This is a genomic window from Arthrobacter ruber (assembly GCF_002954225.1).
GTDB lineage: Bacteria > Actinomycetota > Actinomycetes > Actinomycetales > Micrococcaceae > Arthrobacter_D > Arthrobacter_D ruber.
Map to the genome: position 1 here is coordinate 1 of NZ_PPTH01000008.1, position 57,671 is coordinate 57,671.

At 61.4% G+C, this 57,671-nt stretch carries 44 protein-coding genes and 1 pseudogene (1 of these 45 running past the window's edge); 31 read left to right on the forward strand and 14 right to left on the reverse strand.

Going from position 1 to position 57,671, the window contains the following annotated elements; all coding sequences use genetic code 11:
* Positions 1-111 precede the first annotated feature (111 nt).
* The 4 genes from CI785_RS00775 to CI785_RS00790 all read right to left on the reverse strand — a co-directional run bounded on the left by CI785_RS00775 (position 112) and on the right by CI785_RS00790 (position 4,879).
* A complete protein-coding gene (locus CI785_RS00775; protein ID WP_105030205.1) occupies positions 112-1,536 on the reverse strand; it encodes an MFS transporter in 1,425 nt (474 codons plus the stop codon).
* Positions 1,533-2,348: an ABC transporter ATP-binding protein gene (locus CI785_RS00780; protein ID WP_338064864.1), complete on the reverse strand. Its 816-nt coding sequence runs from the start codon at positions 2,346-2,348 to the stop codon at positions 1,533-1,535. The genes CI785_RS00775 and CI785_RS00780 overlap by 4 nt, the downstream gene beginning before the upstream one ends.
* On the reverse strand, positions 2,345-3,130 hold the full coding sequence (locus CI785_RS17720; protein WP_105030206.1) for an ATP-binding cassette domain-containing protein: 786 nt from the start codon (positions 3,128-3,130) through the stop codon (positions 2,345-2,347). The genes CI785_RS00780 and CI785_RS17720 overlap by 4 nt, the downstream gene beginning before the upstream one ends.
* Positions 3,131-3,925: 795 nt before the next feature.
* Positions 3,926-4,879: a sugar-binding transcriptional regulator gene (locus CI785_RS00790; protein ID WP_157940098.1), complete on the reverse strand. Its 954-nt coding sequence runs from the start codon at positions 4,877-4,879 to the stop codon at positions 3,926-3,928.
* 186 nt (positions 4,880-5,065) lie between these two features.
* On the opposite strand from CI785_RS00790, the gene xylB reads away from it, so the two are divergent.
* From xylB to CI785_RS00830, 8 genes are all read left to right on the forward strand, one after another.
* Positions 5,066-6,523: a xylulokinase gene (gene xylB / locus CI785_RS00795; protein ID WP_157940099.1), complete on the forward strand. Its 1,458-nt coding sequence runs from the start codon at positions 5,066-5,068 to the stop codon at positions 6,521-6,523.
* Entirely contained in the window at positions 6,520-7,173 is a 654-nt protein-coding gene (locus CI785_RS00800) for a beta/alpha barrel domain-containing protein (RefSeq protein ID WP_105030209.1), read from the forward strand. The genes xylB and CI785_RS00800 overlap by 4 nt, the downstream gene beginning before the upstream one ends.
* Complete coding sequence (locus CI785_RS00805) at positions 7,151-7,687, forward strand: SIS domain-containing protein (protein WP_157940100.1); 537 nt, start codon at positions 7,151-7,153, stop codon at positions 7,685-7,687. The genes CI785_RS00800 and CI785_RS00805 overlap by 23 nt, the downstream gene beginning before the upstream one ends.
* Before the next feature lie 54 nt (positions 7,688-7,741).
* Positions 7,742-8,797 carry an NAD(P)-dependent alcohol dehydrogenase gene (locus CI785_RS00810; protein WP_105030211.1) on the forward strand — a complete coding sequence of 352 codons (1,056 nt, stop codon included), beginning with the start codon at positions 7,742-7,744 and terminating at the stop codon, positions 8,795-8,797.
* Entirely contained in the window at positions 8,794-10,293 is a 1,500-nt protein-coding gene (locus CI785_RS00815) for a sugar ABC transporter ATP-binding protein (RefSeq protein WP_105030212.1), read from the forward strand. Before CI785_RS00810 ends, CI785_RS00815 begins: the two co-directional genes overlap by 4 nt.
* Positions 10,290-11,330, forward strand: a complete 1,041-nt coding sequence (locus tag CI785_RS00820; protein WP_240614926.1) for an ABC transporter permease — start codon at positions 10,290-10,292, stop codon at positions 11,328-11,330. Before CI785_RS00815 ends, CI785_RS00820 begins: the two co-directional genes overlap by 4 nt.
* Before the next feature lie 49 nt (positions 11,331-11,379).
* Positions 11,380-12,387, forward strand: a complete 1,008-nt coding sequence (locus tag CI785_RS00825; protein ID WP_105030214.1) for a sugar ABC transporter substrate-binding protein — start codon at positions 11,380-11,382, stop codon at positions 12,385-12,387.
* Positions 12,388-12,710: 323 nt separating this feature from the next.
* The gene (locus tag CI785_RS00830) at positions 12,711-13,478 is read left to right on the forward strand and encodes an SDR family NAD(P)-dependent oxidoreductase (RefSeq protein WP_105030215.1); all 768 of its coding nucleotides are present in this window, start codon (positions 12,711-12,713) and stop codon (positions 13,476-13,478) included.
* A gap of 139 nt (positions 13,479-13,617) precedes the next feature.
* Here the strand turns inward: CI785_RS00830 and CI785_RS00835 are convergent, their stop codons facing one another.
* Positions 13,618-14,658, reverse strand: coding sequence for a LacI family DNA-binding transcriptional regulator (locus CI785_RS00835; RefSeq protein WP_105030216.1), 1,041 nt, complete (start codon positions 14,656-14,658; stop codon positions 13,618-13,620).
* Positions 14,659-14,781: 123 nt separating this feature from the next.
* On the opposite strand from CI785_RS00835, the gene CI785_RS00840 reads away from it, so the two are divergent.
* The 6 genes from CI785_RS00840 to CI785_RS00865 all read left to right on the forward strand — a co-directional run bounded on the left by CI785_RS00840 (position 14,782) and on the right by CI785_RS00865 (position 25,621).
* Complete coding sequence (locus CI785_RS00840) at positions 14,782-16,146, forward strand: MFS transporter (RefSeq protein WP_240614927.1); 1,365 nt, start codon at positions 14,782-14,784, stop codon at positions 16,144-16,146.
* 25 nt (positions 16,147-16,171) lie between these two features.
* Positions 16,172-18,706, forward strand: coding sequence for an alpha-L-rhamnosidase (locus CI785_RS00845; RefSeq protein WP_240614928.1), 2,535 nt, complete (start codon positions 16,172-16,174; stop codon positions 18,704-18,706).
* Complete coding sequence (locus tag CI785_RS00850) at positions 18,706-21,021, forward strand: glycoside hydrolase family 3 C-terminal domain-containing protein (protein WP_105030218.1); 2,316 nt, start codon at positions 18,706-18,708, stop codon at positions 21,019-21,021. The genes CI785_RS00845 and CI785_RS00850 overlap by 1 nt, the downstream gene beginning before the upstream one ends.
* Positions 21,018-22,598 (forward strand): NAD-dependent epimerase/dehydratase family protein, encoded by a 1,581-nt coding sequence (locus CI785_RS00855; protein ID WP_105030219.1) that lies wholly within the window; start codon positions 21,018-21,020, stop codon positions 22,596-22,598. The genes CI785_RS00850 and CI785_RS00855 overlap by 4 nt, the downstream gene beginning before the upstream one ends.
* An 8-nt stretch (positions 22,599-22,606) precedes the next feature.
* On the forward strand, positions 22,607-22,885 hold the full coding sequence (locus tag CI785_RS00860; RefSeq protein ID WP_105030260.1) for a MarR family transcriptional regulator: 279 nt from the start codon (positions 22,607-22,609) through the stop codon (positions 22,883-22,885).
* A 276-nt stretch (positions 22,886-23,161) separates the two neighbouring features.
* Positions 23,162-25,621 carry a glycoside hydrolase family 2 TIM barrel-domain containing protein gene (locus CI785_RS00865; RefSeq protein WP_105030220.1) on the forward strand — a complete coding sequence of 820 codons (2,460 nt, stop codon included), beginning with the start codon at positions 23,162-23,164 and terminating at the stop codon, positions 25,619-25,621.
* Between the two features lie 710 nt (positions 25,622-26,331).
* Here CI785_RS00865 and CI785_RS00870 read toward each other — a convergent pair.
* On the reverse strand, positions 26,332-26,646 hold the full coding sequence (locus CI785_RS00870) for a putative quinol monooxygenase (RefSeq protein WP_105030221.1): 315 nt from the start codon (positions 26,644-26,646) through the stop codon (positions 26,332-26,334).
* 105 nt (positions 26,647-26,751) lie between these two features.
* Between CI785_RS00870 and CI785_RS00875 the strand changes: the two genes are divergently transcribed.
* Positions 26,752-27,423: a TetR/AcrR family transcriptional regulator gene (locus CI785_RS00875; protein WP_105030222.1), complete on the forward strand. Its 672-nt coding sequence runs from the start codon at positions 26,752-26,754 to the stop codon at positions 27,421-27,423.
* A gap of 288 nt (positions 27,424-27,711) precedes the next feature.
* On the opposite strand, the gene CI785_RS00880 is transcribed toward CI785_RS00875, so the two are convergent.
* Together CI785_RS00880 and CI785_RS00885 are read right to left on the reverse strand one after the other, a co-directional pair.
* Positions 27,712-28,644 (reverse strand): SDR family NAD(P)-dependent oxidoreductase, encoded by a 933-nt coding sequence (locus CI785_RS00880; protein WP_240614929.1) that lies wholly within the window; start codon positions 28,642-28,644, stop codon positions 27,712-27,714.
* Between the two features lie 92 nt (positions 28,645-28,736).
* On the reverse strand, positions 28,737-29,522 hold the full coding sequence (locus tag CI785_RS00885; RefSeq protein ID WP_105030224.1) for an SDR family NAD(P)-dependent oxidoreductase: 786 nt from the start codon (positions 29,520-29,522) through the stop codon (positions 28,737-28,739).
* A gap of 101 nt (positions 29,523-29,623) precedes the next feature.
* Between CI785_RS00885 and CI785_RS00890 the strand changes: the two genes are divergently transcribed.
* Positions 29,624-30,487 carry a helix-turn-helix transcriptional regulator gene (locus CI785_RS00890; protein ID WP_105030225.1) on the forward strand — a complete coding sequence of 288 codons (864 nt, stop codon included), beginning with the start codon at positions 29,624-29,626 and terminating at the stop codon, positions 30,485-30,487.
* A 208-nt stretch (positions 30,488-30,695) separates the two neighbouring features.
* Here the strand turns inward: CI785_RS00890 and CI785_RS00895 are convergent.
* The 4 genes and pseudogenes from CI785_RS00895 to CI785_RS00910 all read right to left on the reverse strand — a co-directional run.
* Positions 30,696-31,154, reverse strand: a pseudogene (locus tag CI785_RS00895) (AAA family ATPase); the annotation flags it as partial.
* Between the two features lie 149 nt (positions 31,155-31,303).
* Entirely contained in the window at positions 31,304-31,561 is a 258-nt protein-coding gene (locus CI785_RS17410) for a DUF4193 family protein (RefSeq protein ID WP_338064866.1), read from the reverse strand.
* A 159-nt stretch (positions 31,562-31,720) separates the two neighbouring features.
* Positions 31,721-33,037 carry an ATP-binding protein gene (locus CI785_RS00905; protein WP_105030227.1) on the reverse strand — a complete coding sequence of 439 codons (1,317 nt, stop codon included), beginning with the start codon at positions 33,035-33,037 and terminating at the stop codon, positions 31,721-31,723.
* A 353-nt stretch (positions 33,038-33,390) separates the two neighbouring features.
* Positions 33,391-34,941 carry an NAD-dependent succinate-semialdehyde dehydrogenase gene (locus CI785_RS00910; protein WP_105030228.1) on the reverse strand — a complete coding sequence of 517 codons (1,551 nt, stop codon included), beginning with the start codon at positions 34,939-34,941 and terminating at the stop codon, positions 33,391-33,393.
* Between the two features lie 791 nt (positions 34,942-35,732).
* Between CI785_RS00910 and CI785_RS00915 the strand changes: the two genes are divergently transcribed.
* The 5 genes from CI785_RS00915 to CI785_RS00935 all read left to right on the forward strand — a co-directional run bounded on the left by CI785_RS00915 (position 35,733) and on the right by CI785_RS00935 (position 42,160).
* Positions 35,733-36,887, forward strand: coding sequence for an alcohol dehydrogenase catalytic domain-containing protein (locus CI785_RS00915; RefSeq protein WP_105030261.1), 1,155 nt, complete (start codon positions 35,733-35,735; stop codon positions 36,885-36,887).
* Positions 36,888-36,925: 38 nt separating this feature from the next.
* Positions 36,926-38,410 carry a flavin-containing monooxygenase gene (locus tag CI785_RS00920; protein WP_105030229.1) on the forward strand — a complete coding sequence of 495 codons (1,485 nt, stop codon included), beginning with the start codon at positions 36,926-36,928 and terminating at the stop codon, positions 38,408-38,410.
* On the forward strand, positions 38,410-39,363 hold the full coding sequence (locus tag CI785_RS00925) for an alpha/beta hydrolase (protein ID WP_105030230.1): 954 nt from the start codon (positions 38,410-38,412) through the stop codon (positions 39,361-39,363). The genes CI785_RS00920 and CI785_RS00925 overlap by 1 nt, the downstream gene beginning before the upstream one ends.
* A gap of 145 nt (positions 39,364-39,508) precedes the next feature.
* Positions 39,509-40,801 (forward strand): Glu/Leu/Phe/Val family dehydrogenase, encoded by a 1,293-nt coding sequence (locus CI785_RS00930; protein WP_105030231.1) that lies wholly within the window; start codon positions 39,509-39,511, stop codon positions 40,799-40,801.
* A gap of 150 nt (positions 40,802-40,951) precedes the next feature.
* On the forward strand, positions 40,952-42,160 hold the full coding sequence (locus CI785_RS00935; RefSeq protein WP_105030232.1) for a CaiB/BaiF CoA transferase family protein: 1,209 nt from the start codon (positions 40,952-40,954) through the stop codon (positions 42,158-42,160).
* 67 nt (positions 42,161-42,227) lie between these two features.
* Here CI785_RS00935 and CI785_RS00940 read toward each other — a convergent pair whose 3' ends face one another.
* Complete coding sequence (locus CI785_RS00940) at positions 42,228-43,724, reverse strand: PucR family transcriptional regulator (RefSeq protein ID WP_105030233.1); 1,497 nt, start codon at positions 43,722-43,724, stop codon at positions 42,228-42,230.
* Between the two features lie 82 nt (positions 43,725-43,806).
* Between CI785_RS00940 and CI785_RS00945 the strand changes: the two genes are divergently transcribed.
* The 5 genes from CI785_RS00945 to CI785_RS00965 all read left to right on the forward strand — a co-directional run bounded on the left by CI785_RS00945 (position 43,807) and on the right by CI785_RS00965 (position 50,731).
* Complete coding sequence (locus CI785_RS00945) at positions 43,807-45,207, forward strand: aminotransferase class III-fold pyridoxal phosphate-dependent enzyme (RefSeq protein ID WP_105030262.1); 1,401 nt, start codon at positions 43,807-43,809, stop codon at positions 45,205-45,207.
* A gap of 316 nt (positions 45,208-45,523) precedes the next feature.
* Complete coding sequence (locus CI785_RS00950; RefSeq protein ID WP_105030234.1) at positions 45,524-46,729, forward strand: acyl-CoA dehydrogenase family protein; 1,206 nt, start codon at positions 45,524-45,526, stop codon at positions 46,727-46,729.
* 18 nt (positions 46,730-46,747) lie between these two features.
* Positions 46,748-48,238, forward strand: coding sequence for an aldehyde dehydrogenase family protein (locus CI785_RS00955; protein ID WP_105030235.1), 1,491 nt, complete (start codon positions 46,748-46,750; stop codon positions 48,236-48,238).
* Positions 48,235-49,134, forward strand: coding sequence for a 3-hydroxyacyl-CoA dehydrogenase family protein (locus CI785_RS00960; RefSeq protein ID WP_105030236.1), 900 nt, complete (start codon positions 48,235-48,237; stop codon positions 49,132-49,134). Before CI785_RS00955 ends, CI785_RS00960 begins: the two co-directional genes overlap by 4 nt.
* A 409-nt stretch (positions 49,135-49,543) precedes the next feature.
* The gene (locus tag CI785_RS00965) at positions 49,544-50,731 is read left to right on the forward strand and encodes an acetyl-CoA C-acetyltransferase (protein WP_105030237.1); all 1,188 of its coding nucleotides are present in this window, start codon (positions 49,544-49,546) and stop codon (positions 50,729-50,731) included.
* A gap of 429 nt (positions 50,732-51,160) precedes the next feature.
* On the opposite strand, the gene CI785_RS00970 is transcribed toward CI785_RS00965, so the two are convergent.
* On the reverse strand, positions 51,161-52,534 hold the full coding sequence (locus CI785_RS00970; RefSeq protein WP_105030238.1) for an NAD-dependent succinate-semialdehyde dehydrogenase: 1,374 nt from the start codon (positions 52,532-52,534) through the stop codon (positions 51,161-51,163).
* A 356-nt stretch (positions 52,535-52,890) separates the two neighbouring features.
* On the opposite strand from CI785_RS00970, the gene CI785_RS00975 reads away from it, so the two are divergent.
* From CI785_RS00975 to CI785_RS00995, 5 genes are all read left to right on the forward strand, one after another.
* On the forward strand, positions 52,891-54,354 hold the full coding sequence (locus CI785_RS00975; protein ID WP_240614930.1) for an APC family permease: 1,464 nt from the start codon (positions 52,891-52,893) through the stop codon (positions 54,352-54,354).
* A 44-nt stretch (positions 54,355-54,398) separates the two neighbouring features.
* Positions 54,399-55,595, forward strand: coding sequence for a cytochrome P450 (locus CI785_RS00980; protein ID WP_105030240.1), 1,197 nt, complete (start codon positions 54,399-54,401; stop codon positions 55,593-55,595).
* A gap of 81 nt (positions 55,596-55,676) precedes the next feature.
* Positions 55,677-55,868: a ferredoxin gene (locus CI785_RS00985; RefSeq protein WP_105030241.1), complete on the forward strand. Its 192-nt coding sequence runs from the start codon at positions 55,677-55,679 to the stop codon at positions 55,866-55,868.
* 37 nt (positions 55,869-55,905) lie between these two features.
* The gene (locus tag CI785_RS00990) at positions 55,906-57,135 is read left to right on the forward strand and encodes an NAD(P)/FAD-dependent oxidoreductase (RefSeq protein WP_105030242.1); all 1,230 of its coding nucleotides are present in this window, start codon (positions 55,906-55,908) and stop codon (positions 57,133-57,135) included.
* Between the two features lie 32 nt (positions 57,136-57,167).
* A protein-coding gene (locus CI785_RS00995) for a glutamine synthetase family protein (protein WP_205753534.1) crosses the window boundary here: on the forward strand, positions 57,168-57,671 show its beginning. Its footprint extends 930 nt past the window's final position; only the first 504 of its 1,434 coding nucleotides appear in the window; the start codon lies at positions 57,168-57,170; the stop codon falls past the right edge of the window.

The following is a 57,671-nucleotide window of genomic DNA, read 5'->3' on the forward strand; positions in this document are numbered from 1 at the left end:
CGCTGCTGCCCGTAGCCCCGGCGGACTCGGGAGATCCGGATGAGAAGCAGCCCGTCAGCGCGAGGCAGCTGATGGTCGAGACGGCGAAGAGGGCAAGGGAGCGGCGGTGCGTCATGGCTGAACCTTCTGATCGAGAACGGGCGGAAGAACCCGGGATGAGGAACGTGCGGGCGGTGCAGGACGTGCAGGAGCGGTCGGGAGGAAGCGGGGCAGCAGCGCCGCGCTGAAAGTTGCCAGGAGGATCAGGAGGGCCCACCCGGCGGCACCGCCCAGGGTGTCGCGGAGGACACCGGTCAGGCTGTTGCCAACCAGTACGGCGATGCCCCCGCAGCTGGCAAGGAGACCGTAATAGGCGCCCAAAGACCGTTGACCGGCGAAGCGGTGGACCTGCTGCATACCGGCGGGGCCGACGAGCATATGCCCAACGGTGAGGAGTACAACGAAGACAATAGGTCCGGTCATCACCGGGAGCCCCGGTGCCAGGTTCATCCCGGTACTGCCAAGCAGAGCGACCGCTAGGAAACTTGCCGCTACACAAGTGAAGCCTGCGCGTAGGGCAGTCCCCGGGCCGAGGCGGGTTGCCAGTGCCGATATCGGAAGCTGCAACGCAATCGTCAGGACCGAGGCAATAGTGAAGAGGGCAGCCAACGATCCTGCGCCGGCTCCGTGGGCCTGGAGTTCGAGCGGCAATGAGAAGTACAGCTGGTTGTAGGCCAGAAGGTTCACACTGAACAGGGCAGCGAAGAAGACAAACCTGTGATCAAGCAGGCACGCAAAAGGCTGGCGGGCATGTGATCGGGTCAGTTCAGCTTCAGCTTCAGGTTTCGAATCGATCCTTGCGGCAGCAATGTACTCGGGTAGAAGGACCCGGAGCGTAATCCCTACAACAAGGAAGAGAGCGGCTGAAGTGACCGCGACTAGGGCAAAGCCAAACGGCTGTAGGGCGATGCCAAGCAGGGGTCCGGTAACCGCTCCAATTTCCCCGAACAGGACGAGCCAGGCAAAGAGATTTCGCTGCCGGGCAGGTTGGGCGTTGCTACTTTCCGCTTCCGGCACCCCTGTTGTCCCGTGGACGGCTGCAGGGTCGTTGGTGTTCCCTGCGCCGGTTTCTTTAAAAGTTCCTGGGGTGACCGCTGTGGTGCGGGCGCGATCGAGCGTCCCGATGAGTCCTTCGACAGCGGGGGAGAAGAAAGCGCCCCCGATACCTGTGAGTACGGCGCTGAGGAGAAAGGGCCAGAAACTATCGGAGAAGGCGAGGCCGAGGTAGCCGGTGGCGCGGACGATGCACCCCATGAGGATGCTGCGGCGTGGCCCCCAACGGTCGGCGATGACCCCGCCGAGGAGGAACATGCCCTGCTGGCTGAAAGTTCGGGCACCGAGGACGATGCCCACAGCGGTGGCGCTGAGACCTAGATCCTCGCTCATGACGAAGGCGAGAAAAGGTACAACCGCGTAGAAGCCGACGTTGAAGACCAGTTGCGTAGGTAGGAGCAGGGACGCCGAGACATGCTTGCTCGTGGGAGCGGGGAAAGTCATTGAGCGATGACACCCGGGGTCAGGCGTGCGGCATTGAGGGCACGGGTCACCTCGTGTTGTGGGGACTCGAGAATCTGCTGGGTTGGTCCTTCCTCAACGATGCGCCCGTCTGACAGCACTGCAGTTCGCGTGCAAACCGTGGCGACGGCGTCGAGGTCGTGAGAGACGAACAACACACCCAGTCCCTGATCGCTGATCAGCATCTGTAGGACGCCGAGCACCTGATTGCGTAACGGCAGGTCCAGTCCGCTGACTGGTTCATCTGCGAGGAGGATCGCCGGGGATACCACCAGTGCACGGGCGATCGCCACCCGCTGGTTCTGCCCGCCGGAGAGTTGAAATGGCCGCTTGTCGGCCGCGGATGAGGGAAGCTCCACCCGGGCTAGCGCCTCCCGCACTCTCATCGAATGCTGGCCTTCCGCCTCCAGGCAGACGAGAGGTTCCCGAAGGAGCTGCTCGACGGTCATGCGGGGGTCAAGGCTACTGGCAGGATCCTGGGGTACGTACTGAACAGTGCGTCTGAATGCGCGCAGGGACTTCAAGGATCCGGGTCGGATGATGTGGTCCTGAAGAGTGACAGTGCCTGAATCTGGTGTCTCAAGGGCCAGCAGGGTGCGCAAGAGCGTCGACTTGCCCGATCCCGAACTGCCGACGAGTCCTATACTTGTGCCACTGGACACCTGCAGGGAAATGCCGCGAAGGACCTCCCTACGGGTGCTACGGCGGAAAGTCCGACCGACCTGGTACACAGACAGTCGAATGTCTTCGGCTCTGAGGACCGCCACGCGATCTGATGTGTGGGTAATAATCACGCGGCTGCGTTGCTTCCGCGAGTGATCATCGGGCTGACGGGATGCTGTCCGGAGCGCAGAAGAGTTCGTGCCACAGGGTGGGCGGTTTCGCTCGTAAGGTGCTCGAAGGACCCGTGATCCAGGACAGCGCCTTCAGCGATAACTACTGCCCGGCTGCACAGCAACGCTGCCACTGCCACATCATGAGTGATGAGCAGGACCCCGGCTCCGGCTGCAGTCGCTCGCTGCAGGGCCCTGATGACGAGCTGCTGGGCTACGACATCGAGAGCAGTCGTTGGTTCATCAGCAATCAAAACAGCTGCGTGGCACGCAAGTGCCTGAACGATGCACACGCGTTGCCGCTGCCCGCCTGAAAGCTCCATCGGGAAACTTTGGAGAACGCGCCATGGGTCAGTGAAGCCCACTTCCTCCAACAGGGATGTCATCCACGCCATCGCTGCGGGCCGGGTGTGGGCCTTACCGGATCGCAGCAACACGGGAATGAGTTGGCGGTCAATCCGCACGAGGGGGTGAAGCGCAGTCAGTGAATCCTGGCGGATCGCAGACACTCCCGACCGACGCCTCACGGAGAGTGGGACCTCGTGGCCTTCGATCCTCAGATGCCCACTGACCTGCGCAGCGGCAGGCAAGGAACCAGTGAGCGCAGCCGCAGTGAGCGATTTACTTGATCCGGAGGCGCCAATCAGTGCCACAGCCTCCCCGGCGGCAACTGATAGCGAGACGTCGCCGACCAACGTCCGGTTCCCAATGCGCACTGATAAGCGCCTTAGGTCGAGACTCATAGCCTGCACCCCACCTGGTTGATAACGATTCTCATCACTGCTGAGGGTAATGATAATGACTTCAGTTCTCAAAATCGTGACAAGATGGTGTGTTGGTCTGGCTCAAGCAGCCCACACCGAGGGGAGTGTTGATACCCATTGCAAAGGCGGCCGATCGATCCGATGCTCGAACATGCACAGCACCTCCTGTGTACGGGTGAATACCGCGCGAAGCGGATTGTGCAGCAGCTCAGCGGGCGTCCCGGAGGCTCTCCCTATCTCTGGAAAGGTACTGGGGTGGATCGATCTCGCACCGATGTGAGCGAATCAGGAACGCCGTAACGATGAAGGCTGAAGGTGCCCCTCCCCTGCGCGGCTTGGACCTGACTGGTTTAACGGTCGGGTCGAAACCTCCAACGACGTCCATCGCGCCCTGCATCGGTCGGAGCGAGGTTGCTTTTAGCGGACGCGATGACGATTCCGCCGAGCCAAGCCTGCTGGTTGGCACTGCCGAAACTCAATCTTTACTCTCACCAGCACTACCGCTGCCACCTATGTTGAGCACGCTGGGCTCAAGGTGATGACGGGCGAGCCGAACGGTGGCCTCACGGCCAATAACGATCGCCTTAACGGATCTTGAACGCCTCAGTCCTGAGGCGGAGAAAGCAGAGATTTCATCAACCACTAGCGGAGGATTGAAGCGGCAAGAGCCTTCGTCAACCACCTGTTCCAAAGTCGGAGAGCATCTTCCCCAGGCATCAGGGGTTTTGTAACACCACCGAGGCAACCTCAGCGTCATGCGTCATGCGTCATGCGTCATGCGTCATGAAGCATCACATCAGCAAGGTCGACATCGACAATCAGCGAGGAGAAGATTCTGGACGCTGCGGCGGCTCGAACAGCGTCCGCCCTCTCGGATCCAGTAGCGAAGCCAATCACCTGACGAGCGCGCTGCAACTGCTGAAGACTGACACCTATGACTCGCCCGTCAAGTGGCGTGCTCACGGTCTTTCCTGAGGTGCCGATGAACAGGCCGGAGATCTCGGCGACCGCGCCGGCTTCAGCACATTGCACTCGTACGCTAGGGGAGACCTTCTCCCACACAGCGGACTGCTCAGCCCGCCATGCCCCAATAGACACAACGGCTATGTCGAGCGAGTCCGCTCCGGCCAGAACGTCGGCTACGACAGGTTGGCGACGGAGATCTTGTGCCGTTTCGATTCGATCCACGACCAAGGGAGCGAATAGGGGATGGGTGGTGATGCCACTTCGGCGATCGAGTTGGGCCAACAGCCGTCGAAAGGTTCCGCCACCTGTGGTGTCAAAGGCACCCGTCAACTGGACAACTGTGCATGAGGGTAGTGCTGCAAGGAGGTGAGCAGCCCGGTCAAGTGTTCGGGACCAGGAAATACCCACTGTCATGCCGGGTCGGATGTCGGTGGCCAACTGATCCAAGACGGCACCGCCGACGCGTTCGACGTGCAGTTCCCGAGCCGCTGGATCCCCCACGATACGAACGGTTTCGATGCCGAGGATCGACGCCAGCTCCATCTCGCGGGGAGCAGCCGGAGGCCGGGGATCGTGAACCTGGATCGTGACGACGCCTGTAGCCAACGCACTCTCGAGCAACCGCGCGATGTGAAATCGGCTAAGACCAAACTTCGCTGCAATCTCAACTTTTGACTGCCCTTCAAGGTAGTACGCACGTGCCACGCCGGCCATCAGCACTTGCTGCTGCAGGGGTTCTTTCGGTGGTCTTGAGCTGCTCACTTCCACTCCTTCGGTCGCTCGTATGAGCATACTTGCTCAGATGTAAAAACGCTTCTAATCTCCTCTAGAGACCTGAATCACTCTCATGGATCAGCCACCAGCATCGGAATGAGCTTGATCATCAGCCGCAACGGCCATGACTGAGTAAGTGTGAATGTTCATTTGAGCTCAAAGAGGAGTAGCGCGGTGAGTTTTTATGCCGGTGTGGACAGCTCTACCCAATCTACGAAGGTCGTCTTGTATGACCAGAGCGGACTTCCGGTAGGGGCAGGATCGGCTCCCCACACGCCCACCTTCCCCCCCGTCAGTGAGCAGGATCCGGAATCATGGTGGCAGGCGCTGATTGCAGCACTTGGCCGGGCCGCTGAGGATGCAGGTGTCGACTTGGCGGACGTGCAGGCCATTAGCGTTGCAGCGCAGTGCCACGGATTGGTTGCACTGGATGCCCGGGGGAGAGTCCTCCGGGCAGCGAAATTGTGGAACGACACGACTTCAGCGCCGCAGATGCAGCGTCTTCTCGATCGTCTGGGCCCTGCTGAATGGGCGCAGCGGGTGGGGTCGGTACCGACTAGCGCCTTTACTGTCTCCAAGCTGCTGTGGCTTCAGGAGAATGATCCGGGCTCGTTCCGGTCCCTGGGTTCGGTTCTTCTTCCACATGACTGGTTGACCTGGCGGATGACCGGTCAGCGAGTTACGGATCGCTCCGAGGCCAGCGGAACCGGGTATTTTGATGCGAGCCGTGGAACTTATGACTTGGATATTCTCTCTCTGATCGACCCGGCCACGGACTGGGAGCCCCTGCTTCCTGCTGTTCTAGGGCCGACCACGGCTGCGGGTGTTATCACCGAGGAAGCGGCGCGGGACCTTGGGTTACGCCCTGGGACCCTCGTGGGTCCCGGCGCAGGGGACCAGCACGCCAGCGCCCTGGGTTTAGGCGTTGGTACCGAAGACGTCGCCTATTCCTTTGGGACTTCCGGTGTCGTCTTCTCAACCAGCGCGAACCCTGTTCGAGATGCTGCGGGAATCATCGATGGCGTGGCCGACGCTGCTGGCGGATACCTTCCCCTGGTCAGCACCCTGAACGCGGCTCGCGTGGGTGACAGGTTTGCCTCCTGGCTCAACGTCAACCACGCGGAACTGAGCGATCTGGCGCTGAATGCATCTACCAAGAATCTGCCGGTTCTGGTGGCCTACCTCGACGGGGAGAGGAAGCCCAACCTCCCTGCAGCAACGGGAACTTTGGCGGGTTTGACAACAAGTACGACGCGGGAGCAAATCGCTCGGGCGGCCATCGAGGGCGTCATCTTCGGCCTGCTTCGGGGCGAACACGCGCTACGCAACGCCGGCGTGCCCCTTGCGGGACGCACGATCGTCACCGGGGGAGCGTCACGTTCTTTCGCCTATCCCCAGCTGTTGGCGGATCTCGCTCAACGTCCTGTGTACGTGTCGGATGCATTCGAACCCGTCGCTGCAGGAGCCGCCATCCAAGCAGCGGCATGCTTCCAAAATAAGGACATCAGCGAGGTCCGTGATGCATGGGCCGCACCCGCGCACCTGGCTGCCGAACCACGACCCGACAATGAATCCGAAGACCGCTTCCTCCGGTATCTGGCCGCCAGCGAAGCGAACAGGGGTGACGGATGAGCCGCCTCACCACCGTCGCAGCTGAACGGCATGTCCTACTCTCCGGAAGTCTCCTCGCTGTCCTACCGGAGAAGAGACTTGCTGCCGCCGAGTATCTCGCGCAGCACAACCACTGGGTCCATGTTGATGTCATCGAAGGGACTTTCCGGGGACAGGCTGGAATTAGTCTGACTGAGCTCGAACACCTCACGACTGTCAGGCACGTTCTAGACATTCATCTCATGGTGGACGACCCTGCGGATATCATTCCCCGCCTGCCCGTGCGGCCGCGACGACTCACAATCCAGATCCGCGACCTTTCCGACGTCGCTCACTTAATGAAGGTTGGCCGAATCGCGGCGAGCGAAGTGTGGATAGCTGTCGAGGAAGTAACCCCCCGACACGTGGTGCATCTGACGGAACTAGAACCCGACGGGGTGCTGGTCATGTTGACTCCTCCTGGTAGCCCCGGGCACGCAGCAGACATTGATCGTCTGGCCCACGTACGCCTGATCCACTCAGCGCAGCTGCAGGTGGGTGTCGATGGTGGGATCACTGGCGACAATCTCGGCCAGGCCGCCGACTCCGGTATCACCTACGCGGTCTCAGGTCGGGCATTTTTCGATGAACTACATCAGGAGGCACCCCATGGCAGCAGTGTCACCCAGTAATGCCCTGCAGATTGTTGCCAGCGAGCTCGCGACGGCGCTCGTCATCGACACCCAACAACTCGACGCTGTCACCGCCGAGCTCGCCAACACGAATCGGCGATGGTTCACCGCTGGTCAGGGACGCAGCGGGCTCGTTGCCGCGATGACGGCCATGCGCCTGATGCATCTGGGTTACGACACTCACCTCGTCGGCGAGTCGACGGCACCGTCAATACGAAGCGGGAACGGAATCATCGTGTTCTCACGCTCTGGAGGAACACCCATCAGCGTGTCTCAGGCGCGCACCGCTAAGAACGAGGGGGCAGTAGTCCTGGCCATCACCGAGAATGCCGATTCTGACTTGACCCGTTTAGCCACCGCTGTGCTTCAGGTGCCATCGGGTCCCTCCCAGCAGTTCGGTGGCAGCCGCTTCGAGCAATCATCTCTGGTGATCTCCGATGCGATCGTCCTAGCTCTCGCTTCGCGAAACGGTCACCACCAGGAGATGCAGTACCGGCACACCAACCTTCACTAGCCACTTTCGTGAGGCCACCCTGGCCATCAACACCTAAACCGAAAAGGAAAGTACATGACTCAGATCCCGTCAATGATGACCGCGAGCGTGCTTCGAGGCGTGGGAGACCTCATCCTCGAGGAACGACCCGTGCCCACACCTGACGCGGATCAGGTGCTGATCCGCGTCCATAGCGTCGGCGTGTGCGGATCGGATGTGCACTACTTCAAGCACGGACGCATCGGTCCGTACATTGTCGAGTCTCCACTGATCCTCGGTCACGAGCTCAGCGGCGAGATCGTCGCTGTCGGAGCGAATGTAAACGACTCTCGCATCGGCCAGCGCGTAGCCGTCGAACCTCAGCGCCCATGCCGGGTCTGCGATTTCTGCCGCCAAGGTGCGTACAACCTCTGCCCGAAGATGGAGTTCTACGCGACGCCTCCCATCGATGGGGCGTTCTGCGAATACGTCCTCATTCAGGACGACTTCGCCTACGAAGTCCCCGACACGATCAGTGACCACGCGGCTGCGCTCATGGAGCCCATGTCCGTGGGCATCGCCGCGGCGCAGAAGGGCGGCGTCAAGGTTGGGGACACCGTCCTCATCGCCGGTGGTGGACCCATCGGAATCATCACTGGCCAAGTCGCCCGGGCCTTCGGTGCCGCCGACGTCGTAATCGCCGATATCAACCCGGCGCGGCGAGAACTCGCCGCCACCTACGGTTTGAGAGTCGTTGACCCTGCCACTGAATCGACCGAGGACCTCGCGGCCCATGTCTTTGTGGACGCATCCGGCGCCACCCCTGCAATTCTCAACGGCATCCGTTCAGTGCGCGCAGGCGGGACCGTCGTACTGGTGGGCAGTGCAGATCAGTTCCCGCTCTCCGTCCCCGAAGTGGCGATGCGCGAACTGAATGTGACGGGAACGTTCCGATACACGAATACTTGGCCTATAGCTCGGGCCCTCCTGGTATCAGGTCAGGTCGAACTCGACTCGCTCGTCACTCACGTCTACGGTATTGAGCAGGTCGAGGAAGCGCTCGGTGGTGAGGGTGCGGTCGATTCGCTCAAGCGCATCGTTCTTCCCGGAGTGCGGGTTGTCGATAATCCTCAGGTGCGAGGCGAATCGTGAGCGACACTGCGCTGTCAATACGAGGTATCAGCAAATCGTTTCCTGGCGTGAAGGCGCTCGACGACGTGTCGTTCGACGTTCGCCCCGGATCGGTTCACGCGTTCTGCGGCGAGAACGGTGCAGGGAAATCCACCCTGATGAAGATCATCAACGGGATCTACCAACCCGACACCGGAACAATCCGGATCCGGGGTGAGGAAGTCCGCATCAAGAACCCCATTGAGGCGCGCGCACACGGGGTAGCGATGATCTCGCAGGAACTCAATTACGTCCCCGAGATGACCATCGCCGAGAGCTTCTTCCTCGGGCGGCTGCCCGTGAAGCACGGCAGAGTCAACTGGGGCTTCATCCGCAGTGAGGCTAGTCGGGTGTTGAAGGAGGAAGGACTGAACTTCTCCATTAACCGGCGGCTCAGCACGCTTACCGTGTCGGAAATTCAGACGCTGGAGATCGCGCGGGCGGTCTACCACAGCGCCGACGTCCTGATCATGGACGAGCCGACCTCCGCGATCGCGCACAAGGAGGTGGAGTCCCTCTTCGAGAAAATCCGCGCGCTGCGAGCTGAAGGCAAATCGATCATCTATATCTCTCACAAGATGGATGAGGTCTTCGAACTTGCGGATGACATCAGTGTGCTCCGCGATGGCACGGTCGTCAGCTCACAGCCGGCGCGCGACATCACCTCCGCTGGAGTGATTGCCCAAATGGTGGGCCGCGATCTAGACCACCAGTCCTACCCCAAAGAAGCTGTCAGCCTCGGCGACACGGTGTTCAGGGCGTCTGGACTATCCAGCGAACACACCTTTGAGGACATCAGCTTCGACATCAGGGCAGGCGAAATCGTCGGCCTGGCTGGCCTCATCGGCGCCGGCCGTAGCGAAGTCGTCCGCGCCGTGTTCGGTCTCGACCCCCTCGACGCGGGAACCGTGGAAGTCAACGGTGTGGCCGTGAAAACCACCACGCCGAAACAAGCCATCGGGCATGGCATCGCGATGCTGTCCGAGGACCGCCGCCTGGTAGGAATTATCCCGAAACTGAGCATCAAGAAAAACGCGACGCTTGCAAGTCTCAACAAAGTGTTCCGTGGCGGCTTCGCCCGGACGCGCGTCGAAGAGAAACTGGTCGACGCGTACTTCAAGAAAATGAACGTAAAAGCTCCCAGCAACGAAACACGCATCGAGTCGTTGAGCGGCGGCAACCAGCAGAAAGTACTGCTGGCTCGCTGGCTGATCGCCGACCCCAAAGTAATGCTCCTCGACGAGCCCACCCGCGGCATCGACGTGGGAGCCAAGTTCGAGATCTACAAGATCATGACCGAGCTTGCCCGACAGGGTCGCGGGATTCTCATGATCTCCTCCGAGCTACCCGAACTGATCGGCATGTGTGACCGCATCTTTGTCATGTCGGCCGGCCGTCTCACTGCAGAACTGACACCGGACCAGTTCTCGCAGGAAACCATCCTCAAATACGCCATGAATGAAATCGAGGTGGCATGACAATGCCCTCCAAGTTGAAGAACTTCGAACTGAGCCGCTACTCCATCTTCATCATCCTGGTGGTGGTATTCGTAGCCGCAAGCTTCCTGAGCCCCAACTTCCTCAGCGGGGACAACATGTTCAACGTCCTCCGACAGGTCGCGGTGATCACCATCCTCGCCTACGGGGCGATGACGCTGATCATCGGAGGAATGATCGACCTGTCCGCTGGAGCGGTCATGGCGTTCGCAGGCGTCGCATCGGTCATTGTCTACAAATCCAGCAACAACATGCTTCTCGCAGTCCTGGTCGGTATCGCAGTAGGGGTGGCCTGCAACCTCGTCAACGCATTCCTTGTCGCGACCTTGCGGACACCAGCCTTCATCGTCACTCTCGGCATGATGCTGATGGCGCGAGGTGCCGTCCTCGAACTCACTCAGGGTCAAAACGTGCTTCAGCTCGGCGACTTCATCCTGATCGGGCAGGGCAACCTCGGATGGATGCCCATCCCCGTCCTCATTCTGATCGTCATCACCGCAGTCATCTGGTACCTGATGAACCAGACCCGCTACGGCCGATCCGTGTATGCGGTGGGTGGCAACGAAGAAGCAGCCCGCGCAGCCGGCATCGCTGTCGAACGGGTCAAGTATCAAGCCTTCCTGGTCAACGGGGTACTCGTCGGCATCGCAGGAGTCATCTTCATGTCCCGCGTCAACGCCGGCCTCCCGAACGCCGGCATCGGCTACGAGTTGCAGGCAATCACCGCGCCGATCATCGGCGGCACCAGTTTCTCGGGCGGCGTCGGAACCGTGTTCGGCACCCTCGCCGGCGCACTGATCGTCGGAGTCCTCGGAAACATCATGAACCTCGTCGGCGTCGGCTCCTACATCCAGCAAATCGTGATGGGCCTCATCATCGTCGTCGCCGTCGCATACGACGTCTTCAGCAAGCGCGGCAAAGCCAAGACCACCATCCTCAAATCCACCTCAAAAGGCGAACCCAAGCCTCCTGAAGGTAAGGCCCCAGCCACCTCAGGGGCATCCACCCTCGAGCAATGACCATTCCCCATCCCGCTTCACTTCTCACCAACCTTCCAAGGAGAACTCAATGAAGAACTTCACCCGCAGGACTTTCGCCTTCAGCACCGCAGCTGCCGTCGCCTTCAGCCTCGTTGGCTGCTCAGTCACCACCGGCAACCCCGGGTCCAGCGACACTGCACCCCGCGAGCAGAAGGACGAGTACCGGGTCGCGTACATCGCCCGAGCACAGGCAGACTCGTTCGCCGCCTGGCTCGCCGACGAAATGCAGGACGAGGCAGCCAACTACGAAGACCTCAAACTAGAGGTGTTCGACGGCCAGGCTGATGATGAGATCGAGAACCGGATGATCGAAAACGCGATCGCCAACAAGTTTGACGCCATCATCATTCAGGCCAACAACGCCGATGCACAGATCCCGTACATCCAGCAGGCCGTCGACGCAGGCATCGTCACGATCACCACCAACCCGCGCGTGGAGGGCGTCGACGGAACCAACTCCGTCGACGCCAACCCGTACGACCAGGGCGCGATCGTCGCGCAGACGGCCCTTGAGCAGATTCCTGAGGGTGCCAACGTGGTGGTGCTCAACGGCCCGGCAGGCAACTTCCATAGCACCGAGCGCCGCAACGCATGGGAGAAGGAATTCTTCGAAAAGCGTCCTGATGTCAAGATCGTTGCTGAGGACACCGCCAACTGGAACAAGGACGAAGCCCTCACGTTGATGGAGGACTGGTCGCTCGCGAACCCGAAGATCGACGCGATCGTCTCCGTGAACGACAACATGGCGTCGGGGGCGCTTGAAGCCGTGAAGGGCAAGTCCGGTTTCGAAGGCATCCTGGCATACGGCGTCGATGGCACCCCCGAAGCGACCCTTCTCATCCAGGAAGGCAAGATGACTGCCACCTCCCTTCAGGACGCTGGAGAGCTCGCCCAGTTGAACATGAAGGCTGTCCACGATCTCCTCACCGGGGCCGAGGAGGAAGTCAACGTGAACGTAGGGAACCCCCTGATCACGAAGGACAACGCACAGGAGTACATCGACCTGTACACCGAAGCAGGCCTGATCGACAACTGATTTACCACGAGGAACGGGGTGGGGCGCGGATTACTCCCGCCCCGTTCCTCGTTCCTGTTTCGCGGTTCCGAAAGCAACACCGACATTCAACAAGAGTCCAACACTGAGACGCTTCACTAGAATCACACGCCCTATCTTCGACCTTTTCGGTATCGCCATCGGACAAGACAAAGGGCGGACCAATTCGGGTGACATGACGGGTATCTCCGATACCATCGATGGCGCCGCAATACATGGTACTTACACAACGCGGGGCAGGAAACAATATTTGCTCCATTAGGTACATGCAGCACCGCTTCACCGCCTAGGCAAAGGAGACTCAGATGACCGTTCTCAATACTTTTCAGCTGACCGACCGGCTCGCTCTCGTCACCGGCGCAACCCGTGGCCTCGGTCGGGCCTTCGCCCTCGCCCTCGCGGAAGCTGGCGCAGACGTTGTCATTCACGGCCGCGACGCAGACGCCGCCTCGAAACTTCAGTCCGAGATCGAGGCCCTCGGACGTACCGCACACGTTGTACTCGGTGAGCTGACCAACCGCGAAAACGTCAATCGCATCGTTGCCGAAGCAATTGAAAAAGGCGGTCACATCGACATCCTTATTAACAATGCCGGAGCCTGTATCCATAACGCAGCACTCGATGTCACAGACGATGAATGGTCACACGTCATCGACACAAATCTCACTGCCCTTTGGCACATGTCCCAAGAAGTCGGCGCGCACATGGTCGACCGTAAGGCGGGCAGCATCGTGAACATCGGTTCGATCTCCGGCATGATCGTGAACCGCCCGCAAATGCAGCCCGCTTACAACGCCTCCAAAGCGGCCGTGCATCAGCTCACGAGATCCTTAGCCGCCGAGTGGGCCTCGTCGGGCATCCGCGTGAATGCCGTCGCTCCTGGTTACGTCAAAACTGACATGTCGCCTGTCGACGATCCGCAATTTCGCCGCTACTGGATCGAGGATGCACCGCAACAGCGTTACGCAACTCCAGCCGAAGTCAGCCCAGCTGTCGTGTTCCTCGCGTCCGACGCCGCAAGTTTCATGTCCGGAACCGTACTTGTTATCGACGGCGGATACACCCTGTTCTAAGCATTACCAGTCGCAAGGCATACAACGGACGGTCCCACCGGGACCATATAACACCAATCAGACACAGACGCTCGACGCCATGGAAGGGGCTGCTCCCGCTGATCTTGAGGTGCCGATACCTGCGCTAAGTCCAGAGCCGTCAGGGCTGTGTGTCCGATAAGCGGTTCACTTCGGTAGAGGTGCGCGGAATGACGTCGATACGAACGTGGGGAAAGGGGGCGTCCTGTCCCTGGCCGATGCTTTTCAGAACCAAGTTCCCGACGTACTCGCCGAGGAGCCGGTGATCTACGCGGATGCTGCTGATCGAGGGAATAAAGCGTGCAGCAAGAGGTGAGTCATCATGGCCGATGACAGCGAGGTCGGTGGGAACGTGAATGCCCTGCGTGGTTGCAGATCCGATGATGTCGGCAGCAACGTTGTCGTTATAGGCAATGACCGCAGTCAAACCCTCCCGGATGAACTTTTCGACGTCGTATTCTGACCTGTCACCATCCGTTGCGACGGAGGTAATGAGGACCGGTTCCATGAGCCCTTCGGCGGCGCAGACTTCGATGACGGCCTGATGCCTACCATTGGCGAGTTCTCTAAGGCGCTGATCGGCGGGCATCGCGAAGCCTAATCGGCGATGGCCTCTTTCGAGTAGGTGCCTTACCTGCAACCGATGGGCAACTAAGGTATCGAAGACCTCGTCGTCGCGCGAAGCCAGTTCAGCCTGCTGGTCTGGCGAGGGAACAATGTTCGTGATGTTCAGCCGATGCATCGAGGCAATCTCGGCCTCACTGAATAGTTCCAGTCCCACCACCGCGAGAGGGTCTATGGCAGCCCAGATGGGCTGGCCGGCCTCGTCGGCGTGGGGCCTCCGCGTGTGCGTAACAAGCGTGAGCCCAGCATCGTCGAGGACACGGGCCACATGCTCGAGGTGTACGCGCATCTGATGCTCGAGCGGCCAATCCGGCAGTACCATCAGGACAATCTTGCTGCGACCACTGCGCAAGGCCTGTGCCTGGCTGTGGGGGGTATATCCAAGTTTCGATGCAGCCTCCCGGACCCTCTTTGCTGTTGCCACCGAAATTGTCTGACCCTTGGTTCCATTGAGAACGAAACCGACTGTGGCTCTCGAAACCCCGGCTTCTCTCGCCACATCGGCTGCGGTGACCCGTCTAAGCGCGGCGATCGTCATTTAGCCCCTTTTTTGAATCGTTCCAAGCAAAGTCTTGCTCTTGCAGCAACCAGCTTGTTAGTATCGTAGCACTTCACTAGCACGTGCTAGTAAAGTCCGTCCCCTTCAGACAATGGAGTCTTCGTGAACGCTCCCGATGATTTTTCAAGCAGTGCCTCGCAGGCGCATGTTCCTGCTGCCTCAACCCTCCCCGTTCCTCCTGCAACGGGAGATCCTGACACTGAGTTGACGAGCCTGCCGGCCACTGGAGCTCTAAGCAAGGTTGGTCCCCGCTACATCTGGCTCATGGTGTTTGCTCAGTTCGGTGTCTTCGTCGCGTTCATTACGCCGTTAGCCATCTCACTGACAATAAAGGTGCAGCAACTCGCCCCTGGTCAGGAGCAGTATCTGGGTTATATCACCGGGGCGGGCGCAGCAGCGGTCCTGCTGACCGGTCCGTTCTTCGGCGTCATGAGTGACCGAACCCGCACAAGGCTTGGACGTCGCCGCCCGTGGATGATCGGCGGCATGGTTCTCGGCGTCGTATCCCTGTTCGTCATGGCGACCGCTCCGAGCATCCTCCTCCTCGGCGCCGGCTGGGTCATGGCCCAGCTGACCTGGGGTCAGGTCCTGGCGAACCTGCAGATCTCCACCGCCGACCGGTTGCCGGAGTCGCAGCGCGGGAAGGTCGCCGGCCTGACAGGTTTCGCAACCCAGGTGGCACCTGTCTTCGGTGTCGTGATCGCAGGCGCCGTCGCCTCGGACAACATTCTGCTCTTCATTCTGCCCGGCATCGTTGGCGTCCTCGCTGTTTCACTCTTCGTCCTTCTGGTGAACGAGAAGAGCAGCCAGGACATGGTTTTCGCGGACAAGCTCACCATTGGGTCAATCTTCGCAAAATACCTCTACAATCCGCGCAGTCACCCCGACTTTTCCTGGAATTGGCTTGGCCGCTTTCTGTTCTACTTCGGTCTGACGCTGAATACGACATTCACCGCGTTCTTCATCGCAGCAAAGCTCGGCATCACCGTCCAGGAGGTCGCCGGAATCATCGCCACCCTCTCCCTAGGCGGCATCGCGGCCACCACCCTTGGTGCTATCGGTGGCGGATTCCTCTCCGACCGGCTCAAGCGCCGCCGCATGTTCGTCGCCGCTTCCGGCATCATCTTCGCCGCCGGCGCCCTCACCATGGCCCTGGCTCCAGGATTGCCCATGCTGATCGCAGGTTCAGTTCTGACATCGCTGGGCATCGGTATCTTCGCGGCCGTCGACCAGGCCCTGCTACTGGACGTCCTGCCCGAGCGTGACACCAATGCAGGCCGGTTCATGGGCATCACGAGCTTCGCTACGTCCATCCCTCAGGCTGTCGCACCGCTCATCGCACCCCTGTTCCTCGCGGTCGGCGTTAGCGCCGGAGGGGACAAGAATTACACCTTGCTGTTCATCATCGCCGGCGCGTGCACCATCCTCGGCGGGCTGGCAGCACTGCGCGTCAAGTCCGTCCGCTAGAGAACTCCTGAGAAAGGCCACCACCGTGACCAGCCAGTACTCCGCGGGCGCCACACCCGTGAAAAACACCTCCTTCATTACCGCCCCGTTCCGCGTTGGAGACCAGGACGGCGACCCCGCCCCGTACTTCCGCCGCGACTTCCAGGTCTCATCCGGCCTCCAACGGGCGACACTCCGCGTCACCGCTATTGGAGTCGTGGATCCGCACCTGAACGGGACACGAGTCGGCACGGAGGTACTGGCACCTGGGTGGACGTCCTACCGGCACCGGCTCAACGTCAGCACCCACGACATCACTGCTCTTCTCATTGAAGGCACCAACACGGTCGGGGCTGTCGTCGGTGAGGGGTGGGCGCTGGGGACTCTTGGCTTCCACGGCAAACGCAACCACTACTCCGACAAGCCGGCCCTGCTGATGCAGCTCGACCTCGACTACGGCGACCGGACCGAAACCATCGCAACCGATGAGCAGTTCAGGGTCGGCACCGGGGGAGTACGCGGTAACAGCCTGTACGACGGCGAGCACTTCGATGCGCGCCTGGAGCCAACGGGATGGGATACCCCGGATTTTGACGACACTGATTGGCAGGCAGCCGTCGCCTTCACCTGGGACACCGCGGCCCTGGTCGACCCTGTTGGCCCACCGATCGCCCGCACCGAGGAACTACGCCCGGCTGAGATCATCACGACACCCTCGGGGAAGACCGTCGTTGACTTCGGCCAAAACATCTCCGGCTGGGTGCGGTTGAGCGCTGAAGGGGACGCCGGTACCGTCATCACGCTCCGGCATGCGGAGGTCATGATCGACGGGGAGATCGACACCGAAACGATCCGCACGGCGAAAGCCACCGACAGTTACACCCTTGCCGGCACGGGCACTGAAACCTGGGAGCCCCGGTTCACTTTCCACGGCTTCCGCTATGCAGAAATCAACGGATATCCAGGCACCCTCACCCAGGATGCGGTGACCGGTGTCGTCGTGCACAGCGACATGCGACGCACCGGCTGGTTCAGCACATCGGACGAGCTGATCAACCAGCTGCACTCCAACGTCGTCTGGTCCATGCGCGATAACTTCGTTGGCGTCCCCACGGACTGCCCGCAGCGCGACGAACGTCTCGGCTGGACCGGGGACATCAACGCCTTTTGCCCTACCGCAAGCTTTCTCTACGACGTGCGCGGCATGCTCGGGTCCTGGCTCGAGGACGTCCGCCTCGAACAGACCGAGCTCGGCGGTGTTCCCTTCGTCATCCCCGACGTGTTGAACTCCCCGGTCACCCCGACCGCCCTGTGGGGAGATGTCATCGTTAGTCTGCCCTGGACCATGTACCAGCAGTACGGGGATCTGGAGATCCTTCGCACGAACTACAACGCCATGAGAACCTTCATCACTGACGTCGAGTCACGCCTGGATGAAACCGGGCTGTGGGGAAGCGGCTACCAGTTCGGTGACTGGCTGGACCCGGACGCACCGATGGACAACCCGTCCGGCGGCAAGACCGACAGCCACCTGGTCGCCTCCGCATACTTCTGCAAAACCACCCGTGAAATGGCTGACACAGCTGACCTGCTCGGACACGCCGAGGACGCAGCCCGCTTCCGTGACCTCAACGCGAGGGTCCGTGCTGCCTTCCAGCACGAATACGTCAGCGGCGCCGGCCGGATCGTCAATGAGTCAGCGACCGCCTACGCCTTGGCGATCTCCTTCGGGATCCTCGACGGCGACCAGAAGCAGCGGGCAGGGGAACGGCTGGCTGCTCTTACTACAGCCGCCGGCTACAAAATCTCCACCGGGTTCGCCGGCACCCCGCTGGTCACCGACGCGCTCACCAGCACCGGTCAGCTCGATACCGCCTACCGGCTGCTCATGCAGACCGAATGCCCGTCGTTCCTGTATCCCGTGACGATGGGGGCGACGACGATCTGGGAGCGCTGGGATTCGGTGCGCCCGGACGGCACGATCAACCCCTCCGGCATGACGTCGCTGAATCACTATGCCCTCGGTGCTGTCGCGGACTGGATGCACCGGGTCGTCGGCGGGTTATCCGCCCTTGAGGCCGGGTACCAGAAGGTACTCATCGCGCCGAAGCCCGGCGGAGGTCTCACCCACGCCTCCACATCGCTTGATACCGATCACGGACCCATCAGCGTGGACTGGCGGATCAGTGACGGCGCTATCAACCTCATCATCGACCTCCCTGCCGGAGTGACTGCCCGGGTTGAGTTGCCCTTGAGTGAGGAACCAGCGCTGGAGGTTCCCGCAGGCCAGCACACATGGACCTATGACCTGCCCGCAGGCTTCGGTCAGCGGCCCGTGTACAACCTGGACTCAAGCCTTGGCACCATCGCAGCTGATCCCGAAGCGTGGCGGGCCCTCACCACCGCTTTAGCCGCGGTCGTTCCGGGGATTCCGCTCGACGGACAGTCAGCGGACGGAGCAAACATCACAGTCAATGACTTGGTGGGCACGCTCGAACTCCATGTCCCGAATATCCCCACCACTTTGCGCGCCACCCTAGCGGACGCCCTCACCTCCGGGGCACTAGAAGGAAGTCACTGATGACCGAGAACACCGCCGACAACCAGATCGCCACTGACACTTCTGCTACCGCGGCTGTCGTCTCAGATTTGACCCTAGAACAGAAGGCGTCCCTGCTCTCGGGCCGGGATTTCTGGAGTAGCCAGGATGTGCCCGAGCACGGCATCCCGGCGATCGTCCTAACCGACGGGCCGCACGGGATTCGCCGTCAGGCCGGAGACGCGGACCATCTGGGCATCAATGACAGTCTTCCCTCCACATGCTTCCCGCCGGCGGTTGCCGTGGGTTCGAGCTGGGACCCTGACATCGCCCGCCAGGTTGGGGCTGCTATCGGCCGTGAGGCTCGGTCCTTCGCTGTTTCCGTCGTGCTGGGGCCGGGAGTAAACATCAAACGCTCGCCCCTGTGTGGAAGGAACTTCGAGTACTACTCCGAAGATCCCCTCATTTCGGGCGTTCTGGGGGCCGCGCACGTCAACGGGTTGCAGAACGAAGGCCCAGGGGCTTCGGTGAAGCACTTCGCTGCCAACAACCAGGAACACGAACGGATGCGCATCAGTGCCGACGTCGACGAACGCACCCTGCGCGAGATTTACCTGCCCGCATTCGAGCGTGTCGTCACCGAGGCTTCCCCGGCGACCGTCATGTGCTCCTACAACAAGGTCAACGGCATCTACGCCTCCCAGAACAAGTGGCTTCTCACCGAAGTCCTGCGCGGGCAGTGGGGTTTCCAGGGTGCGGTCGTATCCGATTGGGGTGCGGTCAGCGACAGGGTCGACGGAGTCGCAGCCGGTATGGACCTGGAGATGCCGGGCAGTGGCGGTGCCACCGACAACCAGATTGTCACAGCGGTTGCCGACGGCTCCCTCGATGAAGCACTCGTGGACGCCTCGGCGGCGCGGATCCTTGAACTGACGAAGCTGCCTCACGATGAGGGAAAAGCATTCGACGTTGATGAGCACCACGATCTAGCCCGACGACTCGCAGCTGACAGCATCGTGCTCCTCAAGAACGACAACGACATCCTGCCGTTGAAAAAGGGGCAGAGCGTAGCCGTGGTAGGAGCCTTCGCCGATACGCCCCGTTACCAGGGTGGCGGCAGCTCGCACATCAATCCGACCCGCCTGGACTCCGCCCTGCAGGCCATCAGCGATACGGCGGCCAGTAGTGGCGCAAGCGTCAGCTACTCACCCGGATTCACTCTGGTCACGTCGGTGGACGAACCGGAACTGCTGCACATCGACGCCGTCAAAGCTGCCGGTGCGGCTGACGTCGCTGTCGTCTTCGCCGGTCTGAAGGACTCGGAGGAATCCGAAGGGTTCGACCGGGAGACGATGGAGCTGTCGCAGGATCAGCAGAAGCTCATCCGCGACATCGCCGCGACGGGTACCCGTACCGTCGTCGTCCTGTCGAACGGAGGCGCAGTCACCCTCGAGGGTTGGCACGACGACGTCGACGGTATTTTGGAGGGATGGCTCCTCGGGCAGGCCGGCGGAGCCGCAATCGCCGACGTTCTCTTCGGTGCCGTCAACCCGTCCGGGCACCTGGCTGAAACCATTCCCCTGCAAGTACAGGACAACCCGAGCTGGATGAACTTCCCCGGTGAGCAGGGCCACGTGCGTTACGGCGAGGGCGTCCTGGTCGGATACCGGTACTACGAGACCGCGCAGATGCCGGTCCGGTACCCCTTCGGTCACGGGCTGAGCTACACGACTTTCCGCACGGAGTCCGTCCAGGTCGACGTCACGGGCGAGGACACCGCGGTCGCCCGTGTCACCGTGACGAACACCGGTTCCGTGGCCGGCAAGCACGTGATCCAACTGTACGTCGCCACCGAGACCGGTCCCGTCCGTCGCCCGGCCAGGGAGCTGCGCGCATTCGCAAAGGTCAACCTGGCGCCTGAGGAAACATCGACCGTGGACCTGCCCCTGGACCGACGGGCTTTTGCCTACTGGGACATCGAACATGACCGGTGGGTCGTGCCCGCTGGCCAGTACACGATCCAGATCGGGGAAACCGTCTCCAAGATCGTCGCCGAACAGCAGATCACCCTCTCCGGTGACACGGTCGTGCGTGAGCTGACGATGCAATCCACGGTCGGTGACTGGTTCGCGCACGACGTGGTGGGTCCGGCTCTCATGCAGGGTCTCACTGCTGGCATGTCGGAGGACCAGGCCGCGCAGGCAGCGGATAACCCAGAGGGCCTGAAGATGGTCGAATCCATGCCGATGAAACAGTTCCTGGCCTTCACCAATGGAGCGTTCCCGGCCGAAATGCTCGAGCAGTTGATGGAGCTCAGCCGCGCCCCAAAGTCCGACCAGTTGGAAACAGCATCATGATCAGCTCGGCCGGTGAACACCGGGTCCGGGGGCGTACCCCTGTAAGTAAGAAGGTGTTTCTCACCGGGGCGACCGGTAACTGGGGGAAAGTCATTCTCCGCGAATTCAGGGAACGAAGCGACCGGTTCGACATCGTCGCCCTGGTGCTGCCAACCCCGAAGGACATTGAGGCGATCCGCGAATTCGAAGACATGGACAATCTCACGGTCGTCTTCGGGGACCTCACTGACTACAGCACTGTTGCTCAGTGCGTAGAGGGCGCCGATTACATCCTGCACACAGGTGCCGTCGTCTCACCACTGGCTGACGACAACCCCGAGCTCACGCATCGAGTCAATGTCGGCGGGGCACGCAACATCATCCGGGCCGTGAAAGCCCAACCCCAGCCTGACACCGTTTCGGTCGTCATGATCGGCTCGATCGCCGAAACGGGGGACCGAAACCCCCCGCACCACTGGGGACGGATCGGCGATCCGATCCGGGTAGCCCAGTACGACGAGTACGGGCAGAGCAAGATCATCGCTGAACGCGAACTCGTCGATTCGGGGCTCCCGCGGTGGGCGTGGCTACGTCAGACCGGTATCTTTCACGGCGGTCTTCTGTCCATCCGCGACGCGATCATGACTCACACCCCGCTGGACGGGGTCATGGAATGGGTGTCCGTCGACGATGCCGTCCGGCTCCTGGCGAACATCTGCGAGGACGACGTCCCCGAGGAGTTCTGGAACCGCATCTACAACATTGGTGGGGGAGAGGACTGGCGCCTGACGAACTGGGAGCTACAGATTGCCCTCATGGGTGAGCTCGGTGTCGGGGACCCCCGCAAATGGTTCGAACGGAATTGGTTCGCCACCAAAAACTTCCACGGACAGTGGTACACCGACTCAGACATCCTCGAAAAGCTTGTCCCCTTCCGTAAGGACTCCTTCGCAACAGCTCTTCAGCGCGAGATCCGGACGGCCTCCATCACAACCCGGCTGGCCGGCCGGGTTCCTGCGTGGCTCGTGAAAAACTACATCATGAAGCCGATCACCCTGCACCCCCGCGGGACCATGGCTTGGATCAAGGGTAATGATGAGGACCGTATCAACGCGTACTTCGGCTCACGCGCTGACTGGGAAGCTATCGGCGGGTGGGACACCTTCTGGCCTCCACACCCCGACCGCACCCCCACCTACCTGGACCACGGGTACGACGAAACAAAACCACCGGCCACATGGTCGGTAGAAGACCTTCGCGGGGCTGCAAACTTCCGAGGCGGGACACTGGTGGCCCAAACCTTCATCACCGGCGACACCAGCACACCCCTGCAGTGGGCATGCCATGAGGGTCACACCTTTCAGGGAAGCCCGCGCCTGATCCTCACCGGTGGACATTGGTGCCCTGAATGCGTCAAAACACCTGCGGATTACCCACGCCAAGCGGAATCCAATGCATTCCTCCGCCAACTCGACGGTCCCCGGCGTCGTAACGGAACTGTACCCATCACGGCACCTGCCACAGCTGCCGCACGTACGACGCCCACTGAGTCCTCTGTCGGTGCGGTCGGCGTATCAGTGCCTGCTGCCATTACTTAGGGACAATGATGACCGTTACTCGTCCCACTTATTCCCGACAGACAGATGACCACCGGTACGGGTCAGGGTCGCAGCAAGCCCTCAGGGCACGCAATCTACAAACGCTCGCCAGTGACCTGCACGATAACGGACCGGCCACACAACGCGAACTTGCCAAACGTACAGGACTGTCACAAGCCACGGTGTCAAACCTCGTAAAGATCCTCGTCGAGGAACACAAAGCTATCACTCAGCCGACAGTAAGTTCTGGACGTCGAGCGACCCTTGTCACTGCCAGCAGCACCTGAACTCAGGTTCCATCGCACCCAGACCACCCAAACACAGCTACGCAAGGATCCTCGCCGGACAGACGACCTGCACGCTCGAAATGCGAAGGCCCTCATACCCCTAAACCTCGTCGGAACAGAAGATCTTGCCTACCGGGCGGGTGGGCAAAGCCCTCACCCACCGTCGCCCCTACCGTCCGCAAGGCTCATTCACCTGGTTTCCACGGTCCTGCACGAAGCTGGCACTGATCCCAAGACCACCATTACGGTGACTCACCCCGAAGGTAGGAGAACGCGATGAAGAAAACGTCATTCAACAGCGGCTGGCAGATGCGCGAGAAGATCAACCCGTTCGATGAAGTCTCCTCGCCGGCTGCGGTTTATGAAGATGTCACCCTGCCGCACGACGCTCTCATCGGACGGGACCGCACCGTCGAGGGGCGGCCGGCAAACGCGTTCTTCCCCAGCGCCACCGTGCAGTACCGGCGCTCACTCACACTGCCCGACGAGGCACGCAATCAGCGACTCCTGCTGGAATTCGAGGGGGTGTACCGCGATGCCATGGTTTACATCAATGGCGCCTTCGCCGGTCAGCGCCCCTCAGGGTATGCAGCATTCACCATCGACATGACCCCGTACCTGAAATTTGATGCTGACAACGAGATACTCGTCGAAGCCCGCGCCCACGAGGACTCCCGGTGGTACACCGGCGCCGGAATCTACCGGAACGTGTGGCTCCTACAAGGCGATCAAGTCCACATCGTGCCGAATGGCCTCACCATCACAACGCTCGACATGGAGCCGAGCCTTGCCGTAATCGAGGTATCGGCAACAGTCGCTACCCTCTCCTCCCGCCTCGCTACGGCCCATATCGACGTCACGATCATGGCCGACGACCGAACGATTGTCGCCTCCGGCTCAGTACCAACAACCGCAGCACCAGGGCAACCGGCAACCTCCCGCCAACGCCTGTACGTCCAAAACCCAAATCCATGGAGCGCCGAGACACCACAGCTCTACACCGCCACGGTGGTCGTTCGAGCGCACGATGGACCCGTTCTCGACGAAGTTCATCAGCATTTCGGGATCCGCACGCTGCAACTCGATCCCATCCACGGGCTACGCATCAACGGAACGACGGTCGAACTTCGTGGCACATGCCTGCATCACGACAACGGGATCCTCGGATCAGCAACTTTCACGGACGCCGACGAGCGGCGCGTACGCATCCTGAAGGAGGCAGGATTCAATGCCATTAGATCAGCCCATAACCCCATCAGCACGGCTCTTCTGGAAGCCTGCGATCGGATCGGCATGTATGTCATGGATGAAACGTTTGATATGTGGACATCCACCAAGTCCGGGTTTGACTACGGTCTGGCATTCCCGACCTGGTGGCAGGCAGACCTGTTGTCCATGGTCGAAAAGGACCGCAACCATCCCAGCGTCATCATGTACTGCATCGGTAACGAGATACCCGAGACGGGTTCTCCAGCTGGCGGCATCACTGGTCGACACCTTGCCGAAGAACTGCGTCGCCTGGATCCCACCCGCTACATCACTAATGGGGTGAACGGCCTTCTCGCCGTGATGAGCGACCTGAAGCAGCTCTCGACCGAACACGGCCCCGGAGGTGCACTAGAAGCCATGGGGATCAACACGATCATGACGACCGCCAATGACTACTTCAACGCAATCGGCAGTTCTGATCTCGTCACGCAAAAGACCGAGGAAAGCTTCGGACTGCTCGACATCGCAGGCCTCAACTATCTCGATGTCCGCTATGAACAAGACGCAAAGCAATTCCCCAACCGCCTCATCATCGGGACAGAAACGTACCCATGGAACATCGACCGTAACTGGGCACTGGTCAAAAAGCTCCCTCAGGTCCTGGGCGACTTCACCTGGACTGGCTGGGACTACCTGGGAGAAGTCGGCATCGGTCGCTCCGCGCCTGTGTCCGACGACGGTCTCTCAGCGTCGTACCCCTGGATCGCTGCATGGTGCGGCGACATCGACATTACCGGTCATCGCCGGCCCGCCTCCTACTACCGGGAGATTGTTTTCGGGCGCCGTATCGCACCCTACATAGCCGTTCTAAGGCCCGGTAACACTGCAACAGGGCCGTTCCCCAGCGCGTGGGCCTGGACCGATAACGTGTCAAGCTGGGCCTGGAACGTTGATACGGGAAGCGAACTCGTCGTCGAGGTGTACAGCCATGCGGCCGAAGTCGAACTCCTACTCAATGGCCGCGTCATCGACAGGAAGTGTTCCGGACCGGACCAGCGCTACCGGACGGCATTCACCGTTCCCTACGAACCAGGCGAACTCACAGCAGTCGCCTACACCGGTGATTCCGAGCAGGGCCGGCATTCCCTTAATTCAGCTGTCAGCTCACCAACAATCCTGGCAACCATAGACCCGGCACACGAGACCGTCGTGCCAGGTTCCCTCGTCTTCCTCGACATTGAAATCCTCGACGAGGCCGGAACAGTGCTCGTTCAAAATGACACCGACGTCAACGTCTCCGTATCTGGTGCAGGCGTTCTACAGGCGCTGGGGAGCGCAAATCCGAAAACAGCGACGCTCTACAACGGGATGACTACGCAGACTTTCGACGGCCACGCTCTAGCTATCGTGCGCGCCACCACGACAGGCGAGATACGGGTGCAGATCTCCGCAGCGGGATTCACCGCGACCTACGCGACGGTCATCGACGTTGGAGCCCACGAGCCAGCTACAAAAACCGGTAGTTGAGCAAGCAGTCTCCACGCTCAAAGGGCTGAGGATCCCTATTTTACCTGACCCTTCAGCGGGAGGATCTGCTTTCCGGAAAACGGGCGGAGTCCTCACCCATCGACCGAAGCCGACCGTTTGGCCTGACGTACATGTCCCACCATTCTGATGTTCCATACACCCTGGCACCGCCGCATACTTCGAAGACGACACCTGGACGCTCATCGCCGACCCGAATTTCGGCGGTAACCAGATCTACCCTGACGGGCTGCGTTACGGAGAGGAAGCTGTGGAGACATACCGGATCCAGGAGGACGCCCCGATGTCCGCAGCAGCCCATTCGCAGTGGAAGATCAGCATGGAACGCGATGATTGGAAGATACGGATTGGACCTGCGCTACGGTGACGGCAACGCCGGACCGCTACCTACTGCACCATACGGTGATCACGCACAACGGCGAGGAAGTTCTTTTCAAGAAGGAGTTCTCCAAGCAGATCCCCCGAACATCTGCATGACTACAAACTTCATGAACGCACAACCAGATAGTCGTCAGCCAAGCTAAGACTCTGCCCAGGGATCTGCTGCGCAGGTGGGTGACAGTCCCTAAACAACGCTGCCAGCGAGCCTGCCGGACGTGCAAGAGCCCGGGAGGAAACGCAATTTCGGTGGCGAATGCCTTTCCTAAGGCCAGCTGCCGAGCTGGTCTGCGCGTCCGTTGTCCGCTGGTTGTTCAGCTGGAGAAACTGGAGAAGGCGGGACGGACGATGACTCGCATCGGCGGTGCGGCGAGCAGGTCGATGACCTCGTCGTGGTTCGCATCGATCACGGGGTTGGAGAAATGGCGCTCAAAAGACGCATCGTCCCTGTAGAACTCGAAGGCCCACAACGTGTCCGGATCATCATCGGTGCGGCAGAGGACCCAGTCGGTGGGCCCGTCCGGGTCACCGGTGAAGTGCAGGTCGTTCGTCAGTTCGAACAGGCGGTCACCCTTCCCCGGTTTGGCCTGGAACCTGAGAACGGTACCGGGCTGGTTCGTGTTGAGCATGAAGGTCCTTTTTCCCGTGGAGTTTGGCCGGTCGGATGACGAAGTGATGGAACGACGTTCCAAAGCAAGTGTGGAACGGCATTCCACATGTGTCAAGGTGTAGGGATGAAGGACAAGCCGCGCGCCGATCGGCGCACTAATCCGCTGACCAGGGACGTGATCGTCCAGGCGTCCGTCGAGATCCTCGACGCGGCCGGGGAGCGTGCGCTGACCTTCCGCGCTCTTTCTGCTCACTTGTCCACCGGTGCCGGGGCGATCTATCACCATGTCGCGAGCAAGAGCGAACTGCTGACTGCTGTTACCGATGAGGTCATCGCGGGCGCGCTGCACCACGGTGACGACGAAGTGGAGCCCGAGCAAGCGATCCGGGCCGTGATGCTCGATGTGTTCGACGCCATCGATGCTCACCCATGGGTCGGTGCCCAACTCGCCGCGGAACCATGGCAACCCGCAGTCCTACGGATCTTCAACCGTGTCGGTGTGTCACTTGAGGCACTCGACGTCCCGGAAGGGTTCCAGTTCGACGCAACCTCGGCGCTCGTGCATCACATCCTTGGTGTCGCGGGGCAGTATGCAGCGGGCGCCCGTCTCACGGGTCCTGACGCGGACCGCTCTGCTTTTCTCGGCGCGGTCGCCGCCCAGTGGGCCACTACGGTTGCTGCAGACGAGTACCCTTTTCTGGCGCGGATCGCAAAGATGCTCTCGGAGCACGACGATCGCGAGCAATTCCGCGCAGGCGTCGACCTGATACTTGCCGGGATCGCAGCTCTGCGATAACCGCAGAGTCGTCCGGTAACGCATCCCTTCACGGACTCCTGAGGGGCTTTTCACGAGTAAGAGGGTAGATAGGGCCGGAATGTGATGTCATTAGACTTCACAGCGGCATGAGCGCTTGCCTACTAGTGAGGTCTATGGCGAAACCACCTCAACCTGACGGATACCAGATGGTCGCCCGAAGGGTGTACGAGCGACCATTTGATCGGGAAGAAGTGGTCAACCCTTGGTCCTGGTCCTGGTCGTGAGGAGACAACGTATCGGTATGGGTTGTTGATGATCCTTTTACGGTCAGGTAACGGGGTTGTGCGCGTGTTGGTTGAGTAGTTCGAGGGATGTGTCCCAGAGCCGGGTGGCGTTATAGGAGTCTAGGGCGTAGGCGCGGACACCGTGGGTTCCGTTGATGATTTCTGGTACGACGGCGGCCTCTGTGCAGTCCTCGAGATATTTACCTCCAATTCCATCGAGCAGCGGGGAGACGGCTGCGAAGACCGACGTTGCTGCTCCCTGTTCCGGTGTTTTCGCCGTGAAGCCGGCGGTAGCGGCCTGTCGTTTGACGGCGGCCAGGGTGTCAGGATTCCAGTGGCGTTGCAGGTTGGTCCAGATCCCGCCGGGCATGACGGCGTTGGCGATGATTCCGTCGTCAGCCCACCGCCGGGTGGCTTCGACGGCGAAGAGGACGTTCGCCGTCTTTGACTGCCCGTAAGCATGCCCTGCGTCGTAGGGCCTTCGATCGAAGAACAAGTCGTCGTACACGATGTCGGACATGCCGTGCCCACTGGAACTCAACGACACAATCCTGGCATCACCTGCTGCTGCCAGTGCACTGTGCAGTCGGTGTGCGAGAGCGAAGTGCCCGAGGTGGTTGGTGGCGAACTGCAATTCCCAACCATGAGGTGTCCGCAGCTCCGGGGTCATCATGATGCCCGCGTTGTTAATCAACAGGTGCAATGGGTCCGACCAGGTGTCCGCGAAGCGGTCGACCGAGTCGATGTTGGCGAGATCGAGCCATGAGACATGGACGATCGCGCCGGGCTGGGTGCCGGTGATGTCCGCGGCAACACGGTGCCCTGCGTCAAGGTCGCGGACAGCGAGGGTCACGTCGGCGCCGGCATGTGTGAGGGCACGGGCGGTCTCGACGCCGATGCCGGAGGAAGCACCGGTGACGATCGCTCTCTTGCCAGTGAGGTCGATGCCCTCAAGGACGTCGTTGGCGGTACTCACTGCAGTGAAAGGGGAGTAGATGGTAATCATGGGTGGGTGCCCTGTCTCAGAAGTAGTCGGGTGGGTTGTCGCTGTTCATGGCAGGGCCGACGTCATGCGGGACGGGTCGAGGAGATACCGCCGTCGATGGCGAGGATGCTTCCATGCATCATCCGTGAGGTATCAGATGCCAGGAACAGTACGCCCTGTGCTACATCCTGCGGCTGGACGACCACGCCAGCTGGAGTCGTGGCAGTCATCGCGTCGAGGACCGCGCGGGCCGCTTCGTTCCCCGGGGTGAGAGTCGCGCCCGGGGAGACCGTATTGATGCGGACGCCGTGTGGGCCAAACTCGGCGGCCCAGGATCTGGTGAGTTGTTCGGTGGCTGCTTTGGTCGCCGTGTACAGGGCGGCGAAGGGGTTACCTACCGATGCCATCCACGAACCGACATTGATTACGACACCACCACCGGTATCTGCCATGGCGGGAAGGATGGAAGCGGCCAGGACGTGAGGAGCCCGGATGTTGACCGCGAGCATTGCGTCGAGGTCGTCATCAGCGAGGTCAGCAGTCGATGTCGCAGGATAGATTCCCGCGTTATTGACGAGGATATCAATACGTCCTCCCAGCAAAGCTGTGGCCTCCGTCGCGAAGTGCCGGATCTCTGCATAAGAACCCGACAGGTCGACCAGAAGGAAATCCGCGCGGCCACCATTTTCCTTGATGCGAGCCGCGACCTCCGCTCCTCGGGTTCGGTCGCGTCCGCTCACCACGACGTGGGCACCGGCTGCGGCCAGAGTGTCGGCGATGGCAGCTCCGATGCCGCTGGTGGAACCAGTGACAAGAGCAGTTCGCCCGTCGAGGGGAGTCGCTGTGGTGGGTGTGGTGTTTGTTGTCATACCTTCAGTTGTAGATCGAGCGGATCGCCCGGACCAGACCCCGCTCAACCTGGGCATGGCAGGACCACGTTCAGGCAGCCCAGGAGATCTACAGTGAGGAAATGATCGCCGATCGGACACAGCTCGGAGCATTCCTGCGCTCTCGTCGAGACGCCCTCACCCCGACTGCGGCCGGTATCGAGGCCTTTCCCGGACCACGCCGGGTACCGGGCCTGCGCAAAGAGGAACTCGCGGTGCTGGCAGGCATGAGTTCGGACTACTACAGCCGCCTCGAGCAGGGACGCCAGCCCAACGTCTCCACCAGCGTCCTCGAGGCGTTGGCCCGAGCTCTGCGCCTGAATGACGTGGAACGAAAGCACCTCTTCGCTTTGGCCAACCCTTCCAACCAGTCACGAACCGTGTCCGTGGCCCTGCAGCAAGCCGACCCAGGACTACTGAGACTAATGACGACGCTGGACCATGCGCCGGCCCTCGTCCTGGGACGCCGCGGAGAGGTACTGGCAACCAACACGCTTCTCACCGCAGTCCTGGAAGGCCTCCAACCGTCGACATCCCTGGCAAGGTTCATGTTCTTCGACCCCCTCGCCCGGGAACGCATCGTGAACTGGGCGCAATACGCTGCGACGTCGATCGCCGCTCTCCGTGGAGAACTGGGCCGCCACCCCGCCGACGAACGACTTATCGCCCTGATCGACGAATTGACAACACGGGACGCGAATGCAGCGCGGTGGTGGGAGGACCACAGCGTGCAGGACTACACCTCGGCAGCAAAACGAGTCCTGCACCCCGTGGTCGGAGAACTGTCCTTCGACATCGAGACAGTCACATCACCACGAGCCGTCGATCAAGTCCTTGTGGTCTATACGGCACAACCCGACTCCCCGACAACCCGAAAACTACCTTTCCTCGCCAGTTGGGGGCAGAACAAGCAACCTCCCGTTGACACTGCAACCCATCTTTCATAGAGAAGACCTAACAGCCATTTGAGTCGAAAGGGTTCTACACGAAAGAGGGTCTAGTCGTCGGCGTTCAATACGCGATCGGCAGATGAGGGGTCGAGGTTTTATGGAGAATGAAAGTGCGCACTGGTCGTCCCGGTCAGAGGACCTCTACATGACCCACCCTACTTTTATGACCCTGAGGCCTGCCGGCTCCATAAGCTCGGGTCGATAACCGGTGCGAGGCAATCTCCTCCACCTCGTCAATGAACTCCACGGCATGCTCTAGTTCGGCAATCTCCACGAAGGTCTCGCGCAGTGCCCCTGGCAATCCTTGCGGGTCGGGTGCCAAGCGGGAGGGGAACATCTCCACGAAAGGCCACTCCAGTCGGGAAGCGATTGCTTTGGCGAATGTGGTCTCGCCGGTGCCTGGTGGGCCGACGAGGACCACTTCGCGCGGCGGCACCACGCCAACTTCATCCGCCAGATCTGCCTCAGCAAGGGGAAGTACCAGGCGGCGTTCCAGCAGTTCCTTCTCGTTGCGCATACCGGCGACGTTCTCCCAGAGGTCGCGGGCCAGAATTCGACCGCCGAGCTGCCCAAGCGCTCCGAGTTCCTGGCGCTGCACGGGGGTGGTGCGCTCGAAATAACGCAAGTTCTTCTTCAGCGCGAAGCCTCGGCCCAAGATAGCTTTTCGGCTGTCCTGTCGGGGAAAAGAAGTGTGTGCGATGGCGGATGATCGGGTGGTTTCTGGTATCGAGTGGCGACGCTCCAACTGGTCGGCTGTCAGCCTTTGCATTCGGCGCAGTATTTGTCGCCGTTCTTCTCCTGTCCGAGCCGGGTTTAGTGGTGCACGGGGAAGCATGACATGCAGGTGAAATCGTCCTTTTGGACGGTGGCGACCTGCACCAGGAGCTCGTCTTCGAGGATGGCGCCGGGCAGGTCGAAGCGTTCGGCGGTGTCGCTATCCTCAACGTCGCTGATGGAGGTCTGTGTGGTGCTGCTGCGCTGGGCCTCGAGCGACTCGTTGGCCGGTGGCCGGTGGCCCTCCAGACAGACGCCTGGCTCGTGAAATCGCCGATAACCTTCGATTATGTCCACGCGCGTCGGGACTGAGTGACTGGCGGGCGGCTCACCCACAGGTGGACGGCTTTGAGCTCTGTCCTTCGGGCTCCAACCCCGCATTCACCTCGTCCAACCGGTCGGACCGTCAAATCCTTGACCTTATTGAGGAAGGTTGCGCCACCCTCACAGCACCCTCTATATGCGTCCGAGGGTTTCGATGTCCTCGAGGAAGTCTTGGTGAACCTCATCGCTGACGGTTGTTCGGGTCTCCCCAATGGCTTCCAGGTAATCCTGTGTGGCCGGTCCTTTCCGGACTGCCTCGTGGATAGATAGTGCGCGTCCGGAGGCCAGTCCGCCGTCGTCATACACGGCCTTTTCAAGAGCGCGCTGTGAGGCATTCCGGGCGGCATACTCGATGTCCGCGGGGGAAAAACCGTGTGTGCGTTCCACGAGCAGTGCCACGTCCACGGCGTCCACTACCGGTGCGGGGATGAACCGTTGCCACATGGCCTCTCGAGCCTGCCGGTCGGGCAAGCCGATGGGGATGACGTAGTCGAACCGGCCGTGCCGTAGGAACGCCGTATCCAGGGCGCGGATGAAGTTGGTGGCGCAGACCAACAGCCTTCCGGGTTGCTCGCGGAAGGCTGGGATGATCTTGAGGAGTTCGTTCGTGACACCTTGCAGAGGTGAGGGTGGCTCGCCGGACCGGCGTGAAGCTATTTCCTCCACTTCGTCGATGAACACCACAGCGTGTTCCAGCTCGGTGATCTCCAAAAAGGTCTCGCGCAGGGCCCCGGCCAGTCCCTGGGGATCGGCTGCTAGGCGGGAGGGGAACACTTCCACGAAGGGCCACTCCAGTCGGGAGGCGATCGCTTTGGCGAAGGTGGTCTTGCCGGTGCCAGGCGGGCCGAAGAGGACCACTGCGCGCGGCGGTACTACGCCGAATTCATCGGCCAGATCTGCTTCGGCAAGGGGAAGGACCAGCCGGCGTTCCAGCAGTTCCTTCTCCTTGCGCATCCCGGCGACATTCTCCCAGAGGTCGCGGGCGAGGACACGCCCGCCGAGCTGGCCGAGCGCTCCGAGCTCCTGGCGTTGCACAGGGATCGTGCGCTCGAAGTAACGCAGGTTCTTCTTTAGCGCGAAGCCGCGGCCCAGGAACGCTTCCACCCTGGTTTCCGCGTCCGGCATCAGCGCCGAGAGCTTGTTCAGCCCATGGGGGGCCATGCGGTTCTCGACCGCCGCCAGCAGCAAGGTGCCGATACCACGGCCACGGAACTCGGGAAGAGTAGCCAGGAAAACGATCCAGCCCTGGTCGTGTGCGGCCCGCCCCACGGCGGCACCCACCACCTGCTCGCCCTGCACGGCCACCACGGCGTGGTCCTTTTCACAGGACGCGAGCACCTCGGAAAGGGCATAGACAGGCTCCACATTGCCTGCCTTGAGGGTCTCCCACAGATGCAGAATCCCGTCCAGGTCCGCCGAGTGGAAGTCCCTGATCCGCCAACTAGTCATGCCGAGTCTCCTTCGAAGCTTCCGTGGGGTAGCAAATGTGCCGGGGTTGAATCTCCTATCCGAAGCGAGTGGGCTGGGCGGGCGGCGATCCGCTCACGCCTTCTCCATTCGTGCTGAACGGTATTAGGCAGTGGTGCGGGACAGGCTGCGAACTTGGTATGTTCCGACGTCGAGGAGCTTCCGTTCCCTGAGGGCTCCGTGGCGTATCCATAAAATGCCCTGCTGCGGTACGACCAGTTCGACGTCGCCGGTGATGGATGTGGAGCTGTGAAGTTCCCGCGCTTCAACCCGGTCTCCTGGGTCTACTGTCGTTAGGTCAGCATCCAGCGTGGTGTCGCGCTTGGATATCAGCATCAGTTGCCCCGCGTCTGGCGGGATTGGGGAGTCTCGGCCGGCAGCGTATCCCAGGGGTTTTCGATGCCGATGTATTGGGTGGTGGTGTACTCGGCGATTCCCTCCGCCCCGCCCTCTCGGCCCAGCCCGGATTGCTTGACGCCGCCGAAGGGGGCTGCGGCGTTGGAAATCACACCGACGTTGAGGCCCATGAGGCCGAATTCGATGCGGTCTCCGATGCGCAATCCTCGGGAGATGTTTTCGGTGAAGACGTAGGACGCGAGCCCATATTCGGTGGAGTTGGCCATAGCGACTGCTTCATTCTCTGAGGAGAACGTCACCACCGGTGCCACCGGCCCGAAAATTTCTTCACGCAGCACTCGGGCTTCTGCTGGCACGTTAGTGAGCAGGGTGGGTTCGAAGAAGTGGCCGGGGCCATCGATGCGCGACCCGCCGACGACGATCTTGGCACCTCGGTCGACGGCGTCCTGAACCAAGGCCTCCAGCGATTCGCGGGCCTTCGCCTCAATCATGGGGCCCACATTGATGCCGTGATTGAGGCCGTTGCCGACAGTAAGGGCTTTCATTTTCTCTGCCAGCTTGGCTACGAACTGATCAGCGATGGTTTCGTGCACCAGCAGCCGATTCGCTGCCGTGCACGCCTCACCCATGTTGCGCATTTTCGCAGCCATGGCTCCCGCTACGGCTTTGTCGAGGTCGGCATCCTCAAAGACGATCAGCGGACCGTTTCCGCCGAGTTCCATGGACGTGCGCAACACATTATCGGTCGCAACCTTCATGAGCGCCTTACCGACGGGGGTTGAACCGGTAAAGGAGATCTTGCGTAGGCGGGGGTCAGCCATGATGGGTTCGGACACGGCTGCCGCTAAGGCAGAGGAGACAACGTTCAGTACTCCTGCGGGGATTCCTGCTTCAATCATGAGCTGCGCGAAATACTGGGATGTCAGCGGTGTCAGGCGGGCTGGTTTCAGGACCATGGTGCATCCGGCTGCGATAGCTGGAGCTATCTTGCGGGTAGCCATAGCCAGTGGGAAGTTCCAGGGAGTGATGAGTAAGCAAGGGCCGACAGGCTTCTTGGACACGAGCATGCGAAGGTGGCCCTCGGGAGCTTCCATATGGCGGCCGTAGTCCCTTGCCGCTTCTTCGGAGTACCACCGCAGAAATTCACCACCGTACTTCACTTCCCCTGCGGCCTCGGCCAGCGGTTTGCCCATTTCTAGGGTCATCAGAAGTGCCAGGTCGTCAGCGCGTTCCTGGACCAGGTCGAAGGACCGTCGCAGCAGTTCTGCCCGAGTCCGGGCCGGCGTGCGGGCCCAGGAGGACTGTGCCTCAGCGGCGGCATCAATAGCGGCCGCGGCATCCTCACGGGTTGCCGATGCGAGCGTCGCAAGGATTTCCTCGGTGGCGGGGTTCTCAACGTTGAACGTCCCACCGTCTGAAGCTGCGCGCCACTGCCCGTTGATCAGCAGACCGGTGGGGGTCTTCGCCAGCACGTCCTGCACGCGCTCCTGGATTCCGGAGTCTACTGGGGTCATGTCCGTCATCGTCATCTAGCAACCTTCTCTCTGAATCCGGGCAGTACGTCGTGCGGCGGGAAATGGGGAACCTGCGCGAAAGGAATGCGATGTACGGCGGAATCCGCCATCCCGCGTCTTGTGATGATGCTCGCATGGCCGGGGGTCACCCGACAGAGCGAGCACGTTCGAGTGCGACGGGGTCCATCGGACGTTCCCGACGGGAAATCCGAGGCGATCGGGAATCATGGCCGCCGCCGTGGCCGGAGCCCCCAGTTCTTGGACGCCCTGTGTTCCTCAAACTACCGGGATTCCGCACCCTGACGTTATGCAAGGCGCACAGCCTCTTGTACTTATCGTCTAAAGATGGGTGACGTCCACTCAGATTCGGGGTTAGAGCTGAAGACTCTGCCGTGTAGACCCTGGGCAGGTCAACCTCTCCATATTGCAGGTCGAGTGGATTCGTCTGACATGTACTGCCTCTGAGCCATGGGTACTTCCGACATGTTGGGGCGCGAACAGTAGAAGATCGTCCCGGTCGGACCCAGGTCGGACCCAGGTCGGACCCAGGTCGGACTCGGGTCGCCACAACTCCAGGAACCGGTTTCAACCTACTTCTTAGACGAAAAGTACGGCGGAAAGATTCTGGTTGTATGGTCCGACCAAGAAAGGGTCTGAGCTCTTCCCTATGCTCAATGGAAAGCCCGTGGCCGGAGGAGCGATTCCTCTTCGGCTTGGGACCTGCCGGTAGCGTACCCGAGATCGATGACGGGACTTCCTATGGTTCCAGCAGGGGAAAGCGGCACTTCATTAGCAAGGGGATGATCATGACGATCAAAACGGGGACCACAGCCGACCAGGGCAGCTTGTCCACAAGGACTATTCGTGGGGCCGTCCTCGAGGTCGTTGGAGCTGAGATGCCCTATGCGGGCAGCACCCCGATCCGGGTGGAAGACCTGGAGCTGGAGGGCCCTGGCCCTGGCGAGATCCTCGTCCGGATTGAAGCAGCCGGCGTTTGTCACTCCGATCTTTCCGTCGTCAACGGGAACCGCCCCAGGCCGGTACCGATGCTTTTGGGCCACGAGGCTGCAGGCCTCGTGGAGGAGCTGGGTGAAGGCGTTAGCGACCTGGCCATCGGGCAGCGGGTTGTGATGACGTTCCTTCCGCGATGCGGGGAATGCCCTGGTTGCCATTCCACCGGCAAGACGCCTTGTGAGCAAGGCAGCGCCTCTAACGGGGCTGGCACTCTACTCGGCGGTGCACGACGGCTGTCCGTCAAGGGGGAGCCGATCAACCATCACCTCGGTGTGTCAGGTTTCGCCTCATACGCTGTTGTTTCCCGACGTTCCGTCGTGCCGGTAGGAGCCGATGTGCCAGCGCACATCGCGGCTCTGTTGGGTTGTGCGCTTCTCACAGGCGGTGGTGCAATCCTCAATGTCGCCAAACCCTCATCCTCATCCCGGGTAGCGATCGTCGGCTTGGGTGGGGTTGGAATGGCGGCTCTCATTACTGCCCGGGCGACAGGCGTCGAACACGTCGTGGGCATCGACACCCTGCCTGCAAAAATCGACTCCGCACGAGCCCTGGGAGCAACGGATGCCATGACCTCGCAGGAGGCCATGGACCGCGGGGAGAAATTCGATGCCGTCATCGAAGCGGCAGGACACCCTCGAGCGTTGGAAGCCGCCATCAGCCTCACGAAACCGGGAGGAATCACGGTGACCGTCGGACTGCCGGCACCCGGGCAGCCCGCCTCCATCGATCCTCTGGCGCTCACCGCCGAAGCCCGCACCATCGTTGGCAGTTACCTCGGATCGGCGGTACCCGAACACGACATCCCCGTCTACGAGGCACTCTGGCGCTCCGGAGCCCTCGCTGTTGAAGGACTCGTCTCGGCAACCATCGGACTCGAGGACATTAACAGCGCCATGGACACGCTCCAAAGCGGCCAGGCACTTCGGCAAATCATCACCTTTCCCTAATCACTGCCCACCCCTACTTCTGAGAAATGAGCAGAGCCATGACCTCACCTTCTGATCACATTTACAGTGCCATCATCATCGGCGCCGGCTTCGGCGGCTTGGGCCAGGGCGCCCAGTTTGTCCGGGACGGAGTCGACGACTTCCTGATCCTCGAACGCGGCAACGATGTCGGCGGCGTCTGGCGTGAAAACACCTACCCCGGTGCCGCCTGTGACACACAGGCTGTCATCTACTGCTTCAGCTACTTCCTGAACCTCAAGGTGTCGCGCATGTTCGCCGGTCAGGAAGAACTTCAGGGATACCTTCACGCACTGAGCGAGGAGTTCGGGCTCAATGAACGCCTGCTCCTCAACCAGAACGTCACCGAAGCGACCTGGGATGAAGAGCAGCTCATTTGGGCTGTTCGAACGGCCGGAGGAGAGCGGTTCCTGACTCGGTCTCTCGTTGCTGCATGGGGACAGCTCAACGAGCCTAATGTTCCCGCTTTCCCAGGTTCAGACTCCTTCCAGGGCATTGCCTTCCATTCGGCGAACTGGCGTCATGATGTTGACCTCGTGGGCAAGCGGGTGGCCTCGATCGGGTCGGCCGCTACAGCTGTTCAGTACGTTCCCGAGGTAGCGAAGGTCGCTTCGGAACTGACCGTCTTCCAGCGCTCCGCAAACTACATCCTGCCCCGCGACCAGATCATCTTCAGCGAAGAAGAAACTGAACGGTTCCTTGCGGACCCTGATTCCTACAGGGAACTCCGCCAGAGCATCCATGAGCTTCGGGAAGCGGGATTCGAGCGTACTCGCGCGCACACAGCTGCTAATCAGGAAGGGGTGGAACTGGCCCGCCAGCACCGGGAGGCGCAGATTACTGATCCCGAGTTGCGCGCCAAGCTCACGCCTGACTACGACTACGGCTGCAAGCGCATCCTGCGTAGTGACGAGTTCTACCCGGCTCTGACCCGCGACAACGTCGAGCTGGTGACAGAACGTATCGCCGAGGTCACCCCGACCGGTATCCGCACGGCCGACGGCGCCGAGCACGAGTTCGACGTCATCATCTACGCGACCGGCTTCAAGAGCCATGCCTTCCACGGATCCACCCGTGTCACGGGACGCGGCGGCATCAGTCTGGACCAGCGGTGGGGGAACGCACCCGAGGCCTATCTCGGTATCACCGTCGACAACTTCCCGAACCTGTTCCTGGTATACGGGCCGAACACGAACCTGAACCACAACTCCGTCGTGTCGATGCTCGAACCTCAGCACCGCTACATCTCCCAGGCTGTCAGGTACCTTGCCGATCATAATTCGACGGCGCTCGAGGTTGGCCGGGAGGTGCTCGAGCAGTTTACGACCTACCTGCAGGAGGAGTTGTCCAAGTCGGCGTTCTCCTCAGACTGCTCCTCTTGGTACAAGAACGAGGACGGGCGCGTGATCAACAACTGGTCGGGAACCGTAGAGGAATACCGCAGTAAGACCCACGACCTGCGTCTGGAGGACTACCTGCAGCCAGCCGAGCAGGGTGCCCGGTAATGAACTGGCTGGACCCCTTGACGGGAAGGACCGTCGCCGCGGACGCGGCGGCGGTCCTGCAGGACTTCCGGGCGGCAGGAGGGCGTTCGTTCCACCTCTACAGCGTCGCCGAAGTCCGCGAGAAGTATGAGCTCGGGTGCGCGAAGAGCGGCCTGAGCCCTGACAACCTCTTCGACGTCTCCGACCACCAGATCGGGCAGTTCGGCATACGGCTTTACCAACCTCAAGCAACCCCCGGGGCGACTCCGGTCCTGCTGTTCTTTCACGGTGGCGGTTGGATCATGGGGAGTCTCGACACTCATGACGGCCTGTGTCGCAGGCTCGCCACCCTGACTGGGTTACCGGTCGTCGCGGTCGACTACCGTCTTGCCCCCGAACACCGGTACCCAGCCGCCATCAACGATTGCCGGGCCGCAGTGCAGTGGTTGGCGTCCAACTCGTTAGGGCATGGCGTGGAGGTCACCGGCCTCGTGCTGGTGGGGGACAGCGCCGGCGGCCAGCTCGCCGCGGTACTCACCAATGAAAACGCGTCCAGCCCCAACCCGTTGCCGATCCTAGGCCAGGTCTTGATCTACCCCATTACGGACCTGACTTTCTCGACTCCGTCCTATCAGCGAATAAGAGAAGGTTTCCCTCTGGTTGCGGACACGATGGCGTGGTTCGCCAATGAGTACCTGCCAGAAGGAACCGACCGCGCAGCCCCCGAGGTAAGCCCCGCATTCGCAGATCTGCCTCCGGGTCTGCCCCCCACGTATGTGCTGACTGTCGATAACGATCCACTGGCCGACGAGGGGGCAAGATACGCCGCAGCACTCTCGCAGGCAGGGACAGCCGTGACGTACCTACACCTTCCCGGGTACGCCCATGGCTTGTTCACCTCTGCAGGCCGTATCCCTCGCGGAGAGCGTGAGATCGAGAACATCGCTGCATTTATCCGCGAACTTCACTGGTAGGCCCGGTGGGTCCCCGTCAACTGAGGATCGCTGCTTGCTCGTGCCTGCGATCCTCAAGAATCGACACCTTTCCCCCGAATGCCATCCGCAGGCGCCTCTGCGCAAAGCATCACGTCCGTAGCAAGACCACAGCGAAGGTAAGTCAATGACGACAGATACAGAAGTCCCGATCACCCTGGAACCTGATCGTACCCAGAGCGCCGGTCCGCTCGTCGATGCCAAGGCCCAGCTGGCGTCGGCGGTGAAGACCTTGGGGTACGAGGAGGGGCTGCATCAGCTCTTGGCTCAGCCTCGACGGGAGCTGACGGTGTCCGTTCCGCTGCGGCGTGATGACGGTTCGGTTGAGATTCTCACCGGTCATCGGGTCCAGCACAACTTCTCCCGCGGTCCAGCGAAAGGGGGCTTGCGTTATTCACCTGCGGTGGATCTTGACGAGGTCCGCGCGCTGGCGATGTGGATGACATGGAAGTGCGCCCTTCTTGACGTTCCCTACGGCGGCGCCAAGGGTGGAATCCGGATCGATCCACGGAAATACTCCCAGGGCGAACTGGAGCGGGTCACGCGTCGATACACGTCCGAAATTCTGCCTGTCATCGGACCTGAACGGGATATCCCAGCTCCCGATATCGGCACGGACGAGCAGACCATGGCGTGGATGATGGATACCTACTCGGTCGCCTCGGGCTACACGGTCCCCGGAGTTGTCACAGGCAAGCCTGTATCACTGGGCGGCTCCCTGGGTAGGTCCTCCGCAACGTCAGCCGGCGTCGTCCACATCGCCTTGGCGGCCCTCGCTCACCGCGGTATACCGGTTGCCGGAGCGACAGCGGCGGTGCAGGGTTTCGGCAAGGTCGGGGCAGGAGCCGCACTTTTCCTCGCTCAGGCAGGAGTCAGAGTAGTCGCTATATCGGATCAGTACGGTGCTATTTATGCAGCCAGTGGTCTCGACATCATTGCGCTGAACGATCATATTGCCAGAACGGGGTCGGTTGTTGGTTTCAGCGCCGCCGAGCCATTGCCAGCATCGGATCTGCTGGAGCTGGACGTTAGCCTGCTGATCCCAGCCGCCATCGAGGGCGTTCTCCACAGTGACAATGCCGGGCGCGTTCAGGCGAAGATCATCGTCGAAGGGGCCAATGGCCCCACAACGGCCGGCGCTGATCAGATTTTCAAGGAGCTGGGGGTGCTTGTCGTTCCGGACATCCTTGCTAATGCCGGTGGTGTCATCGTCTCCTACTTCGAGTGGGTGCAGTCCAACCAGGCGTACTGGTGGTCAGCGTCCGAAGTGGACGAACGCCTGGAGCGCCGGATGCTCACCGCATGGCACCACCTCCTGGATAGTTCTGCCGCGCGCGGCCTGACATTGCGGGAAGCAGCTACCGTGACCGCGGTCGAACGTGTAGCCGATGCGCACCGCACACGGGGCCTATACCCCTGAGCTCTCCGGACCCCTCAGGCCAGTCAGGCTCACAAGGCAGCAGTTGCAGCGGGCAATTCGAGGGAAGGGGAGCTTTACAAGATCATCATCACCGTCAGGTACTGGAAGGTGCCGGTCGGGGCGGTCGAACAGTAATCGGAGAGATACGTGATGTGTAGCAACCCATCAGGCAGCACCGGCACCGCCGATGATACGACGACGGGGCAGCAGCCCCTGGAGGGGCTGCTTGTCGCCGACTTCTCACGGGTCCTTGCCGGACCACTGTGTACGATGACCCTCGCTGATCTCGGGGCGCGGGTCGTGAAGGTAGAGCGTCCCGGCGAGGGAGATGACACCCGTAGCTGGGGGCCCCCGTGGTCCGCGACGGGATCCACCTACTTCGACTCCGTGAACCGCAATAAGGAATCGGTGTGCCTGGATATCGCCGACCCGCACGATCAGGATCTGGCGCGCGAACTCGCTCTGCGTGCCGATGTACTTGTGGAGAACTTCAAGCCAGGTGGACTCGACCGGTTCGGATTGGGCTACCCTGCGCTGTCGGCGGACAACCCGAAACTGATCTACGTTTCCATCTCGGGATTCGGGTCTGCCGGCGGCCGCGACATCCCCGGTTACGATTTCATCGTTCAGGCCCTTGGGGGGTTGATGAGCATCACCGGCGACGCGGAGGGCTCGCCCTACAAGGCTGGTGTCGCCCTCGTCGATGTACTCACTGCCAAAGACGCCACCATCTCCATCCTGGCCGCGCTCCAAGCCAGGGCACGGACTGGGCGTGGCAGTCGCATCGAGGTGAATCTGCTGTCCAGCCTGCAAGGAGCACTGGCCAATCAGGGCCAGTCATACCTGGGAGCCGGGAAGGTGCCGGGCCGGATGGGAAACGCCCACCCGTCGATCGTGCCGTACCAGCTCCTGCAGTGTGCAGACGGACCGCTTGCAGTGGCGTGCGGTAATGACGGCCAGTTCGCCCGCTTCGTGGAGGAACTTGGCGCACTGCCCTTAGCATGGGACGACCGTTTCGCCAGTAACAGCGCCCGCGTAGAACATCGGGACGAGTTGGTTCCTTTGCTGGAGAACCTATTAGCTGCCGCTTCGACCCAGCAGTGGCAAGACCGGCTTACTCGGGTGGGTGTACCCGCGGGCCGAGTCGCCACAATAGACGAGGGCCTGACCTACGCTGAAACGCTCGGCCTGAAGCCCACTATCGCCCTTGAGAATGCGGCAGGGGTGAGCACCGACCACCAGATACGCCATCCCGCGCTCTGGGAGCCTCCCCTTAAACCTCGCACCCAAGCCCCTCCCCGTCTCGGCGAACATACCGACCAAGTGGTGTCATGGCTCTGCACTCGTGTCGCCGAATAAGGGGGGGATTTTCGAGGCAGTGTACCCTCGTACCAGGTAGGGCCTCCCGGTGAGGAGCCGTTCTGAATCAGTTCGGGCGTTGGCGTAGTGCCAGCCAGAGGGGTGCGAAGACATCAGGGTCATCAAGGCTAACCCCCAGTAGCGACTGGGCTATTCCGATGCGATGACGTACCGAGTTTCGGTGAATCCCCAAGTCCCGTGATGCGTTTTCCCAGTGGCCTCTGTGACGTAGGTACTGGAATACCGTTGCGACCAGATCCGCCCGAGAGTAGGCGGCCAAGGCCTGCACCCAGATATCTGCCTGCGCGTCCTGCCCGCTGCTGACGGCGACCAGCAATCCCGCCGGTGCCTGTTTCACTGCCTGACGTACAGAGGGGACGGCACCTGGAACTTCGCTCAATGACACCGGGTCGCTGAGGGCTCCTGCCAAGCTCTCGCGGGCGTCCTCAAAGGAAACACGCGAAGCATCAGGTTCAGGTGTCCCTTCATCTGCTGTCAACACTACGTAGAGGACACCGTTTTCCTCGTGGCGCAGGAGACAGGTCGCTAGCGCAGTGCCTAAAGCAGGCAGACCGGCGTCGTGATCCAGCAGCGGGGCTGCTCTCACCAGCGACGACGCATCATCATCAGGATGCATCCTGAGCCCGAGAACGCGTACGCGTGCTGGCAGGTCCTGCAATCCAACGTCCACAGCGAGCATCCGTGCTGCTTCGGTTTGACCGTGCAGAATCAGTTTCGCTACAGCCGAGCCAAGGGCAGCGGTGGCACTGGAAACGACTTCACGCTGGCGAGCCTTAATGGCGAGCAGAATACACACTGTGACGATGACCTGCCGGTCCGCGGCCGTCAGCGTACGGCCGGGACCGATGGCTAGAAATCCGTGGATATGGTCACCGGAAGCGATGGGGTATTCCACGACAGGCTGGCCGTGAAGCTCGAAGGTAGCCGCGGAATGAGCGCCCGTCCGGTTCAGTCTGAGCGTTTCGGCATGCAGCAGGGGTACGAGAGATTTTGTATCAGCGGGCCAGAAGGTTTCGGTACCGGAATCTACAGGCAGGTATGCAGCCCACCCACCGAGGGCCTGAGCCAGTCCCCGAACGACGGCGGAGGTTGCATCTGGCCGCATGGCGGCTCGCGCCAGCGCCGTTTGGGTACCAAGGCTTCCCATCAGGTCGGCCTGCCCGCTACGAGCTGATAGGCCCCAGAACGCGCGGGAAACGTGCTGGAACGGTACACCGTCGGGCACCGTCAGTAAATCGATGCCGGCCTTTGAACATGCTTCTTCGAGATAGTCCGGAACTTCGGCCAACCAAGGACCGAGACCGATGCCCAGCGCATGGACCCCTTTGGCACGAAGCCGATGAACGTAGGCGCTGGTGGCAGCCCGTTTACCGATCAGTGGCATACCCGTGGTGAGGAGCAGCTCGCCGCCTTCAAGATACGGCGTGGGATCCTCAAGCTCCGATACATGCACTCCGCTCAGTTGGCGGGGGCGAAGCCCCTGCCCTCCTACCGTCGCAAGGTGAGGACCGAGCTGCGCGCTGAGTTCAACCAGGGATACCATGGATAAAGTGTCTTATAAATCGCACTTGTTTGGCTAGAGTGCTCAATGACGGGACCCTATTCGACTCCGTAGCGTGGTCAGCATGACCGAACTTCCTCACACCCCGCTGCACAGTACGCTGCCACAGTCCCGCCACCTGACCACGGCTGTGCCTGGTCCGCGCTCCAAGCAGCTCCACGCCGAGCGCCTCGCCCATGTGAGCGACGGCTTCGGTATCGTCCTTCCTGTCTTCGTCGATCGCGCCGACGGAGCGATCATCCAGGACGTCGACGGTAACCGCTTCATCGACTTCGCTTCCGGGATCGCCGTCACGAGTGTCGGTGCCGCGAACCGCAAGGTGCGCGAACGGGTTGCCGCTCAGCTGGAGCGATTCACCCATACCTGTTTCATGGTCACCGAGTATGAGTCTTTCACCCAGGTCTCCAAGTGGCTCAACGAGCACACCCCGGGGGACTTCGATAAGCGCACCGCCCTCTTCTCCACAGGAGCAGAAGCCGTGGAGAACGCGGTGAAGATTGCCCGCTCCGCGACCGGTCGGCCTAACATCCTTGTCTTCGACGAGGCATACCATGGCCGGAGCCTCCTGACGATGGCGATGACCGCCAAGGAAAATCCGTACCGGCTCAACTTCGGCCCGTTGCCCGGGGAGGTTGTACGCGCGGCATCGGCGAATCCCCTTCGGCCCTCTGCGTCCACCACCGGTGATGCGATGACTGCCGCCCTTGCGTCGGTGGAAGAAACGCTCGCTCAGCATGGCGCCGATACCTTCGCCGCCATGGTTATCGAACCGATTCAGGGTGAAGGTGGGTTCATCGTACCGGTGCCCGGGTTCTTGGCAGGGCTGCGCGAAATCGCGACGAGGCACGGCATCGTTCTGGTACTGGACGAGATCCAGACCGGCATGGGCCGCACCGGCGCACTGTATGCCAGTGAGCACGAGGGCATTGCAGGGGATATCACCTTGTCCGCCAAAGCTCTTGCCGACGGTCTTCCCCTGTCAGCCGTGACGGGACGCACCGAATTACTCAATGCAGTCCATGTGGGCGGATTGGGCGGCACCTATGCGGGTAACCCGCTAGCGTGCGAGGCTGCACTTGCGGTCTTCGAGGAACTGGAGGACGGCGAACTGCTCGCAAACGCTCGCACGGTCGAGACCGTGGCACGAGAACTCCTCGAACCTCTGGTCGAGGAGACGGCCATCGTCGCTCAATTCCGTGGGCGCGGGGCGATGCTCGCCCTCGAATTCGCCGACGCCACGACGCTGGATCCTCGCCCGGATCTCGCCCGTGCGATTTCGAGCGCCTGCCATGCGCAGGGTGTTCTGACCTTGACCTGCGGTACCCACGGCAACGTCATCCGCCTCCTGCCACCTTTGGTCATCTCCGAGGATCTGCTGCGCGACGGCCTGGGCGTGCTGCACGACGCGATCCTCGAAGCGAACGCCGCGCTCAGGGCGCCGGTACTGGTCGCCGACACACCGTAAACCCCACCCGGAGAATCCACCCGGGCACCCTGGGGAAGTTCGACCGGTTCGAGGTCCATCGGGCGTCCAGACTCCGTCGATCGCGCATCATGACGCTAGAGCACGATAGTCGCAGGGTGCGGCAGTGCAGCTGGAGTCGTAGTGGCAGGATCGCGTGTAGTACGTGCTCGGTTGGGTGTTACCCCCAACCAACACCGAGTTTGCAGCATCCACCAGCAAGTTCGAGGGTGGGTCTGAATCGGGCCTGACAAGGCCTCCTGACCGGGTACAGGCGGGATTTCCACGCTGCAGTTTCGTTTTGAGAAAGAGGACCATCGTGACCACCACCACCGAAGCAGCCGCCCGAGCCGGCGTCGAGACAACCCTGGATCCAGCCGATCTCATCGACTTCGATTCCCTGCTCACGCCGGAGGAACTTGCCCTGCGCAGCAAGGTGAGGTCCTTCGTGGACGCGCAAATCAAACCCAACGTTGCAGGGTGGTACGACCAGGCGTACTTCCCGCTGGAGATCGTTCCGGAAATGGCCAAGCTCGGACTGCTCGGCATGCACCTGTCCGGCTACGGCTGTGCCGGGCGTTCGGCAGTGGAGTACGGTCTTGCCGGTGCTGAGCTCGAAGCCGGCGACTCGGGACTACGAACGTTCGTCTCTGTTCAGGGATCGCTTGCCATGAGTGCGATCTCCAAGTGGGGATCGGAGGAACAAAAGCAGCAATGGTTGCCGGCCATGGCAGCGGGTGAAGCCATCGGATGCTTCGGGCTCACCGAGCCGTCTGCTGGATCTGATCCGTCCTCGATGAAGACTTTCGCCCGACAGGACGGAACCGATTGGGTCATCAATGGAAGCAAGCGATGGATCGGCCTCGCCAGTGTCGCTCAGGTCGCGGTCATTTGGGCGATGACCGATAACGGGGTCCGCGGATTCGTGATTCCCACCGATACTCCAGGTTTCCGCGCTACGCCTATCGACCAGAAACTGTCGATGCGGGCCTCCATCCAATGCGACATCGAATTGACCGATGTCCGCTTGCCCGCCGAGGCCGTCCTGCCGGACGCCACGGGCCTGAGGGGGCCGTTCTCGTGCCTCAACGAGGCCCGGTACGGCATTATCTGGGGCGCCATGGGCGCTGCCCGCGACTCGTTCGAGGCAGCTCTGTCCTACTCCAAGGACCGGCTTCAGTTCGATAAGCCTCTTGCCGGTTACCAGCTCACTCAACAGAAACTCGTCGACATGGCGCTCGAGATCAACAAGGGGTTCCTGCTGGCCCTGCACCTTGGCCGGCTCAAAGACGCCGGCCGGTTGCAGACGCACCAAATCTCCGTCGGCAAACTCAACAACTGCCGGGAAGCGATCGCGATTGCCAGGCAAGCCCGCACCATTCTTGGTGGGAACGGAGTGACCCTCGACTACTCGCCGTTGCGTCATGCCAACAACCTGGAGTCAGTGCGGACCTATGAGGGCACCGATGAGGTCCACACCTTGATCCTCGGCCAAAAACTCACCGGCACGCCGGCGTTCCGGTAGGAGAACGGTCAAACTCGCATGCCCTCATTAGCACCAACAGCACCTATCGAACTTCGGCACTTCATCGCTGGCCGCTGGGTCGAGGGGACGTTATCGCCTCTGATATCGGATAACCCTGCCCGCCCCGACGATATCGTCGCGACCGGTCAGCAAGCCGGCCCGGCCGAGGTGTCCCTTGCCATGGTTGCAGCCAGTGCTGCTGCGCGACCCTGGTCTCGCAGGTCTATGCACGAGCGCGGCGCTGTCCTGTTGCGCACAGCCGATCTCCTGGCAGAGCAGGCCGACCGGCTTGGCCTGGAGTTGGCGCGGGAGGAGGGCAAGACGCTGTCGGAGGCGACCGCCGAAGTCCTTCGCGCCGCGCAGATCTTCAGGTACTACGGTCAGGCAGGTGATCGCTCCGCAGGGGAAGTTTTTTCATCCCCACGGCGCGGTGAACGGATCCTCGTTACTCGCAAACCGTTGGGTGTGATTGGCATAGTTACCCCCTTCAATTTTCCCATTGCGATTCCTGCTTGGAAGATTGCTCCCGCGCTCGTTTACGGGAACACCGTGGTCTGGAAGCCGGCCAGCACGGTGCCGCTTCTGGCCGTTCGGCTCGCCGAGGCCCTGGAGGAGGCCGGGCTACCTGAGGGGGTGCTGAACCTCCTTCTGGGACGAGGTTCTTTGGGTACTGCTCTGGTCGAGCATCGTGGGCTCAGCGGACTGACCTTTACTGGATCGACGCGAGTCGGCCGTGAACTCGCTGCCGCTGCAGCTTCGCGCGGGGTGCCTATACAGGCGGAGATGGGCGGGAAGAATGCATCTGTCGTTCTTGCTGATGCTGACCTGGAACTCGCTGCCGATCAGGTGTTGCTGGGCGCATTCCGCTCATCAGGTCAAAAATGTACAGCAACCTCGCGCCTCATCGTTGATGAGAGGGTCGCGGATGACTTCCTCGGGCGACTTCAAGATCGCCTCGGGCAGTGGATCGTGGGGGACCCTACCGTCAGGGGTGTACAGATGGGGCCTCTGGTCAGCGAACCAGCGGCAGAGACCGTGCGACGAGGTATTCGCGCGGCGCTGGCTGACGGGGCGACCGTCCTCCACGAGGGACAGGCGCCTATCGATGGAGCAGGTTCCCGGTGCTTCATCGCCCCCACTATTCTGGAACTTTCAGGCGCCCGTAACGCAGCCGCCCAGAATCCTGCATGGTGCAAGGAGCTCTTCGGGCCGGTCCTGACAGTTCGCCGAGCCTCAGGCTCCGAGGATGCCTTCCAGCTAGCCAACGACAGTGCATTTGGACTTGCCGCAGCCGTCTTCACCCAGGACGTCACGCGCGTTCTTGATGCCTTGGACGAGATAGATGTCGGTGTCCTGCACGTCAACTCCGAGTCGGCGGGCGCCGATCCCCATGTTCCGTTCGGTGGCGCCAAGAACTCCGGCTACGGTCCCATGGAACAAGGCGGCGCGGCCCAAGACTTCTATACGCACACGATGACGGTCTACCTGCGCGGAGGCACTCCAGCATGAACACCCTCATCAAGAACGTCCTGGTCGTCGGCGCCGGTGTCATGGGGCGCCAGATCGCCATGTCCGTTGCCCTTGCCGGATACCAGACGACGGTTCAAGATATTTCCAGCGACATGCTCGGTGCTGCCCAATCCAACCTCAACTCCTGGGCGGAGGGACAGGTAGCGAAGGGAAAACTCGACCGGGTAGCGGCCGACACCACCTTCGACCGTCTCTCTTGGACCACCGACCTCGAGGATGCTGCGTCCACCGCCGACCTTGTGGTCGAGGCAGCCACCGAACGGCTGGACATCAAAACTGAGATTTTCGCGACGTTGGGTCGGTGCGCACCCCCGCACGCGATCCTCACAACCAATTCCTCAACGCTAGGTTCCTCGAAGGTTGCCGGAGCCACCAACCGCCCCGACAAGGTGTGCAACCTCCACTTCTTCAATCCCGCTTTGGTGATGAAGTGCGTCGAGGTCGTCCGCCACGAGGGAACCTCGCAGGGCACTGCGGATACAGTCCTCGAGTTCGCCAGGCGACTCGGAAAGCAACCCGTTCTGCTGGCACGGGAGATCCCGGGCTTTATCGCCAATCGACTCATGGGCGCCTTGCAGCACGAGGCCCTCGCCCTGGCTGGCGCCGGGATTGCTACCAAGGAAGACATTGACATCACCGCCCGGGCCGCCCTGGGCCACCCGATGGGACCCTTCGAGCTGATGGACATGATCGGTCTGGATGTCATCGACTTTATTGCTCAAGCAATCCATGCCGAAACACGCCAGGACGTGGACAAGCCCGACCCCACCGTCGCAGCGCTGGTCGCCCAAGGGATGCTGGGGCGCAAGAGCGGTGCTGGATTCTACGTCTATGGACATGGGCCGGCTTCCTCCACGCCAAGGAAGAGCACTTGAAAACGTCCGGCAACCGGCAGACGGTCCTCAACACCGTGTGGAAGGCCCGGCATCAGAAGCAGCAACAGCTATCGTTGCGACACCGTGATGCGGGTAGACCACACAAGTACTGTCCCGTTAACGGGCGGAGCGCCTGGAGACCGCACAAGGACCGCCCCTTCTGTTGGTTCTGCTCCGCCGCCGATCTTCTACGAACAGGACGTCGGTACTCTATGAGCCACCAGAAATAAGGCCGTCTCTAACTGCCTTAAATGTTGCACATCCCGGGTCATGTTGCCGACATTCCGGTGGTCTCTGAGATCAGGCATCGCCCATCACCCTGCAACGAAACTCGTAATCCGCCGTACATCGACATCAGGTGAATCGCCCAGAGACATTGTTGGACGGCTTTCGCCTTTGAGGAGAACCTATGAATCCCGCCGACGTCGTCATCCTGGCTGGTGCCCGCACCGCCCAGGCCAAGATCCTGGGCCAGCTGGCGACCTTCAGCGCGCCACAACTGGGCGCACACGCGATCAGCGCAGCGTTGCACCGTTCTGGAGTCACCCCTGAGCAGGTCGACTATGTGGTCATGGGCCAGGTCCTGCAAGCTGGAGTCGGGCAAAACCCGGCGCGTCAGGCGGCCGTCGGAGCGGGTATTCCCCTGAGCGTTCCTGCCGAGACCGTGAATAAGGTCTGCCTATCAGGGCTGACCAGCATCATCAGCGCTGCTCGTATGGTTCGTAGCGGAGAAGCCGACGTCGTCGTCGCAGGTGGCCAGGAGTCGATGACCAATGCCCCGCACCTGGCCCTCGGCGTACGCCAGGGTAAGAGTTACGGCGACCTTTTGCTGGAGGATTCGGTAGCCAAGGACGGTCTTGTTGATGCCGCCGCGGAGAGATCCATGGGATCACTAACGGAGGGCGGTAACGCGACACGCGGCATCTCACGAACGCAGCAGGACGAAATCGCCGTAGCCAGCCATCATCGCGCGGCGCAGGCTGCTTCCGAAGGTGTTTTCGATGAGGAAATCGCTCCGCTGACGGTTCCGCAACGCAACGCCAACCCGCTCGTGGTGGATCGTGACCAGGGTATCCGCGCCGAAGCGACACTAGAGTCGATGGCTAAACTGCGCCCGGCATTCGACCGGCCTGGAACGATTACGGCCGGTAACTGCTCACCGCTTACCGATGGCGCCGCGGCGGTCGTACTCGCAACTCGCAGCTACGCCGAACGCCACGGATTGCGATACCTCGCTGTCGTTGGCGCTCCAGGGCAGGTGGCCGGCATGGACACCTCCTTGCACTCCCAACCTTCGCACGCCATCAAGCACGCCCTGGCCAGGGCGGGGTGGTCTGTGCACGAGTTGGACTTCATTGAAATTAACGAGGCATTCGCCTCTGTGCTCGTTCAGTCACTGCAGGACCTAAACTACCCGTTGCAAAAAACCAACATCCACGGGGGAGCCGTGGCGCTGGGTCACCCCATTGGCGCCTCCGGTGCCCGGCTGGCACTGCACGCGTCCCTGGAATTGGCTCGCCGTGGCTCGGGCAAAGCCGCTGTGTCGCTGTGTGGCGGTGGAGGACAGGGCGAAGCGTTGCTACTGTACCGGGACTGATCCTTCATCACGCCCTCCTTTTTCCCTCCTGCAATGGCCATCACAGGAGGAAGACAGTCCTGCCAAACAAACGGCCGTGGCTCCACAACCCAACGAGGGGATGGGGAGCGCACGACCTACTGATGACCAGCCCGAACCGAAAAACAATGAGGCCCGAGATTGGGGATCCTCGCCGCCCAGATTAGGCCTCACAGCAGACCAGCAAATTGGAGGCCCGGGCCAATGCCGAGCCCTCGTGCTCATCGAGGCACGGGAGCAGAAACTCATCGAGGCACGGGAGCAGAAAGTTGTAGACGTGACAACATCAGGTCCTCCAAACGCGTCAGGCATGTACTGTCCAGGGCCGAAGGGCAGACAGTGATGCCCGGGAGGGACGGGTGCGCGGCGGCCGTCCCTCCCGGTCGAGTCAGCAGGTCAAAAGTGGGCGCCTCATACCGGGAGGTGGATAAGCTTCTTGTTCGCGAACTCCTCGAGGCCGTACTTACCAAGCTCTCGACCGACGCCCGAGCGCTTGACCCCGCCGAAGGGCAGGTCCGGGGCGGACTCGGTCACTTCGTTGACGAAGACCATGCCCGACTCCAGTTGCGTGGCCACGCGGCGTGCTTGTTCCAGGTCGGCACTGAACACCGAACCCCCAAGCCCATAGGGTGAGGAGTTCGCCAGTTCGACGGCGTGGTCAGCGTCCTTGACCTTGTAGACGACGGCGACAGGGCCGAAGATTTCTTCCGCATAGGCCCTCATGTCAGGTGTGACATTGGTGAGGACAGTAGCTTCCATGTAAGCCCCTGCGCCGTCGATGATGTGGCCCCCCGCTGCAAGCGTGGCTCCCTTGCTGACGGCGTCCTCAACGATTTCCATGACGTCCGTACGTGCCTCGACGGAGGATAGCGGACCGAGCACGGTTGCGGGGTCCGCCGGGTCGGCAGGTGTAATGCCCGCCATGGCGTCGGAAAATGAGGTGAGGAAGTCGTCATGGACATCTTCGACCACAATAAAGCGCTTTGACGCGGTGCACGCCTGTCCGGCGTTCCCGACACGGCCGCTGACGGCTTTGGTCACGGTGCGCTGAAGGTCATGCCCGTCCAGCACGATAAACGGGTCCGATCCTCCCAGCTCAAGGACGACCTTCTTCAGGTGCCGGCCCGCGATTTCCGCGACTGCAGCACCAGCAGGCTCGGAACCTGTCAGCGATACACCCTCGACCGACGGAGCCGGAACCACCAGGGTCGAGACCTGCTTCCCGGATGCCAGCAGGTTGATGTAGACGTCCTTCGGGAATCCAGCGTCGTGAATAAGCCGCTCCTGGATCAGCGCGGCCTGCGGGACGTTGCTGGCGTGCTTGAGGAGGATCGTGTTGCCCAGCAACAGGTTGGGCGCCACCAGTCGGGCCACCTGGTAGAAGGGATAGTTCCACGGCATGATGCCCAGGATCGAGCCGGTGGACTGCAGCACGACCTCGGCCTGTCCACCTAGTGACGACGTGAGCTTTTCGGGCTTGAGCAGTGTCTGGGCATTGTTGGCGTAGTAGCGGTAGATATCGCGGACAATCTGGATTTCGCCGCGCGCCTGACGGATGGGCTTTCCCATCTCCTCCGTGATGATTCGGGCCAGTTCCTCCTCACCCTCCTGGTAGAGGTCGGCTAGCCGGTGCAACAGCGCGACGCGCTCCTCGAGCGGCGTTCGGTTCCACGAGCGGTACGCCGCAGCGGACCGGTCCACGGCGTCGAGTATCTGGGCATCGGTGAGGCTGATGAACTCCTGCACCGTCTCCCCGGTAGCTGGATTCACTGTTTTGTAAGGCATCGGAGCTCTCCTCGTACATCAATGGGACGTGCTGATCAGGTAACCATGGGTGATCAGGGCTTCGGTCGCGGGGGCTAAAACTCGGGTAGTCAGTAGGAGTAGACAATGTGACGTAGCTGACACACAATGGAAACATAAAGTTTCTAATGTTTAGACCTGAGGCATCCAGAGTACGTCCACTGGTGGCCTTCAGGGAAGGCATCGGGAGGGTTTCGCAATGCGACTCTTCCCTTCGGCTCCATGAATCATTGCTCCACTTCCTCCTCTCCGGCCCCGTACCTGCCGGTCGCTGGCTCGGACTACTTCTACAGATGGAGACGCTTGTGTCAACGAGCGAGAACACCGATTCCCACCTCGTGGATCACACCCACGACGCGGACGCAGCGCGCCTTGCAGCGCTGGGATACACCTACGACAAGCAGTTCAAGCGGGAGATGAGCTTCTGGGGCAACGTCTCTTTGGGCTTCACCTACCTCTCCCCAGTTGTAGGCATTTACACCCTCTTCGCCGCTTCCATGACTGCTGGCGGACCTCCAATGCTGTGGTCCCTGCTCATCGTCGGAGCAGGCCAGCTCCTCGTCGCCCTGGTTTTCGGCGAAATCGTCTCCAACTACCCCGTTGCCGGAGGCGTCTATCCCTGGTCCCGGCGCCTTTGGGGCAAGAAGTGGGCATGGATGAACGGGTGGGTCTACGCCGTCGCCCTGCTCGCGACCATCGCCGCAGTCGCCTACGGTGCCGGGCCCTTCCTCAGTGCGCTCCTGGGCTTTGAGTCCAGTGTCGCAACTACTGTCATCAGTGGACTCATCGTCTTGGCCATCGCGACCGGCATCAACCTGGCCGGGACCAAGGCCCTTAGCACTGTCGCCATGGTCGGGCTCATTGCCGAGCTCGGCGGAGCCCTCGTCGTAGGCGTCCTGCTCCTGGTGTTCGCCCGCAAGAATGACCTTTCCGTCCTCTTCAACACCTTCGGAGCTGGCGAGGGCAACCACTACTTCTTCGCTTTCGCCGCCGCCGGACTCCTGGGCATTTTTCAGTACTACGGGTTCGAAGCCTGCGGTGATGTCGCTGAAGAAATCTCCGATCCAGGACGCCGCATCCCCAAAGCCATGCGCCTGACTATCTATATCGGCGGCTTCGCCGCCACCTTTGTGTGCCTGTCCCTGATCCTCGCCGTCCCCGACATCTCGGCCGTCATCAACGGTACGGACGTCGACCCCGTCGGGACGACCCTGCTGGGCGCCTTCGGCCCCTTGGGCTACAAACTGGTGTTGGCCGTCGTCCTCGTCTCCTTCGTCTCCTGCGTCATGAGCCTGCAGGCCGCAGCTTCTCGCCTCATCTACTCCATGAGTCGCGACAAGATGCTCCCTGGCCACCGCTTCCTCAGCCACTGGAACGACCGGCTCGATGTACCGCCGTTCGCCCTGCTCGTGGCAGGAGCCATTCCGGCCATCATCATCATCGGGTCGATCGTTTCTGAGAACGCACTTGTAGCGATTGTCTCCTTTGCCTCCCTGGGCATTTACCTCGGATTCCAGATGGTCGTCCTGGCTGCCCTGCGAGCACGGCTCAAAGGCTGGAAGCCATCGGGCCCCTTCACGCTGGGGGGTTGGGGTATCGGGGTGAACATCCTCGCCCTGTTGTGGGGCCTGATTGGTATCGCCAACATCGCCTGGCCCCGATACCCGGAACTGCCGTGGTTCGAGAACTGGCTCACCATCCTTTCCGCCATCGTCGTGGTGGCTTTCGGGCTGCTTTACATGGCGCTGCGGCGGCCGCACGACAACAGCCCCGCACCCCACGGCGACGCCTGCCACGCCTAGCTGCCGGCACCTCACATGATCGACAACCACCGGAAGGACCTCTCATGACGACCACCGTCGAAGCTCCCTACTTCAACATCTCCGATCCCGCCTTCGCGATGCACTCCGAAGCGGTCCGCAACGCACGCGAACGCAGCTGGTACGCCAGGACCAACTACGGCATCGCCGTTCTGCAGTACGAGGACGTTTCCAAACTGCTCAAGAGCCCCAAGCTCCGGCAAGGATCGGCCCGCTGGCCCGAGCACAACGGCGTCCACTCCGGCATCTTCTACGACTGGTGGACCAAGAACCTTCTGGTCCTCGAGGGCGAGGACCACCACCGCATCCGCCGGCTGTTGAATCCCGCCTTTTCCCCGAAGATGATCGCGTCCTTGGTGCCCCGTTTCCAGGCCCTGGCCAACGAACTCGTGGACGCGTTCATCGACAAGGGCCGCTGCGAATTCGTCCAGGACTTCGCGGAGCCCTACGCCACCCGAGTGCTGACCATCCTGCTCGGCATCGACGAGAACGAATGGCCGAAAATTGCGCAGCTCGCATCAACCATCGGCCTTGCCCTGGGTGTCACCCTCAAGCAGGACCTGTGGAAGGTGGAAGCCGCCGTCGAGGAGCTCTACGCCTACGCAGAAGACCTCATTAAGGACCGGCACCAGAACCCGGGAGACGACTTTGTGTCCAAACTGGTTCTGGCCAATCGTGACGGCGACCGGCTTTCAGATCCCGAGCTGCGCAACGCTCTCGTCCTGCTGATTTTCGGAGGCATGGACACCACCCGTAATCAGCTCGGACTCGCTATGCAGTCCTTCATGCACCACCCGGACCAGTGGGAATTGCTGGCGCAGCGCCCCGAACTGGGCGGCAAAGCCGTCGAAGAGGTCATGCGCATCAACCCCACCGTCACGTGGGTCACCAGGGAGGCCGTCGAGGACTTTGAACACAAGGGCCTGACCATCGAGGCCGGTACGACCGTGCACCTGTTTACCCAGGTTGCGGGAACGGACCCCCGGGCCTTTCCCGAACCGCAGATGGACCTTCTCGGAGAGCACGCCGCGCACTACGGGTTCGGCGGCGGCGTCCACCACTGCCTCGGCCACTTTGTGGCACGAGCCGACATGAGCGAAGCGCTGCCACTGCTGGCAGCGCGCATGTCCAACCCCCGCATCGCAGGCGACGACGAGTGGATGCCGGATTCCGGTAACACCGGACCGGTCCGGCTGCCCATCACCTTCGACAAGCGGTCCTGATTCCGTTCGACGTTACACACCACCTTCACCCCAGCGCATCGCTGACCGCCCCGCCAGGCACTTTGGAAAGGATCAAGAACCATGAAAGTACATGTCGACCGCAAGTTGTGCGACAACCACGGCCAGTGCGCTATCGCCGCACCGGATGTCTTCCGCATGAACGACGACGGTGTCCTCGAATACGACGAGAACATCACCGACGACCAGGTTGATGAGGTCGAAGAAGCTATCGATGTCTGCCCGGTGCAGGCCATCCTGCTGGCCTCCGACTGATCCAACCACCAACCCTTAATCCTCGAAGGAATTCCTCATGGTGAACACCACAGAACGGCGCATCGTCGTCGTCGGAGCTTCGCTGGGCGGCTTGCGGGCAGCTGAACAGCTTCGTGCGGCTGGCTGGGATGGCGAGATCGAGGTCATCGGGGATGAGCCCTACGCACCCTACAACCGCCCTCCCCTGTCAAAGGAGCTCCTTGCCAACCCGGGTCTCTCAGCCGATGAAGCTCTCGCGAAGGTTGCCTTCCGACGGAAGAAGCAGACTGAGGATGTCACCTTCCGTCTCGGCTCCGCCGTGGTCTCCTCGAACCTTCAGGAACGGGTCCTGCGCCTTGCTGACGGCACCCAAGTAACCTTCGACGGTCTCGTCATCGCCAGTGGACTGCGCGCACGCCGGCTGACTGCACCCGGACCCATGGGGGGCAGGCACGTCATTCGAACCCTTGATGACAGCTTGGCCTTGCATTCCGAGCTGAAACCCGGCACCCAGGTCGTTGTCATCGGCGCCGGCTTCATCGGCTGCGAAGCCGCCGCCACCGCTTTGGAACTGGGCTGCGATGTCACCCTGGTCGAGGGCGGCAAAGGACCCATGCACCGACCTCTCGGCTCCGATGTTGCCGAGGCTTTCCGCCGCCGATTGGTAAGGCGCGGTATCACGTGCCTGGCTGATCGCCATGTCGAGAAATTCGAGGCCTGTGACACCGATTCCACCAGAGTAGGCGCTGTCGTCCTGGCTTCAGGTGAGCGCCTACCTACGGAGGTGGTCATAGAGGCAGTCGGTTCCGTGCCCAACGTCGAATGGCTCGAAGGCAATGACCTGAACCTCACTGACGGCGTGCTCTGTGATGAATGGCTTCGCCCGGTGGGAACCAGCAATGTAGTCGCCGTCGGAGACATCGCCCGATTCCCGGATCTACGGCTACGCCAGACACCGCGCAGAATCGAACATTGGGCCACTCCCGGAGACACCGCCAAGACAGCCGCACGTACCCTCACCGCCGATCTTGCCGGCGCGTCCCTCCCTGATCCGTGCGACGCACTACCGAACTTCTGGTCGGACCAATTCGGCCTACGCATCTCCGGACTCGGCAGCCCCGCTCTGGCCGATGAACTCGCCGTCATGGAAGGCACCCTGGACGACATCGACGCCGGGATCGCGGTCGGTTACTGGCGCGACAGCGTCCTCGTCGGCGTTGTTGTTGCGGGCCTGCCAGCGCAGCGGCTACTGCAGTACCGCACCCAACTGACTGCTGCCGCGGTCTAAGCACTTCACATTTCCCTAGAAAGAAGAAACCAATGACGCTCACACCGACCAAAGACGTAACGGACATGTACAAGGCCCTGTCAGAGCTCATGCTCGATAACACCGCCCTCGACCGCCACATCCAGGCCAACCTGCAGCCCGACGTTATTGCCGAGATGCGCAGCAAAATTGAGGCAGCCGGCGTCGAATACATCTACTACATGCTCCCGACCCTTGGAGCCAGGAACATTGCGAAGATGGTGCCTGCCAACCACTTCGCCCGCAACCTCGAAAAAGGCATCGCCTTCCACCGCACCGCGCTGGCCGACCTGCAAACCTCCCGTCTTGGCCACCTCATTGGGGGCGGCATTGAAGCCAAGGAGTTCGTCGGTATCCCAGAACCGGAAACCTTCACCGTCCTTCCCTGGGACACCAAGGTCGCCCGGATATTCTGCACCGCCTACGAGCCCACACACCTTCCGGAGGTCGGCGGCCGGCCCCTCGCACTGGACTCGCGGCACCTTCTGCGCATCATGCACGCGGCCTTCAAGCAGGTA

Bases quoted from the DNA above. Each gene is read 5' to 3' on its own strand.
- CI785_RS00775 (WP_105030205.1), bottom strand. From the start codon at position 1,536: ATGACTTTCCCCGCTCCCACGAGCAAGCATGTCTCGGCGTCCCTGCTC.
- CI785_RS00915 (WP_105030261.1), top strand. From the start codon at position 35,733: ATGACGATCAAAACGGGGACCACAGCCGACCAGGGCAGCTTGTCCACA.
- CI785_RS00825 (WP_105030214.1), top strand. From the start codon at position 11,380: ATGAAGAACTTCACCCGCAGGACTTTCGCCTTCAGCACCGCAGCTGCC.
- CI785_RS00870 (WP_105030221.1), bottom strand. From the start codon at position 26,646: ATGCTCAACACGAACCAGCCCGGTACCGTTCTCAGGTTCCAGGCCAAA.
- CI785_RS00985 (WP_105030241.1), top strand. From the start codon at position 55,677: ATGAAAGTACATGTCGACCGCAAGTTGTGCGACAACCACGGCCAGTGC.
- CI785_RS00980 (WP_105030240.1), top strand. From the start codon at position 54,399: ATGACGACCACCGTCGAAGCTCCCTACTTCAACATCTCCGATCCCGCC.
- CI785_RS00965 (WP_105030237.1), top strand. From the start codon at position 49,544: ATGAATCCCGCCGACGTCGTCATCCTGGCTGGTGCCCGCACCGCCCAG.
- CI785_RS00835 (WP_105030216.1), bottom strand. From the start codon at position 14,658: ATGACGATCGCCGCGCTTAGACGGGTCACCGCAGCCGATGTGGCGAGA.
- CI785_RS00805 (WP_157940100.1), top strand. From the start codon at position 7,151: ATGGCAGCAGTGTCACCCAGTAATGCCCTGCAGATTGTTGCCAGCGAG.
- CI785_RS00800 (WP_105030209.1), top strand. From the start codon at position 6,520: ATGAGCCGCCTCACCACCGTCGCAGCTGAACGGCATGTCCTACTCTCC.
- CI785_RS17720 (WP_105030206.1), bottom strand. From the start codon at position 3,130: ATGAGTCTCGACCTAAGGCGCTTATCAGTGCGCATTGGGAACCGGACG.
- CI785_RS00905 (WP_105030227.1), bottom strand. From the start codon at position 33,037: ATGACTAGTTGGCGGATCAGGGACTTCCACTCGGCGGACCTGGACGGG.
- CI785_RS00820 (WP_240614926.1), top strand. From the start codon at position 10,290: ATGACAATGCCCTCCAAGTTGAAGAACTTCGAACTGAGCCGCTACTCC.
- CI785_RS00960 (WP_105030236.1), top strand. From the start codon at position 48,235: ATGAACACCCTCATCAAGAACGTCCTGGTCGTCGGCGCCGGTGTCATG.
- CI785_RS00850 (WP_105030218.1), top strand. From the start codon at position 18,706: ATGACCGAGAACACCGCCGACAACCAGATCGCCACTGACACTTCTGCT.
- CI785_RS00930 (WP_105030231.1), top strand. From the start codon at position 39,509: ATGACGACAGATACAGAAGTCCCGATCACCCTGGAACCTGATCGTACC.
- CI785_RS00925 (WP_105030230.1), top strand. From the start codon at position 38,410: ATGAACTGGCTGGACCCCTTGACGGGAAGGACCGTCGCCGCGGACGCG.
- CI785_RS00955 (WP_105030235.1), top strand. From the start codon at position 46,748: ATGCCCTCATTAGCACCAACAGCACCTATCGAACTTCGGCACTTCATC.
- CI785_RS00860 (WP_105030260.1), top strand. From the start codon at position 22,607: ATGACCGTTACTCGTCCCACTTATTCCCGACAGACAGATGACCACCGG.
- CI785_RS00910 (WP_105030228.1), bottom strand. From the start codon at position 34,941: ATGACGATGACGGACATGACCCCAGTAGACTCCGGAATCCAGGAGCGC.
- CI785_RS00865 (WP_105030220.1), top strand. From the start codon at position 23,162: ATGAAGAAAACGTCATTCAACAGCGGCTGGCAGATGCGCGAGAAGATC.
- CI785_RS00890 (WP_105030225.1), top strand. From the start codon at position 29,624: ATGATCGCCGATCGGACACAGCTCGGAGCATTCCTGCGCTCTCGTCGA.
- CI785_RS00810 (WP_105030211.1), top strand. From the start codon at position 7,742: ATGACTCAGATCCCGTCAATGATGACCGCGAGCGTGCTTCGAGGCGTG.
- CI785_RS00885 (WP_105030224.1), bottom strand. From the start codon at position 29,522: ATGACAACAAACACCACACCCACCACAGCGACTCCCCTCGACGGGCGA.
- CI785_RS00940 (WP_105030233.1), bottom strand. From the start codon at position 43,724: ATGGTATCCCTGGTTGAACTCAGCGCGCAGCTCGGTCCTCACCTTGCG.
- CI785_RS00935 (WP_105030232.1), top strand. From the start codon at position 40,952: ATGTGTAGCAACCCATCAGGCAGCACCGGCACCGCCGATGATACGACG.
- CI785_RS00990 (WP_105030242.1), top strand. From the start codon at position 55,906: ATGGTGAACACCACAGAACGGCGCATCGTCGTCGTCGGAGCTTCGCTG.
- CI785_RS00945 (WP_105030262.1), top strand. From the start codon at position 43,807: ATGACCGAACTTCCTCACACCCCGCTGCACAGTACGCTGCCACAGTCC.
- CI785_RS00875 (WP_105030222.1), top strand. From the start codon at position 26,752: ATGAAGGACAAGCCGCGCGCCGATCGGCGCACTAATCCGCTGACCAGG.
- CI785_RS00920 (WP_105030229.1), top strand. From the start codon at position 36,926: ATGACCTCACCTTCTGATCACATTTACAGTGCCATCATCATCGGCGCC.
- CI785_RS00830 (WP_105030215.1), top strand. From the start codon at position 12,711: ATGACCGTTCTCAATACTTTTCAGCTGACCGACCGGCTCGCTCTCGTC.
- CI785_RS00970 (WP_105030238.1), bottom strand. From the start codon at position 52,534: ATGCCTTACAAAACAGTGAATCCAGCTACCGGGGAGACGGTGCAGGAG.
- CI785_RS00855 (WP_105030219.1), top strand. From the start codon at position 21,018: ATGATCAGCTCGGCCGGTGAACACCGGGTCCGGGGGCGTACCCCTGTA.